This is a genomic window from Phaeodactylibacter sp. (assembly GCF_022763345.1).
Classification (GTDB): Bacteria; Bacteroidota; Bacteroidia; order Chitinophagales; family Saprospiraceae; genus Phaeodactylibacter.
Genome location: NZ_JALEGS010000015.1, coordinates 1 through 43,781, shown reverse-complemented (window position 1 = coordinate 43,781; position 43,781 = coordinate 1). Strand labels below are relative to the sequence as shown.

Annotated in this window: 34 protein-coding genes and 1 pseudogene; 21 read left to right on the top strand and 14 right to left on the bottom strand. The window is 51.4% G+C overall.

The annotated features are described in order from the left end of the window. The 3 genes and pseudogenes from MRY86_RS03795 to MRY86_RS03785 form a co-directional block, all read right to left on the bottom strand. A pseudogene (locus MRY86_RS03795) lies at positions 1-825 on the bottom strand (gliding motility-associated C-terminal domain-containing protein); the annotation flags it as partial. Positions 826-1,071: 246 nt separating this feature from the next. After that, complete coding sequence (locus MRY86_RS03790; RefSeq protein ID WP_293563265.1) at positions 1,072-2,865, bottom strand: hypothetical protein; 1,794 nt, start codon at positions 2,863-2,865, stop codon at positions 1,072-1,074. 6 nt (positions 2,866-2,871) lie between these two features. After that, complete coding sequence (locus tag MRY86_RS03785) at positions 2,872-3,600, bottom strand: hypothetical protein (protein WP_293563266.1); 729 nt, start codon at positions 3,598-3,600, stop codon at positions 2,872-2,874. A gap of 618 nt (positions 3,601-4,218) precedes the next feature. Here MRY86_RS03785 and MRY86_RS03780 point away from each other — a divergent pair. From MRY86_RS03780 to pdxH, 7 genes are all read left to right on the top strand, one after another. Further along, positions 4,219-5,424: a serine hydrolase domain-containing protein gene (locus MRY86_RS03780; RefSeq protein WP_293563267.1), complete on the top strand. Its 1,206-nt coding sequence runs from the start codon at positions 4,219-4,221 to the stop codon at positions 5,422-5,424. Then, positions 5,421-6,029: a nucleotidyltransferase family protein gene (locus MRY86_RS03775; RefSeq protein ID WP_152605297.1), complete on the top strand. Its 609-nt coding sequence runs from the start codon at positions 5,421-5,423 to the stop codon at positions 6,027-6,029. The genes MRY86_RS03780 and MRY86_RS03775 overlap by 4 nt, the downstream gene beginning before the upstream one ends. Positions 6,030-6,307: 278 nt before the next feature. After that, a complete protein-coding gene (locus MRY86_RS03770) occupies positions 6,308-6,919 on the top strand; it encodes a TetR/AcrR family transcriptional regulator (RefSeq protein WP_044230042.1) in 612 nt (203 codons plus the stop codon). A 24-nt stretch (positions 6,920-6,943) separates the two neighbouring features. Beyond that, the gene (locus MRY86_RS03765; protein WP_293563268.1) at positions 6,944-8,356 is read left to right on the top strand and encodes a TolC family protein; all 1,413 of its coding nucleotides are present in this window, start codon (positions 6,944-6,946) and stop codon (positions 8,354-8,356) included. A 32-nt stretch (positions 8,357-8,388) separates the two neighbouring features. Then, positions 8,389-9,555, top strand: coding sequence for an efflux RND transporter periplasmic adaptor subunit (locus MRY86_RS03760; RefSeq protein WP_293563269.1), 1,167 nt, complete (start codon positions 8,389-8,391; stop codon positions 9,553-9,555). A 72-nt stretch (positions 9,556-9,627) separates the two neighbouring features. Beyond that, positions 9,628-13,068, top strand: a complete 3,441-nt coding sequence (locus tag MRY86_RS03755; RefSeq protein ID WP_293563270.1) for an efflux RND transporter permease subunit — start codon at positions 9,628-9,630, stop codon at positions 13,066-13,068. Between the two features lie 748 nt (positions 13,069-13,816). Next, a complete protein-coding gene (gene pdxH, locus MRY86_RS03750; protein WP_044150449.1) occupies positions 13,817-14,470 on the top strand; it encodes a pyridoxamine 5'-phosphate oxidase in 654 nt (217 codons plus the stop codon). A gap of 75 nt (positions 14,471-14,545) precedes the next feature. On the opposite strand, the gene MRY86_RS03745 is transcribed toward pdxH, so the two are convergent. Beyond that, positions 14,546-14,959: a BrxA/BrxB family bacilliredoxin gene (locus tag MRY86_RS03745; protein WP_044150451.1), complete on the bottom strand. Its 414-nt coding sequence runs from the start codon at positions 14,957-14,959 to the stop codon at positions 14,546-14,548. 199 nt (positions 14,960-15,158) lie between these two features. On the opposite strand from MRY86_RS03745, the gene MRY86_RS03740 reads away from it, so the two are divergent. From MRY86_RS03740 to MRY86_RS03725, 4 genes are all read left to right on the top strand, one after another. Next, a complete protein-coding gene (locus tag MRY86_RS03740) occupies positions 15,159-15,560 on the top strand; it encodes a hypothetical protein (RefSeq protein ID WP_293563271.1) in 402 nt (133 codons plus the stop codon). Between the two features lie 30 nt (positions 15,561-15,590). After that, complete coding sequence (locus MRY86_RS03735; protein ID WP_293563272.1) at positions 15,591-16,475, top strand: DUF5777 family beta-barrel protein; 885 nt, start codon at positions 15,591-15,593, stop codon at positions 16,473-16,475. A gap of 14 nt (positions 16,476-16,489) precedes the next feature. Further along, positions 16,490-17,515 (top strand): cytochrome c, encoded by a 1,026-nt coding sequence (locus MRY86_RS03730; protein ID WP_293563273.1) that lies wholly within the window; start codon positions 16,490-16,492, stop codon positions 17,513-17,515. Between the two features lie 71 nt (positions 17,516-17,586). Continuing rightward, the gene (locus tag MRY86_RS03725) at positions 17,587-18,666 is read left to right on the top strand and encodes an amidohydrolase family protein (RefSeq protein ID WP_293563274.1); all 1,080 of its coding nucleotides are present in this window, start codon (positions 17,587-17,589) and stop codon (positions 18,664-18,666) included. 82 nt (positions 18,667-18,748) lie between these two features. Here MRY86_RS03725 and typA read toward each other — a convergent pair whose 3' ends face one another. Further along, positions 18,749-20,554 carry a translational GTPase TypA gene (gene typA, locus MRY86_RS03720; RefSeq protein WP_293563275.1) on the bottom strand — a complete coding sequence of 602 codons (1,806 nt, stop codon included), beginning with the start codon at positions 20,552-20,554 and terminating at the stop codon, positions 18,749-18,751. Between the two features lie 287 nt (positions 20,555-20,841). Between typA and MRY86_RS03715 the strand changes: the two genes are divergently transcribed. From MRY86_RS03715 to MRY86_RS03705, 3 genes are all read left to right on the top strand, one after another. Continuing rightward, the gene (locus MRY86_RS03715) at positions 20,842-21,183 is read left to right on the top strand and encodes a hypothetical protein (protein WP_044150461.1); all 342 of its coding nucleotides are present in this window, start codon (positions 20,842-20,844) and stop codon (positions 21,181-21,183) included. A 79-nt stretch (positions 21,184-21,262) separates the two neighbouring features. After that, on the top strand, positions 21,263-21,619 hold the full coding sequence (locus MRY86_RS03710) for a hypothetical protein (protein ID WP_293563276.1): 357 nt from the start codon (positions 21,263-21,265) through the stop codon (positions 21,617-21,619). A gap of 167 nt (positions 21,620-21,786) precedes the next feature. Next, positions 21,787-22,884 carry a vWA domain-containing protein gene (locus MRY86_RS03705; protein ID WP_293563277.1) on the top strand — a complete coding sequence of 366 codons (1,098 nt, stop codon included), beginning with the start codon at positions 21,787-21,789 and terminating at the stop codon, positions 22,882-22,884. A 231-nt stretch (positions 22,885-23,115) separates the two neighbouring features. On the opposite strand, the gene rlmB is transcribed toward MRY86_RS03705, so the two are convergent. From rlmB to MRY86_RS03680, 5 genes are read right to left on the bottom strand one after another with little or no spacing between them, the layout of a single operon-like run. Continuing rightward, complete coding sequence (gene rlmB, locus MRY86_RS03700) at positions 23,116-23,862, bottom strand: 23S rRNA (guanosine(2251)-2'-O)-methyltransferase RlmB (RefSeq protein ID WP_293563278.1); 747 nt, start codon at positions 23,860-23,862, stop codon at positions 23,116-23,118. Between the two features lie 52 nt (positions 23,863-23,914). Continuing rightward, a complete protein-coding gene (locus MRY86_RS03695; RefSeq protein WP_293563279.1) occupies positions 23,915-24,922 on the bottom strand; it encodes a sugar phosphate nucleotidyltransferase in 1,008 nt (335 codons plus the stop codon). 46 nt (positions 24,923-24,968) lie between these two features. Further along, positions 24,969-28,022, bottom strand: coding sequence for an efflux RND transporter permease subunit (locus MRY86_RS03690; RefSeq protein WP_293571026.1), 3,054 nt, complete (start codon positions 28,020-28,022; stop codon positions 24,969-24,971). A gap of 26 nt (positions 28,023-28,048) precedes the next feature. Beyond that, positions 28,049-29,179, bottom strand: a complete 1,131-nt coding sequence (locus MRY86_RS03685; RefSeq protein WP_293571024.1) for an efflux RND transporter periplasmic adaptor subunit — start codon at positions 29,177-29,179, stop codon at positions 28,049-28,051. A 23-nt stretch (positions 29,180-29,202) separates the two neighbouring features. Continuing rightward, complete coding sequence (locus tag MRY86_RS03680) at positions 29,203-30,588, bottom strand: TolC family protein (protein WP_293571023.1); 1,386 nt, start codon at positions 30,586-30,588, stop codon at positions 29,203-29,205. Positions 30,589-30,802: 214 nt separating this feature from the next. Here MRY86_RS03680 and MRY86_RS03675 point away from each other — a divergent pair, with 214 nt between their 5' ends. Together MRY86_RS03675 and MRY86_RS03670 are read left to right on the top strand one after the other, a co-directional pair. Beyond that, positions 30,803-31,246: an Rrf2 family transcriptional regulator gene (locus MRY86_RS03675; RefSeq protein WP_293567828.1), complete on the top strand. Its 444-nt coding sequence runs from the start codon at positions 30,803-30,805 to the stop codon at positions 31,244-31,246. Positions 31,247-31,284: 38 nt separating this feature from the next. Beyond that, positions 31,285-31,911, top strand: coding sequence for a hypothetical protein (locus MRY86_RS03670; protein WP_293567830.1), 627 nt, complete (start codon positions 31,285-31,287; stop codon positions 31,909-31,911). Between the two features lie 192 nt (positions 31,912-32,103). On the opposite strand, the gene MRY86_RS03665 is transcribed toward MRY86_RS03670, so the two are convergent. Continuing rightward, entirely contained in the window at positions 32,104-32,556 is a 453-nt protein-coding gene (locus MRY86_RS03665) for a MarR family transcriptional regulator (RefSeq protein ID WP_293567832.1), read from the bottom strand. A 253-nt stretch (positions 32,557-32,809) separates the two neighbouring features. Between MRY86_RS03665 and MRY86_RS03660 the strand changes: the two genes are divergently transcribed. Beyond that, the gene (locus MRY86_RS03660) at positions 32,810-34,378 is read left to right on the top strand and encodes a sodium:solute symporter (RefSeq protein WP_293567834.1); all 1,569 of its coding nucleotides are present in this window, start codon (positions 32,810-32,812) and stop codon (positions 34,376-34,378) included. Between the two features lie 41 nt (positions 34,379-34,419). Here MRY86_RS03660 and MRY86_RS03655 read toward each other — a convergent pair whose 3' ends face one another. The 3 genes from MRY86_RS03655 to MRY86_RS03645 all read right to left on the bottom strand — a co-directional run bounded on the left by MRY86_RS03655 (position 34,420) and on the right by MRY86_RS03645 (position 39,839). Beyond that, the gene (locus MRY86_RS03655; protein WP_293567836.1) at positions 34,420-34,878 is read right to left on the bottom strand and encodes a hypothetical protein; all 459 of its coding nucleotides are present in this window, start codon (positions 34,876-34,878) and stop codon (positions 34,420-34,422) included. A gap of 344 nt (positions 34,879-35,222) precedes the next feature. Beyond that, positions 35,223-38,771 carry a T9SS-dependent M36 family metallopeptidase gene (locus tag MRY86_RS03650; protein WP_293567838.1) on the bottom strand — a complete coding sequence of 1,183 codons (3,549 nt, stop codon included), beginning with the start codon at positions 38,769-38,771 and terminating at the stop codon, positions 35,223-35,225. A 183-nt stretch (positions 38,772-38,954) separates the two neighbouring features. After that, entirely contained in the window at positions 38,955-39,839 is an 885-nt protein-coding gene (locus MRY86_RS03645) for a flavin reductase family protein (RefSeq protein ID WP_044145987.1), read from the bottom strand. Between the two features lie 405 nt (positions 39,840-40,244). Here MRY86_RS03645 and MRY86_RS03640 point away from each other — a divergent pair, with 405 nt between their 5' ends. The 4 genes from MRY86_RS03640 (at position 40,245) to MRY86_RS03625 (ending at position 43,176) form a co-directional block, all read left to right on the top strand. Then, positions 40,245-40,793: a TlpA disulfide reductase family protein gene (locus MRY86_RS03640; RefSeq protein WP_293567841.1), complete on the top strand. Its 549-nt coding sequence runs from the start codon at positions 40,245-40,247 to the stop codon at positions 40,791-40,793. A gap of 85 nt (positions 40,794-40,878) precedes the next feature. After that, complete coding sequence (locus MRY86_RS03635) at positions 40,879-41,469, top strand: nucleotide exchange factor GrpE (protein WP_293567843.1); 591 nt, start codon at positions 40,879-40,881, stop codon at positions 41,467-41,469. Between the two features lie 25 nt (positions 41,470-41,494). Next, positions 41,495-42,661 carry a molecular chaperone DnaJ gene (gene dnaJ / locus MRY86_RS03630; protein ID WP_293567845.1) on the top strand — a complete coding sequence of 389 codons (1,167 nt, stop codon included), beginning with the start codon at positions 41,495-41,497 and terminating at the stop codon, positions 42,659-42,661. A gap of 14 nt (positions 42,662-42,675) precedes the next feature. Next, a complete protein-coding gene (locus tag MRY86_RS03625; protein ID WP_293567847.1) occupies positions 42,676-43,176 on the top strand; it encodes a gliding motility lipoprotein GldH in 501 nt (166 codons plus the stop codon). Positions 43,177-43,781 lie beyond the last annotated feature (605 nt).

The window sequence follows — 43,781 nt, the reverse complement described above, 5'->3', positions numbered from 1 at the left end:
TTCTTCTACGAGTATCTGCATGTCCCGGACGATAGAGCCGATCTGCTGCCCATTGCGGTATTCGCGGATGAGAATGGCGATGTTGTACTCGCCTGCCCGCTGTGGCGCATCCCATACGATATCGCCTGTAAACCGGTCAATGGTAATTTGATTATTGGGCCCCGGATTGATTGCAGTGACCTCCTGATAGTTGGGTACTGGGAGGTTCACATCCTGCATGGGCGTGATAAACTCATAGGTCAGGCTATCATTGTCGGCATCGAAGGCATTAGGGTTGTGTGTAAATACCCGACCTACGCAGCCAATGTCAATCGGGGGCTGCAGGAGTATAGGCGAGTTATTGCATCCCTGAACCTGTGGGTTGAGAAAGGTATACTCTGTTTGTATGTGAAAACGGACCTGATCGGAATTGGGAAAGTTGACATTCAAGATACCCCCGTTCCGGTTGGGGTCGGTCATGGAGATCGTATAGGTTGTCCTTGCCGGATAAGTATGAGTGGCAATATAAAAGTTGCGCTTGGTATCATTTTCCAGAATGACACCCTGTGGTGGACTGCCTGGCCCATTGGAACGAGCTACCCGCTCGCAGGTGCCATCTCCCCAGCAGATGGTGAGCGTGTCCCGGTCGGCAGGAATACTGCTGGCTTTGGTATAGGTGATCACAGTAGCCTGTACAGTAAGGCCGTTTGGCCCCGTGCAGTCGCCGTCCACAAGTTCTACCCGGATTTCACCAGCCCGGTTGTGGGTGGCAAACACAACGGTGGCCCCCATCGTGAAAAACATCAGGAGAAGCAGAAAGCGGTGGGTATAGAATCGGTAAGACATAGGCGAAGGTATTTGTACAGTTTTCTGATAAGGCAGCCCTGGCGTTAGGCGCTCACACACATAGTCATTGTCAATTTACTGGTTTACAAACTTTAAAACGGTCATTGCGTGGAAATAGTTTGTAAACTGTACGGCCTATGTGCTAATATTTCCAGGGGAGTGGGGCAAGAGAAGGCATAAAAAAAGTAACGCCCCTAAACGGAGCGTTACCTAAGAATAATACTACTTAAACCTGTCGAAAAAAACTTAGTTGATCGGGGCGTTCAGGAAATCGATATACTCCTGGCACGCTTGATCAGGTACGTTGATATTGGTATAATTGAAGAAAACAGTTTCTTCTATGCCATCGTTATCCGTATCTACGTAGTCCACGTCAATGGTTTCCATAAAGGGCATTCCCGGACCGTAGTTGTACACAGAACTTTCGATGATTACGGTAGAGTCTGCGGTGGGTACCTGAAGGTTGAGTACACAACGCTCAAGTGTCCGGTAAGAAATCCGGAAATCGTAATATTCTCCTTTAACAAGGGCCATTGTAGAGCCTTCGCCTTCATCCAGCCAGCCTAGTGGGTTCCAACCTATATTTCCGGTAGGACGGAACTGAATAGGCAGGGTCGGGCGTACCACCAGGTCGTTAAATGTGGAGCTACAAGTACCTGCCACATCTACAAAGAAAGTAGTGCCCAGTCCCGGAGGAGGTGCCAGTACATCATCAAGGTTGATCGTCAGCTGATCTCCGCAAGGAGCGAATAATGGAGAAGTATACAGCGGGGTAGCGTCTCCCTCATACTGATAGATCTCGAACTGGATGACCGCAGGAGCATTCTGGAAGTTGGCTGGAACGATGAGGGTAATGATTTCACCATCGTAAAAGCGCGTGTTGCTAAATGTACCTACGACGTTGCCGTTGTTCGTATTAATGACTTCTACGTAATAAAATGTCTGTGGGCCGTTCTGTGGCTGATTGACGTTTTCAATCAGGAACCGGGTTGGTGGGTTACAGAAGAAACGGCCACCAAAGAACCAGGTGGATAAGTGGGTCTGCTCAAACTCAGCGATGAGCTTGCCACCATTTTCACTGATTACGGAAGCCCGGCCTTCTTCCTGCCAGTCACCGATACTTTCGTTGAAGCTCCAGGCCTCCAGTTCGTCACCTGCTTTAATAGGTGCTCCGGTTTCAGGGTGAGGTGTGCCCGAAGGGATTTCGACCTGCACTTTGACCGGTTTGTCAAATTGCTTGACTTCTCCTTCAGGACCGTACATGTCGATAGAGTAAACCGCAACCGGGGCAAAGTTAAGATTGCCTAAGCTTTCGCCGCTTTTAGCACGTGCGTTATTGGCAAACAGGCTGGCGGGAGCCACTTTGTTCGTGATTCGGTTGGTGTAATCGTAGCTCACAACATAGGCGTCTACATTACCGGAAACGGTTTTGCCGTTGCGGTCCATCATACGGGTATTAGGTGCAACCTCAATGCTTACGCGCTGATTGTTGTTGGCGTAAGGGGTGCGGGCGCTGTACTGCTCAACTGTCCCGTTGCTGCCCTGCTGAATAGAAACTTTTTCCTGGTTGAGCCCATCAAGGCTTGCACCGATCGGTAACATCCGGATGTTTTGCATTGTGCGGTCAGCATCCGTCAGGCGGAAAGTGCGGAACAAAGGCATATACCCTTCAGCCTCAAATTTGAGTGTGAATTCTAGCGGGTCTTCTTCGTTAAATTCAACAATCCGACGGACAGCCAGCGACAGGAATGCAGCTTTCTTGTCCACATCAGAGTAGCTAAGGGTGAGTTCGCGCTCGCCCAGCACGGTGAAAATCTGGTCCTTGTCTGCACCATAGGCTGTTACGCTTATGTCTCTGGGGACTTCCCCCCCGTCGTAGTTGAGGACCTGAATGGTCATTGGGTTGACTAGCAGATCGGTTTGTACATTGACAAACGTACCTTCAAGCAAGTCTCCCGGCTTTGTACAAGAGAATGCGCCCCAAGCCATAACGGCAAGGAGGGTATACAGTCTCAGGTTTTGTAGATGTAATCTTTTCATGATTAATTAAGGATTATCTTTAGGATCAATGGAATAGCCAAAACGTAGATTAAAAACTGGAAACCAACGGTAGCCAGACATATTATTGGTCAGGATTTCAGCATTATGCTCGTTATTGCGGATCAATGCCGTCCCGTTAATGAAGACTTCCGGAGCGCCTTTGTAAAAAGTGCCGATATCAAGGCCTACGGTAAGCCGGCGGTTAGGGTGGGTAAGGCGTCCAAGCGCAACCCCGAAATAAGGGTTGAGCTTCAGGTTGTAACGCAAGCCTCCGTATACGTAGCCCAATTCGTCTGGCTCAAAGTAGATATCGTTGATTTTCAGAGGGTCCCTCAGCTTGATGGAACCACTGAAATCATTCATAAGGAACAATCCGATACCAGTTACGAACCGTAAATTCAGTTTGGGGGCAATGACGTGATCAATTAGCAGGCTTAAAGAGGAATTTCTAACGCTGAGATTGATAGAGGCATATTGCTCGTAGCGATTGAAATTCGTTTCCCAGTCTCTGACATCAAAGTCCATGTAGCTAAAACAGCTTCTCAGCCAGGTCTTTTTGCCAACAGGGCGAGCGTAGTCAATGCCTATTAGCGCAGTAGAACCCGTGAAAATACCCAGTGAATGCCGACCGGTATCGAAAAGGCGTAAGGCTTCAGACTGACCATACCCCTCCACCACCGCTGTGAGGCACAGCAGCAATACCATTGGTTTAATGAGGGAGAATGCTCTAATCATGAGGCAAATCATTTCTAACACGTTAAGTGCCCGGACAAGGAGTACTTTCGTTTGTGACTTAATATTAATGGTAGGGTTGGAATTGTTTGGTAAAACGCCCAACATAACCCTTAGCCTCTTTTTAGCTCCTGAACAGACAAAAGACTGACAGTCAGGTGTAATTACCTGTCAGTGTCTTTTTTTGATGTTGTTCATGGCTTTTCAGCCTGAGTGTTTGTTAAAGTAGAAGATGCGAATTACCTAAGTGAAATCAAGGATTTCGCAGAATGTTTGTACCGCTTATCTAATGCGTATAAGCGAGTTTATAATCGGTGGACGGGATTACCTTTTGCTTTAAGCTAGGCGATTATGTGGTATGTGTGTAGCTCAAGGAACACTTACTAACGGATTGCAGAACAATAACTTGTAGCATTAATCGCGTAGGTGCACCTGCTAAGTTTACGTCAAAGCTACAAAAAAGGTTACAATAACAAAAAGAGAATTTGCTTAATCCGAAAAAACAGTCTAGGCGCTGCCTTTTATTTTAATGTGCAACAATGTTGCGCCTGAGTGCTTTAGTTTCTTGGGATTCTCAATTAGGGGCCTTAAAATTGCAGTTGCGGAAGAAAAACTGAGGATATGTTATCAAAGCGGATTGCCGTTTTTGGGGTACTGTTAGGTCTGATGAGTTTGTTCATGTCTGTTGATACAATGGTTGCAGAAGACGGGGACATAGTGGTGCGTTCGGTTGAGAAGCGAGTTGCCGTAGCAAAGGAGCCATTTCAATCTTTTTTAAATGGGTACGAAAAGGTATTGAGGCAGCAGTTGGAGCAGGAAGGGGTGCCTGGAGCCGCATGGGCAATTGTAAAAGAAGGCGTTGTCGCGACTATAGGCACTCATGGCGTTAAATCGGCGGAAGTTGGAGATGCAGTCCTGCCCAGTACCCTTTTCAGAATCGCTTCACTTTCAAAAGGGGTGACTGGCGCAATTGCTGGCCGTTTGGTGGATGCAGGGCTGATTGACTGGTCCGCTCCGTACTGCGCTTACACGCCCCAGCAAGCGGTCGGTGTTGCGGAAGGGCTGGAGAATCTGGAATTGCAGCACTTCCTAACCCACACAACCGGGATGCCAAGGCATACCTATTCCAATCTCTTGAATATGGGGCGCTCCTATTCCAATATTTTAGGCCTTCTACCATTGGTGAAGCAAGTACACCCTCCTGGCAGTTATCACAATTATCAGAATGTTCTTTTTAATCTTGGGGCTGATATGCTTCGGCAGTCAACCGGGCAGACCTTTAGTGCACTAGCTGGAGAATGGCTGTTCGAGCCGCTAGGGATGTACAGGGCTTCGGTAGGATATGCTGCTTTTGTGGAGGATGGAGATAAGGCAATGCCCCATCGCCGGCTGGCTGAAGGATACGCGCCGACGGCTGTGGAGCCTAACTTTTATGAAGTGCCGGGGGCTGCAGGCGTGAATGCAAGCATTAGGGATATGGCAAAATGGCTGGTTGCGGTCAGCGGGCACCGGCCCGATGTGCTGCCTGAGCGGGTCTTGTCTGATGTGCTTTGCCCTGCAATCCCGATACCGGCTGCCCGCATTATGCACCGCAACTGGGCCGGGTTGCAAGCCGGTTACTATGCGATGGGCTGGCGTGTTTTTGAAATTGATAATCAGTGGATTGTAGGTCATAGTGGTTATGTTAATGGCTTTCGTGCCGAAATTGCTTTCCTGCCGGAGGAAGACATTGGTATTGTTCTGCTTACAAACGCTCCAAACCAAACTGTAGGCAATGCGGTCCCATACTTTTTTGATTTGTATAAGGAACAAATCACCGGGCCGTGAAACCATCTGCATCAACAACAGTTTGTGTGGTACTGGCTGCTGGTGCTTCTTCACGCATGGGAGAAGCCAAGCAATTGCTTGAACTCAATGGGCAACCGTTAGTGGCACGGATGAGCTGCCTGGCGCTTGAGGCCGGCTTTGAAGCGGTGGTCGTGGTGACCGGAGCGCGTCGGGCGGCTGTCGAGGCTGTCCTGCCTGGTTTTGTCCATACGGTTTACAACCCCAATTGGGCAACAGGGATGGGCAGCTCCGTACATGCAGGGCTGTCCGCTGCCATTGAGCTTTTGCCGGAGCTTCAGTATGCGGGCTTTGTGCTCACAGACCAACCTTACCTTACCTCAGAGTTGTTGCAAAAAATGCTAGGCCAGCTTCAGCAGAGCCGTGCGCCTGGTATCGCGGCTTATTATACGGAGGGGCTAGGCGTGCCTGCTATTTTTGCTTCTCACCTTTTTCCAGAACTATTAGCGCTTAATGGGCAGAAAGGGGCTAAGCCTATCTTGCATAAGTACCGCGAGTCCCTGCAATCTGTGCCGTTTCCAGCGGGAGCGCTTGACCTTGACTTCCCTGAAGATTGGGAGCGGTTTCTCAGACAAGAGGAATTATAGCATCTTAAGTATTGATTTGGCTTGAACGGGCAAGCGGGAGTCCATGTCCTGTTGTTTTGATTTTCACAAAATTATATTCTGTTTTTGTTGTTGCGCTCCCTAAGGCTTTAGAATTTTTGAAAGCCTTTGCGGTTTTGTCGGCAAAGAGCTGCTGTTTGTCGAATCAAAATACACCCTAAGCATAAAGTTTCAAAAACTCAGGAAACTTTTAAACTCCTGCTGGTTTCCTATGTTTTTTGCTTGTAATTTTGCCACGGGCTACAAAAACAAGCGTGCAATTGAAACAGGATATTATTAAAGCTTCATTTGAGTTGTTCATGCGCTACGGCATAAAAAGCGTGACCATGGATGATATTGCTCGCGAGCTGGGGATCTCCAAAAAAACGCTTTACCAGTATGTGAGCAATAAGGCGGAGTTGATAGAGCAGATTTTTCACGCACACGTAAGCGAAGAGAAATGCATGACGGAGGAAATCCGCTCCACTTCATCCGATGCGCTGGAGGAAATGCTGAGGATTGGCCGGTACGTAGTGGAGAAGCTGCGGTCCATGTCACCAACCACAGTTTACGATCTGCGGAAGTACTATGGCACGATTTGGAAGCGAATGGAGTCCCAGATGAAGCAGCATGTATACGGCGTGATTATTGATAATATTGAGCGGGGCATGAGGCAAGGTATCTATCGCTCAGAGCTCAATCCGGAAATTATCGCCCGGCTTTACGTAGGCAAGTCTGTGCTCGTTGCTGATGAAGAGGTTTTCGAGAGTGGAGAGTATGACCTGGCTACTATACATCAGGAGTACATTCGCTACCACATACACGGCATTGCCTCTGAAAAGGGGCGGCAGTTATTGGCTAAACACCTGGCTGCGGAAGAACAAGAACAATAAACATCCAAAACCATAGCATAAAGAATGAAAATAAGGATTCACTCGACCGTTATGATGCTTTTGCTGGCTTTGCCATTGCTGGCACAGCAACAAGCTGTACAAATGTCACTAGATGATGCTATCGACTATGCGCTGGAGAACAGCCTTACTATCAAGGATGCCCAGATTGCGATTGCGGACGCAGAGGAGCAAATCGTAGAACGGCGCTCCTCAGGATTGCCACAAGTCAATGGCTCGCTCAATTACCAGCATTATCTAGCTGTGCCGCGGCAACCACTTCCTGAAGGTTTTGACATCTTTGGGCTTTTCGGGCAAGTACTCGCTGTAGACCTTTACGATCAATTGTCCAACCAAACCCAGATGGCGGTTGACGAGTCGTTTTCCGGCAATGGTGGCGGAGGCGGCGATGAAGGCATTGCCTTTTTCCTGCGCAATAACTTTACGGCCGGGATTGACGTCAATGCCATGATCTTTGATGGCTCTTTCTTCGTGGCTTTGAAAGCAGCGCGTGCTTACCGGCAGTATACGCTCCGGGATTTTGCCACTACCCAGCGTGAGGTGGAGAATGCAGTCATTGAAGCTTACCTGCCTGTGCTTCTGGTGCAGGAAAACATTGAGCTGCTCGAAAAAAACATCAAGAATCTGGAGCAACTGCTGTTTGAAACCAGGGAGTTGTACAAAGCCGGATTTGCGGAACAGCTGGACCTTGACCGGCAGGAACTTTCATTATCAAATTTGCGCATCGAGCGCGAAAACCTGGTCCGCCAGAAGGAGGTATCCCTGACCAATCTGAAATACACCATTGGTTTCCCCATTGATCAGCCTCTGGTCGTTTCTGATGACTTGGATGCCATGACCATCGAAGCGGAGGCACTGCTGAGTGAAGAAGCCAGCCCGGCGTCTCGTCCGGAAGTGGCATTAATTGATCAGGCGATCCGTATGAATGAGCTGAACATCAAGCTGAATCAGGCCGGTTATTTGCCAAGCCTAAACGCCTTCGGAGCCGTGCAGCAACAATATCAGGGCGACGATTTTCAATCCGGTTTTTGGGCGCCTTCTGCCTATGTGGGGCTGAGCATGAGTGTGCCTATTTTTGATGGGCTCAACAAGAAAGCCAAAATCCAGCGGGCACGCCTCGACCTTGAGAAGGCGAGGAACCAACGGGAGGAATTGGTCCGGGGTATCAGCCTGGAAGTGGCGAACGCGCAAACGAATTTCCGCAACGCCTCCAGCCGCCTGAACAGCCAGCAAAAGAACCTCGATCTGGCAGAGCGGATTTACGAAACCGCTCAGGTGAAATACCGCGAAGGCGTAGGCTCCAGCCTGGAAGTAACACAGGCCGAACAAAGCCTTTACACCACACAAAGCAACTACATGCAGGCGCTCTATGACGTGCTGCAATCCAAAGCGCGTCTGGAGATGGCGCTCGGCAAGTAAATTTTATCCACAAAAAACACCAATATCACATCATGAAATACATCATCCCGATTGTCGCACTTTTGATGGCCATGCTCGCAGGTTGTCAGCCTGCCGCCAATGAAGAAGGGCAACTGCCGGAATCGCTGGAAGAGAAGCGCACCCTCCTCAAGGAAAAGCGCAGTGAACTCAGTAAGCTCACCCAGGAGGTGGAACAACTTGAAAAAGCTATAGCGGTTCAGGACCCCACTATGGTGGCTAACAAAAGGAAACTGGTTACCACCGCACCGGTGGAACGCACCAACTTTGAGCACTTTGTGGAAATCCAGGCTTCAGTTGCTGCCGATGACTATATCAATGTCACAAGTGAGGTTGCCGGACGCATTCTCAATCTTACTGTAGAGGAAGGAGACAATGTCCGGAAAGGGCAACTTATTGCCGAGCTGGATCTCGAGCAGTTGGACAAGCAAATGGCAGAGCTGGAGAAGTCACTGGAACTGGCAACCACGGTGTTCGAGCGCCAAAAGCGTCTGTGGGACCAGAATATTGGTTCTGAAATACAGTACCTGGAAGCCAAAAACAGTAAGGAACGCCTGGAGAAAAGCATGGAGACCTTGGAATTCCAAATGACCAAGTCTAAGGTTTACGCTCCGGTGAGTGGGGTAGTGGAAGAGGTTTATCTAAAGAGCGGCGAACTGGCTTCTCCGGGTATGCCGATTGTGCAGTTGCTTAATCCTAACAGACTTAAGGCTGTTGCTGATGTGCCTGAGTCTTACCTTCGTGCGGTCAAAAGAGGGGAACAGGTGAAAGTGGCTTTTCCGGCGCTGGACGAGGAGCAAATGGCTACCATTACCATGATCGGACGGACGATCGATCCTTCCAATCGTACTTTTGATGTGGAAGCTAGAATTTCGGCGTCCAGCTCCCTGATTAAGCCGAATTTGCTGGCTACCATGTTCATCAAAGACAAGGAGGCTGAAGATGTCGTCACCATCCCGCTGGAAATGGTGCAGCAGGAAGTTGGAGGGAAGGACTATGTCTATATTCTGGAAGATGGTAAATCGGGTGCTTTAGCCCGCAAGGTATATGTGAAAACCGGCGATGCTTACGATGGGCAGATTGTTATCAAATCTGGCCTGGAAGGAGGAGAGATCTTAATTATGGATGGGGCACGTGGCCTGGCTAATAATGAGCCCGTCGAAGTAAAGCAAGAAGGTTAAGCACTCACTAAAAGCAGTAATTCAGCCGGGCGAGCCGCCCACATCGCTGAACACTGATACAAAACCACGCAAATGGCTGAAGAAAATAAGCAAAAAGATAAATTACGGCAGTTTAGCTTGTCTACACTGGCCGTAGATAATGGGACAAGTGTGTTCATCCTCACGCTTATGATCCTGATTTTCGGGATTCAGTCTTACCAGAATATGCCCAAAGAGCAATTCCCGGAGGTAGACTGGCCCACAGTGTATATCAATACCCCTTATTTTGGTAACTCTGCTGCAGATATTGAAAACCTGGTAACCCGGCCTATTGAGAAAGAACTCCAATCGATTACGGGCATCAAAGACATCAAGTCAACGTCTATACAGGATTATTCCGTGATTACGGCGGAGTTTTCCGCAGATATGGACCTGGATGACGCTGTCCGGAAGGTGAAGGATGCGGTGGACAAAGCTAAAAGCGAACTGCCGAACGATTTGGATCAGGACCCAACCGTCCTGGACATCAACCTATCGGAAATTCCAATCGTCACGGTCAATATCTCAGGTGACTATACCAATGATGAACTCCGCAGTTACGCTGAATACCTGCAGGATGAGATCGAAACCCTGGATGAAATCTCCGAAGTGGAGCTGAAAGGTGCCCGGGAACGGGAGGTTAAGGTGGACATCGACCTGCCTAAGATGGAGTCTATGCAAGTCACCTTCCGGGATATTGAGAATGCGATTTCTTCTGAGAACATCACTATGTCCGGAGGGGAACTGCTCAACGATGACTTCCGCCGGGCGATCCGGATAAAGGGAGAATTCGAGAACGTTTCTGAGCTGGAGGAAATGATCGTTAAGAGTGAGAATCAGCGCCCTATCTACCTGCGGGAAATAGCAGAGGTGACCTTTGGCTACAAGGACCCTACCAGTATTGCGCGGGCAGATGGCTTTCCGGTCATTTCTCTGGATGTCATCAAGCGGCAGGGCGAAAACCTTCTCGATGCTTCTGATAAGATTAAGGTCATTGTGGATGATGCACGTGCAGAGTTGCCGGAAGACCTGAAAATCAGCTTGTTCAACGATCAGTCTGTCAACACACGGGATCAGGTGAGCAACCTGGAAAACAGCATTATATCTGGTGTGATCCTGGTAGTGGTGGTATTGCTGTTCTTTTTAGGGTTGCGAAATGCCTTGTTTGTGGGGCTTGCTATTCCATTGTCTATGCTCATGGGGATACTCTTCCTGTCACTGACCGGGGTTACGATGAATATTGTCGTACTGTTTGCCCTCATACTGGCGCTGGGGCTCTTGGTGGACAATGCCATCGTGGTGGTGGAAAACATTTACCGGTACATGCAGGATGGGTACAACGGCTGGGACGCTGCGAAGTACGGCGCCGGCGAGGTGGCCCTTCCGATCATCGCTTCTACGGCGACTACCCTGGCTGCCTTTCTGCCGCTGGCGTTTTGGCCCGGCATTATGGGCGAATTCCTGAAGTACCTGCCTATTACCCTGATTATTGTACTGACTTCCTCCCTCATTGTGGCATTGGTGATCAATACCGTATTCACCAGCCGTTTTATGAAGGTAGATGAGCGGGCGGAGGACCCTGCCGTACGCAAACGGCGGCAAACCAACGTCCTTATTGGCGCGGCGGCCATGATTGTGCTGGCGGTGATCTTCCATTTCACGGGCTTTGCGGCGGGGCGTAACCTGTTGGGTATTTCCCTCATTGTGACCCTGATCAACTGGTTCCTGCTACGCCCGGCAGCATTTAAGTTTCAAAACAACTTCCTTCCGGTATTGGAGAATGGCTACGACAAGTTCATCCGCGGTGCCCTGCGTGTGCCGGGGGTGATCTTTGGAGGCACCTTTGTGCTGTTGTTTGCAGCCCTTGCCCTTTTGGCTGTGAATATGCCAAAAGTGGAATTCTTCCCTTCAGCGGACCCATTGTATGTGAATGTCTTTGTCGATATGCCACTGGGTACCGATATCAATGCGACCTACGAAGCGGTACAGGAGGTTGAGGCCCGGGTTAGTGAAGCCATTGAGCCCTATCAGGGCATCGTGGAGGCTGTGCTGACGCAGATTGGTGAAAACACAGCTGACCCGAATGGCCCGCCGGAGCCGGGGGCTTCCCCTCAGAAGGCTCGCCTGACTGTCTCTTTCGTGCCTTCCAAAGACCGGGGAGAACTGTCTACCTTTGATGCCATGGAGGATATCCGGGAGGCTGTACGTGGTATACCGGGTGTGAAAATCACCGTTGACAAAAACGCGGATGGCCCCAACGCCGGTAAGCCGATCAACCTGGAAATACAGGGAGAGGATATCGATAAGCTGGCGATTCTGTCAGAGGATGTTATCAACTATATCAACTCCAAGAATATCCCGGGCATCGAAGAACTGCAGGCTGATATCAAGATTGGCAAGCCAGAATTGATCATTAATGTGGACCGGGAAGCGGCACGCCGGTATGAGGTATCTACTTTTGATATCGCGAATGCCGTGCGGACGGCTGTTTTTGGTAAAGAAGTCTCCAAATTTAAGGAAGGAGAGGACGAGTACCCCATCTTTATCCGTTTGGATGAAAAGTACCGCTACGACATCGATGACCTGCTCAATCAGCGGATTACCTTCCGGAGCCCGGCCACGGGGCAGATTTCTCAGGTGCCGATTTCTGCAGTTGCGGACATCAAGTTCACGTCCACCTACAGCTCGATTAAGCGGAAAAACCTGGACCGGGTGATTACCATTTACTCGAATGTGCTGGAGGGATATTATCCCAACGAGATCATTCCTGAGATAGACCGGTGGATGGCTGCCTACGATCTTCCTGACGGATTTACCTACGAATTCACGGGAGAACAGCAGCAGCAAGCGGAAGATATGGACTTCCTGTACACGGCCTTTGGGATTGCGCTATTCTCCATATTCCTGATCATTGTAGCGCAGTTTAATTCTGTTGCTTCGCCCTTCATCATTATCCTGTCGGTGCTTTTCAGTACGATTGGGGTATTCCTGGGCTACGCTTTTGGCGGGCGCGACATCTCCGTGATTTTGACCGGTGTGGGGATTATTTCGCTTGCAGGAGTGGTGGTGAATAATGCCATCGTACTGATCGACTTTATCAATATCCTGGTAGACCGTAAGCAGAAAGAGCTGGGGTATTCGAAAAATCAGTTTCTGGAATCTGAGGATATGAAAGAGGCGATTATTCAGGGCGGTGCGACCCGTCTGCGGCCAGTATTGCTGACGGCCATCACCACCGTTCTTGGCCTTGTGCCTCTGGCTGTTGGGTTTAACTTCAACTTCTTCACCCTGATCACTGACCTGGACCCTCAGATCTTTATCGGTGGAGACAATACGGCTATTTGGGGGCCTATGGCCTGGACTGTGATCTATGGTTTGGTATTCGCTACCTTCCTGACTTTGATTGTGGTGCCGGTGATGTACTATCTGGCCTACCGCCTGAAAGTGGGGGTGTTGAAAGTCTTCGGTAAAGAGCCTGCGCCCTCGGCAGTCTAAATTGTAAGCAGACTCGAAGCAGATATGAGCCCGCTACCGCACTTTATGGTGTTGCAGCGGGCTTGTTTTTTCTGGTTGCCGGCATTTTTTGCTTCGGGCGTATACTTTTGGGGCCTGAGGTACGTTTTTAGGTCGGTCATCTGCAATGGGAGGGCGAACTTCTTTTCAGACCGGACAAAAAATAAACCTATCAATCCATACGAATCAGAAAGAAGAAAAAACGGGTACTTTTTCCGTGAAAACGGGCTTTAAAACTGTTGTTAAAGGCTTGGGGTTTTGTTACCGAATGTTGATTGAGTACAGAGTCTGCTACAGTTGTAACCCTTGTAAATTCAGAAATCCGGCGACAAACAGGCGCTAATTATTCCAGTCAGACCAAGGATTTTTGTTTTTTCCATGTCACAGTTTTTAACCGATTGTTTCCAGGTGGTCTTTGAAAACTTTCATATTTGTATTGTAATCGTTAGGGAAAGAACCTGACAAACTTGAAAAGAGAGATTTACGCACAAGTGCGTTAAAGATATTTGAGTCGGGTGAGTGTTTGTTCATAGTTTTTGTAATCGTATCCCCCGAGTGTTCGGGGGCTTTTTTACCTCACTCACCTGACTCTTAAGAACTTAGTGTTGTTCATAGTGTTTGTTTATCGTTAGACCCCTGTCATCTCGTGTGACAGGGTTTTTTTTGTTCTGCCTGTACCATACGCTCAAAAACACTTGTCCTTTTCCTTTGTTCTCCCTATTAAAAATTCATGCCAGCCAACAGTAAGATTGAACAACTCCGCAAGGATTATTCCGCGCATACACTGGAGATGGAGGAAGTCAGCCCCAATCCGGTGGAACAATTTCAGGTATGGTTTGAGGAGGCGCTGAATGCGGAGGTGCCGGAACCGAATGCCATGACACTCTCCACGGCAACGACCAATGGCGTCCCTTCCGCCCGTATCGTCCTGCTAAAGGGTGTCACAGATGGGAGCTTTCTGTTTTATACCAATTACAATAGCCGTAAAGGCCAGGAGCTGCTGGCCAATCCACGTGCTGCGCTCACTTTTTTGTGGCATGAGCTGCAGCGTCAGGTACGCATAGAGGGTAGGGTAGAGGTGCTGCCCGCAGAAGCATCCACCCGCTATTTTCAGTCCCGGCCGAAAGGAAGCCAAATTGGCGCCTGGGCATCCCCTCAAAGTACGCAGATCGAATCACGGGAAGTCCTCGAAGAAAAAGTGAAGCAATTGGAAGAAGACTATCGCTCAGCAGATGTCCTGCCCAGGCCGGAGCACTGGGGCGGCTACCGGGTCATTCCGCACCGGATCGAATTTTGGCAGGGCCGCAGCAGCCGCCTGCACGACCGCATTGAGTACACTTTGTCAGAGGATGGGAACTGGTCGTTAGCCCGTCTGGCACCGTAGCGCCTCAAAAATTGAAAAGCCCCGAAGCATTCCGCTTCAGGGCTTTTTTCGCATCAATAATTCCGATGTGTGTTTTTAGCAGTAGCGGTCAAACGCCAGCTTCAGGTTTTCCGCAATGATTTCCGCAGAACGGCCTTCAATGTGGTGGCGCTCCAGGAAATGGACCAGTTTGCCATCCTTAAACAAGGCAATAGAAGGCGAAGATGGCGGATAAGGGGCCATATACTCCCGGGCCTTGGCGGTCGCTTCTTTGTCGACACCGGCAAAAACGGTCACCATGTGGTCTGGCTTTTTGTCATGCTGTGCCGCCAGCTTGGCGCCCGGGCGGGCATTGGCCGCTGCACAACCGCATACAGAGTTCACCACAACGAGCGTAGTGCCTTCCTTCTGGTCAAGCACTTCACTAACGGCTTCTGCGGTTTGCAAGCCATTAAAACCATATTCGGTCAGATCTTTGGCCATCGGCGCTGTAAGTTCTGCAGGATACATATTGCTGTTTTTATTTTTCTGATTTGAGTTAATTAGACTTAATACACTTAAGGGCATTTGTTGGTTCAAAGGTCAAAATATTTCCTGAAAAAGCAACTGCTTTGGTCAAAACTACGTAGATCGTTACCGGAAGGCCTCCTGAGCTGCATCAATTTGATGGATTTGATGTTAGACTATTGCAAAACTTACACTGAATGACATGAAAGATATCCTTATCCTTTTCAGCTCCCTGTTATGGATGGCCGGCGCCTTGCTGGTCTATAGCGGTTGTACATCCGATCAATTGCCGGAGCCAATGGTGGCAGCGACCTGTACGGATACCATCCCTGCCTATGACCCACAGGTACGGCAGATTATTGAGGAATCTTGTGCCTATTCGGGTTGCCACCTTGATGGCACCGCCCCGGGCATATACGATTCTTATCAGGGGGTGCTGCCCAATATTGAGAGCGGGGCTTTCCGCACCCGCGTTCTGGAGCTCAAAGATGACCCCAATCAGGGCATGCCACCGGATTATGCACCGGAAGGCCGGCCAAAAGACCTGACGCAGGAGCAGCTGGACCTCCTGGAGTGCTGGCTGGACAGCGGCCATCCGGAATAATTTTAAGAAACACTGCAAACTGAATACCCAATGAAGAATCTTTCAATTTTGATCATGCTGCTGGTTGGGATGGCACCTGCCGCTGCGCAGGAGGTGGTTACCCAAACCTTCAAGGATAGCCGCCTGGTGAACATACAATCTGTGGAGACCCTCGGCAAACGGCGGCTTGATGTGCGCATCGGGCACCGATTCGGCGATTTGCTGGGCGATAATGGAGGCTGGTCTACCTTTTATGGTTTGGAGCAGGCTTCTGATGTCATGATTGGTGCCGAGTATGGTGCAACGGATAAGCTCACCGTGGGCTTCTTCCGGACCAAAGGGGCGGGATCGCTGCCCAATGGTCAGGCGGGGCTTCGGCAGGTGCTCAATGGTACGGTCAAGTATGCCCTGCTGCGGCAGGGAGCAGATGGGGGTTCTCCCGTGAGCCTCACTTTTTGGGGCGTGACGGCTTTGTCTACGGCGGAGCGCATTCCTGACAATCCTGACATTATCCGGAACTTTTCCACCTTCGCCCACCGCATGGCCTACCACGGGCAGCTGATGATTGCCTCCCGGTTGTCTGACCGGATCGCCCTGCAGCTTACGCCGGGCTATACCCACCGGAATGTCGTCCCTTTTGAGGATGAGAATGGATTGTTCTCATTGGGCGTAGGCACGCGCCTGCAGATAAGCCGGGTCTTTGGGCTGATTGCAGATGTGACCCTGCCGTTTTCGGACTACCGGACAACGGAAAACGGTTTCTACCCGGCACTGGGGCTCGGGCTGGAGATTGACTCCGGCGGCCACTTGTTCCAGCTGAACTTTACGAACGCTACGGGTATAATGGAAACAGATTTCATACCTTACACCACTTCCAACTGGCTGGATGGGGAGTTCCGCTTCGGTTTCACCATCTCTCGTTTGTTTAACCTTTAAAGCGCCAAAGCCGCATGTATAAACTGTTATTCTCCACGCTGATTGCTACTGCTTTTTTCTGGTCCGTCCGGCATGCGCCCGAACCTTTGGCCCCCGGGGATGCGGTAGCGGATGTACTCCTGCGCCTTGGCGATGATCCGGCCGCTCATTATCCGGATACTACGATTGAGGGCGTATCGGTTGAAGCCGGGCGGGGTATTATGTTGACGGGCTTTGCAACCGGCCCGGGTGGAAGCAAAAACGGCAAACAAAGCAAGCATTACGTATGCACGGCCTGTCACAATATTGAAAAGGAGGACCCGGACCTAAGCGTATCCGATCCGCAGGCGCGCCTGGAGTATGCCCGGGAGAACGGCTTGCCTTTTTTGCAGGGCACTGCCCTTTACGGTGCAGTCAACCGGACGAGCTTTTATAACGGCGACTACGAGCAAAAGTACGGAAGCCTGGTAGAGCCTGCCCGTGATGACCTTCGGGAGGCGATTCAGCTCTGCGCTACCGAATGCTCTCAGGGGCGGGCCCTGGAACCCTGGGAGATGGAATCCGTCCTTGCCTATTTGTGGACGATAGGACTGAAAATGGACGACTTGATCCTTTCTGATGAGGAAAAAACTCAAATCAATCAGGCGCTGAAAGGCAAAGGCGATGCGGCTGCGGCTATTCAGCTGATCAAGTCCCGGTACCTGTCTGGTTCGCCGGCCACCTTTGCCGCCCCTCCGGAAGACCGCAAAGCCGGGTACGATGTGGATACGGCCGATGTGGAAAATGGCCGCTTGGTCTACGAGCTGAGCTGTTTGCACTGTCATGAGAATGAGCGTTACTCCTTCTTTCGGCTGGACGACTCCAAGCTGACCTTTCAGCACCTGGCGAAGCATTTTCCCCGGTATACCGAATACTCCGTGTATCAGGTAGGGCGCTACGGGACTTCTCCGGTCCCCGGCAGTAAACCCTATATGCCCAATTACACTTTGGAAAAGCTCTCCCATCAGCAAATGGAGGACCTGCGGGCTTATATTGAGCACCGTGCCGGGTATGAGCGGTAACTGTTGGAAACGGAATGCGGGAAAACGGACAAAATTCGTACCTTTAGACAGCGCACCAAAGGACGAATGATATGCGGATAAATGGCCACGGGCACCTTTTGCCATACCCTGATGAGATACCAGCTTTTATGCGGGAAAAGGAAATCTTCTGGATTGACGAAGACCGCAAGTTTATGCGCCAGAAAAACTGGCAGCGCCCGGTCACTGACCCCAGCTTTTTCCTGAATGAGAAGCTGGAATGGATGGAGCAAAGCCATATCGACCACGCGGTTATCCTGAGCCTTTCTCAACTCTATGGCAACGGGCTGAAATGGGAACATATGAAGCGGGCCCTGCGCTTTCAGAACGACTTCAATGCCCGCATTCAGCAAGACTATCCCAAGAAATTTACCTGCGGCTTCGTGGTACATGCCGGGTTTACGCAGGGTGCCCTTTGGGAGATTGAACGCTGTGTGGAGGAGTTGGGCCTGCAAGTCTTATGCCTGCCCACGCACTACATGGACTCCACTGGCCACTGGAATGTGATTTTCAACGAAGAAACAGAGCCCATTCTCGAACTGGCCAATCATTACAAGCTGGCGCTGGAAATCCATCCCTACGATGGCGAAAAGTTCATCCTGCTGGAGAATACCGCCTGGCGGTTCCACCTGATCTGGATGCTGGCTCAATGCGCAGATGCCTACCATTTCTATACCCTTAATGGGTTGTACGATAAGTATCCGAATATCCGGGTATGCTTCGCCCACGGCGGGCAGCTCAACCATGTGAACCTGGGCCGACGGGTACAGGGCTTCGATGGGCGCCCGGACTTGTTTGAAGGTAAAGTACGCCCGCGGAAGGCTTTGGGCCATCCTAATATCTATTTTGATACGCTGGTCCACGATGTCCACTCCCTGGAACTCATGGTCAGAAGGCAGGGGGGGACCGATCAGATTATCCTCGGCCTTGATGACCCCTACCCGCTGGGAGAAATGAAAAACGAGCATCAGTCTTCCTATCCCGGAAAGCTGCTGGATCTGGCGGTGGAAGAGGAGATCATCACGCTAAAGCAGAAAAATGATATTTGGTCGCACAATGTGGTGCGCTGGCTGTACGGTGACGATGCGCCCAAATTCTACGAGCGGGTTCAGCGCCATCTGGTGGTGGAGTAAGCCAATCTTCAAAAAGAAAGCGGAAACCAAAAGTAAAAGACTTCCGGTTTCCGCTCTCAAAAAGTATTTCCAATATTTTTCGCTACGCCAGCGCCTTGTTCTTTGCGCGCTTCCGCTCATGTTCTTTGAGCAGTGTCTTGCGCAGGCGGATAGATTCCGGCGTCACCTCCACGAATTCGTCTTCCTGAATGTATTCCAGGGCTTCTTCAAGCGTAAAGACCTTCGGTGGAATGAGCTTCATCTTGTCATCTGCCCCCGAGGAACGCATGTTGGTCAGCTTTTTGGTTTTGATGAGGTTGACTACGAGATCGCCCGGGCGGCTGTTTTCGCCAACCACCTGTCCTTCGTAAATCTCATCGCCGGCGCTGATGAAGAATTTGCCACGGTCCTGCAGGTTGTTGATACTGTAGGGAATGGCCGTGCCGGTTTCCATAGAAATCAGCGAGCCATTGATGCGGCCCGGAATGTCGCCTTTATGCGGCTGGAACTCCAGAAAGCGGTGCGTCATGATGGCCTCGCCGGCTGTTGCAGTCAGCATTTGGCTACGCAGGCCGATGATGCCCCGGGAAGGGATCTCGAAGCGCAGCTGCACGCGGTCGCCCTTAGGCTCCATAGACAGCATAATGCCTTTGCGCTGGGTGACCATATTGATGGCCGTACCAGACAGCTCGTCCGGGATGTCGATGGTTAGTTCCTCCACCGGCTCGTGTGCCACGCCATCAATACGCTTGGTAATCACCTGTGGCTGCCCGATTTGCAGTTCGTAGCCCTCGCGGCGCATGGTTTCAATCAGTACCGCCAGGTGAAGCACGCCCCGGCCGTACACGCGGAACGTATCCGCTGAGCCTGTTTCTTCCACCCGCATGGCCAGGTTGCGTTCCAACTCAGCGGTCAGGCGGTCCTTGATGTGGCGGGAAGTCACGTACTTGCCTTCCTTACCGAAGAAAGGAGAGTCATTGATGGTGAAAACCATGCTCATCGTTGGTTCATCGATGGCAATGGTAGGCAGTGCTTCCGGGTTTTCGAAGTCGGCGATGGTGTCCCCAATTTCAAAACCTTCGATACCGTATACGGCGCAAATTTCGCCGGCTTCCACTTGCTCCACTTCCACGCGTTCGAACCCGTCAAATACATACAGGTTTTTGATACGGCTTTTCTGAACGCTGCCATCCTTTTTTACCACAGATACCGGCTGCCCGGATTTCAGGGAGCCCCGCTGCAGACGGCCTACGGCGATCCGGCCAATGTACTTGCTGTAATCCAGTGAAGTGATGAGCAATTGCGGGGTGCCCTCCGATACAGAGGGGGGTGGAATGTGCTCCAGGATAGCATCGAGCAGGGGCGTGATGTTGTCTGTTTTGTCCCGCCAGTCGTTGCTCATCCAGCCAAACTTGGCCGAACCGTAAATGGTAGGGAAGTCCAGCTGATCCTCTGTGGCATCCAGGTTGAACATGAGGTCGAATACCGCCTCCTGCGCTTCGTCAGGCGTACAGTTTTCTTTATCTACTTTGTTGACCACCACGATTGGCTTCAGGCCAAGCTCGATCGCTTTTTGAGTTACAAAGCGGGTCTGCGGCATGGGGCCTTCGAAGGCATCCACCAGCAGCAGCACGCCATCGGCCATGTTCAGCACGCGTTCCACTTCACCACCGAAGTCGCTGTGGCCAGGGGTATCAATGATGTTGATCTTGGTGCCTTTGTAAGTAATGGACACGTTCTTGGACAAAATGGTGATGCCGCGCTCCCGCTCCAGGTCGTTGTTGTCGAGGATGAGCTCGCCCGGCGTCTCGTGGTCGGCAAACAGCTGCCCCGCGAGGATCATTTTGTCAACCAGGGTGGTCTTACCGTGGTCAACGTGTGCAATAATGGCGATATTTCTAATATCCATGTTATTCAAGTTAATGTACTGCCAAATTGTGGTGTTCTGGCAAAGAAGGCGCAAAGGTAGGCTTATTTTTCTGCAATCGCTATACTCCTGCGTTAATTTGGGATTAATTATTTGGGGTAACCGCCTCAGTTACAGCGGGCGGGGTGTTAAGGAAGCGTTAAGGCAAGTCTTAATGTTTTTGGCAAAGGCAACTAGTGCAGACATAAAGTAGTTTTTATAGTGGATTCACAAAACATCATCTTGGAAAGCCCCTGCAAGTGCGGGCAGCAAGATATAAAATTCACCTGTTGAAGACCTTACGCAACATCATTTCCCTATTGTCGCTGACCGCCCTTGCCAGCAGCCCGGTCAGCGGAGTGCTTGCTCCTGCTCATGCCGGTGGGTGTTGCGTGCTTAAGTTTTTCAGCAGTTCCTGCGAGCTGGACGCTTCGCCGGATGCCCTGCACTGGGAGCCGGTCTTGCCAGATGACGGCCCGTGCAGTGCCGGTTTGCCAAAGGATGGCCGCTTTCCACCCCGCGTGCCAGCGGCTGCTTCCGCTGCTTTAGCGGAGACGGTTTCCAATGCAGTCCGGCCGCCCCTCTACCTTATGAATCAGTCTTTACTTTTTTACGACCCTGTGTCGATTTGATTTTTTGAATGCTTTTTGGTGCCCGGCACCTATTCATCATCAAACCCGCAGCAAGGAGCTGCCTAAAAAAGTTCGGACTATGGCTACGTATTCCAAAAGTCAAAATGCCTACGCCTTAAGAAGCTGGTTTAAGGAAATTCAGTTTTATGAGCAGGAAATCCGCAACTGTGAGTGGAGCCTCGAAGAGGTGCTCATGAAAGCAGATAGTACGGAAGACCGTGCAAAAGTGGAGCACTTTCAAAATCAGTTCCTGTTGCAGCGCCTCAACCTGCAGCGCCTCCAAAAACAATTGCGCGAAGCCGTGGAAGCTTCCAGCCAATACCTCGAACAGGCCTTTAGTGAGGTGCGCCACTTCCGGCAGTACTTCAAAAGCCTGCTGAAGGAGTTCGATGCCTTTCTCCACAAGTATTTTGCGATACCGCAGCTGAAGTTGTAGCAAAAAAGGCGATCCGGGAGGGTCGCCTTTTTTGTTAAAGCCCTGGTTTTAAATAAACTTTAAGAAAATATATCGAATAAATCGGGGCGGAAATTAGTTAGGGTAATTGTGCGTGGCGCATTGTGCGCCGCTATTCCTAAAACCGAATCTGTTAAACGAACTAGCTTATGAAAAATTTCAGAATTGCCGCCCTGTTGAGCCTTGCTGCTGTGCTGGCTTTTTCCAGCTGTAAGAAAGATGATGATACGACCGTGCCTTCGGCCAATGTGGATGAAATTCCGGAGCCGGGCTGTATCGGTGTGACCCGCGACGATGCCATCGTGCTGCGTTTTGACTATACCTACTATCAGGGAGAAGAGCCGCGTGTGGAAATCGTGCGAACCCGTACCGATGAGCGCGTGAAGTATGATACTACCGTCTTTTTCCCCACAGTGGAAGGGAACAAAGTGGTCATCCGTATTCCGAACATCCGCCTGAGCGATGACGATTTCAACTACACCGCGAATTGTGTGACGATTGAGGAGCGCGATGATACCCGCCCGGCCAATGACCGCTGGTTTGAGCAGACGGAGTTTAAGAATCAGGAAGAGTTTTCCCAGACCCGAATGGCAACACAGCTTGTGGTGGACGTGAGTAGCTCCCTGGGCGAGGACCGCGAGAAGGTCAAACAGTATGCGCTCGATTTTGCAGAGCAAACCTTGTCTGGTAGCGGCGGCGCAGGCTTTATCGGCCTGACGTTGTTTGCGGATACCGTGATCACCTATCCGTTTACCAATCAGGTGAGCGATATTGCTACTGCTCTGAACAGCTTCCCGTACCCGGACCTCAATGCGCAAACCTTTACCCGCCTGAGTGATGGTATCCTGAGTGGCCTGAACGCCCTGGAAAACGCTGATCTTGATGTGGACGATAAAGTCCTCGTAGCGTTTACGGATGGCAACGACAATGGCTCCAACAACCCCACCGGCAATCAGCAAATGATTCAGGCGTCGGAGTTTCCGCGCTATATGATCGGGTTGAAAGGTAAAGGCCTGGAATACAATACCAACTACCTGAAAAGCCTGGCGAGCAGTGAGAATTTCTTTGTGGAGGCTGAAGATGCCGATGAGCTGCAGGCGCGCTTCAATGACATCAATGAGCTGATCGCCAACATCTATACCGTGATCTACAACCGGTCTACGCAGACCTTCAATCCGGATATTGATGAGCCGATTAGCCTGAGGGCGATTTTTTACGCTACGCCTTATCGGATTGATCAGAACTAAGGTTTGTTAGACTATTTTGGGATTTCGCTTTTGGAGCGAATGCAGTCAAATTTTATTCTGAACAAGGCGTGATGAAGGAGCCTAGCCAAAGCTAAGCGACTGAAGAGCAACGAAGTTCAGGATGAAATTTGGCAAATGCAGCCCAAAGGGTGAAATCCCAACATAGTCTTAGAACAGCCTTGACTGCCCTGCCCCGATCCTGAAAGGACGAGGCAGGGCATTTTTTTTGCCCTACTTCCGCTGCCGCATCGCCTCGTACAGCATCATGCCGCCCGCTACAGAGACATTCAGGGAGTCCGTCTGCCCCTTTTGGGGAATGATAAAGGTCTGATCCGCTTTTCGGGCCACCGCCGGGCTGATGCCTTCCCCTTCCGCACCGAGCACAAAAGCCACCGGGGCAGTCAGATCTAAGTCGTAAATAGCCTTTTCCGCCTGCAAATCGCTGGCCAGTACCTGAATGCCGGATTGCTGCAGGTACTCAATGACGGTGATCAGGCTTTTTTCCCGGCAAACGGGGATGGTATTGAGGGCCCCGGCACTTGTTTTCATGGCTTCGGGATTGATCTGTGCGCTGTTTTTCTGTGTGATGACCAGCGCGTGGGCGCCGCAGACCTCGGCCGTACGGGCGATGGCACCGAAGTTGCGCACGTCCGTGACCCCATCAAGGAGGACAAAAAGCGGGGTTTGCGAACGTTCAAAAACCATCGGCAGGATGTCTTCCATTTTCTGATAGCGGATCAGCGCCTGCAACGCCACCACCCCCTGATGGTTGCCATTGGTGTAGCGTTTGAGGCGCTCTTTGGGGATGACCAGCATGGGGACATCCGCTGATTTGCACAAATGGCGGAGCTCTTTTTCCATTTCGCCCCGTATGCCCTTTTGAAGCATCACTTTTTCGATGGGGACACCATTTTCCAGGGCCTCGGCTACCGGATGGCGGCCGTAGATGATATTAAGGTCTTGTTGTGGTTTTGCCATAGTGGGATGGTGAGGCTTTTACAAAATGGTGAATCAGGCAGGTGCAGCCGGTTTAGCTCCGGGGCAGGCTAAAGTCGATTTCGGTATTGTCGCCAATATTGAGGCTTTGGCGCAAGCCGGTGATCGCGGTGTCATTGCCCACCACCGAGCGTTGCAGGATGACCTCCTTGATGTGCGCATAGTTGCCGATAATGCTATCCTTAATAATGGTATGGCTTATGCGGGCATTATTGCCGATGGTGACATGAGGCCCGATAATAGAGTTCGAGATCTTACAGTTCTGCCCGATGCTTACCGGATGGATGATGATGGAATTGTCAAAAGGCGGCAGGTTGGTGGAGGCGTAGCCGGAGCGGTCCAGGAAAGCGGAGTTGGTATCCAGCAAAACTTCCTTCTTGCCGCAGTCGAACCAGTTGTCTACGACTTCGGTGGAAAAATGCACGCCCTGCTCAATCATGCGCATAAAGGCATCGGTGAGCGGGAATTCCCCGTTGGAACGGATGTTGTGGCTGATGTTGAACTCCAGGGCATCAATCAATTGCTCGGCTTCCTTAATTTTGTAAAAGCCCACCATCGCCATATCCGACTTGGGGATTTTCGGCTTTTCCACCACCCGTTTCACCCGTCCGTCCGGCCCGTACTCTACCACGCCGAACTTGCGCGGGTCATCCACCTTCTTCACGCACAGGCAGGAGTCCGGGCATTTGATGACCTTCTCGAAGTCCACATCGAGGATCACATCCCCGAAAAATACGACCAGTTCCTTATCCGACCGGATCATATCCCGGGCCGTCCAGATGGCATGCCCGGAGCCCAGGCGTACCTCCTGCGTGATGTATTCCCGGTTGATATTGGGGTAGGCTTTGTCGACAAAGTTTTTGATTTTCTCCCCCAGGTAGCCGATCACGAAAATAAAATCGCGGATCCCCTGCTCAATCAACTGATCAATGATGAAGGAGATAATCGGTTTCCCGGCAACGGGTATGAGCGGCTTAGGCTGAGTGTACGTCAGCGGGCGCAGGCGGGTGCCTGCACCAGCGACGGGAATGACTGCTTTCATGCCGCAAAGATAGGGATTATCCTATTTCTTTGCGGAGCAATATCGTTTAACGGGTTGCCAAAGCTTTTTCCTCTTTGGTCAGCAATAGATACAGCACCGGCACCAGCAGCAAAACAAATCCGGTGGAGGTCAGCAGTCCGCCTATGATGGTCCAGCCCATAGGCGCCCACAGGGATCCGCCGGAAAGGGTCAACGGCAGCAAGCCCAGAATCGTGGTCAGGGTGGTCATGACAATAGGGATGAAACGGACTTCCCCGGCCTGCTGCGCCGCTTCCAAAACAGAGCCGCCTTCCCGGCGTACTTCATTCGCAAAGTCAACGAGTACGATGCTGTTGTTGATGGCGATGCCAATCAGGCTCGTCAGGCCAATGAAGGCCGTGAAGGAGAAATTGATCCCGGTAGCCAGTAAGGCCACAATAGAACCAATGATGGCCAGCGGCAGCGCCGAGAAGACAATCAGCGGCTGGCTAAAGGACCGGAACTGAATGATGAGCACGCCGAGAATAAGCAGGGTAGCCATGAGTGAGGCGGTCCCCATACCGCCAAAGGATTCGTCCCGGCTTTCCAGGTCGCCTTTGTAAACGTAGGTGTAGCCTTCTTCCCAATCGAGTTGCTGAAGCTTAGCGTCAATGCCATCGATGACTTCGTCCAGGGTGTATCCTTTGTCCAGGTCGGCCAGAATGGTGGCGGTGCGTTTGGTGTCCAGATGGGTGATGCGGCTGGGCGCTTCCGCAAATTCGATACGTGCAAGCTGCCGCAGCGGGACAAAAGCGCCACTGAGGCTCTGCACGTTGATGTCCTCAAAGTCCTCCACCCGGAATTGCCCTTCAAAATCATAGCGCATCACCATATTGTAATCTTCTCCATCTGCATCCCGGAAAGTGCCGACTTCAGCACCATTCACAAAACTCCGGACACTATTGTCCACCGCAAATACGGGTACGCCGAGCATCATTGCTTTATCGCGGTTGATGTCGAAGTGAAGGTCGGTGCTGTTGCTGCGGATGGGGTTGTCCACGTTGATGGCGCCGGGGGTGTTTTGCACGATAGCCTCCACCTGAAGGGCATAGTCCTGCAGGCGTTCCAGGTTATTGCCGTTAATTTTGATGGCGACCGGCGCTTCAGTGGGCGGGCCTTGTACAAACTCCCGCACGTCAATACGGGCCGTGGGGTGATTGGCAAAGGTAGCCCGCAGCTCATCAATGAGGGCGTAAAATGCATCAATGTCGTAGGCTTTCAGGACGACAAACACCTCCCCGAAATCGTTTGAAAAATTGACAGGCGCGACGTTGTAGTAAATTCGTGGATTGCCGTGGCCGATGTTGGAGACGTAGTAATCAACCTCAGAGATCGTATCCAGGACGGCTTCTACATCCCGGACCGCCAGGTCTGTGGCATCCAGGTTGCTGCCATTAGGAAGCTGTACGGTGATCCGGAACTGGGGCTTTTCAGCTTTTGGGAAAAAGGCGACCCCAACCAAGGGGAACAACGCTCCGGCGGCTGCCAGCGCTGTGAAGGAAAGCCCGATCACCGCCCATTTGTGCCGCATGGCCCAGTGGAGTATATTGCGGTAAGGGTTTTGGACGATCCAGGTCAGCTGACGAAACAGCCAGGTCGTCTGATGGGCGGCACCTGCACCGGCCTTCAGGAAACGGCTGGCGAGGAAGGGCGTAAGGGTGACTGCAATAAGGAAGGAACCTGCCAGCGTTGCAATCACGGTTACCGGCAAGGCTTTAATGAAGGCACCGGTAGTCTCCGGCATCATTACAATCGGCACGAAGGCCAGAATGGTGGTGAGGGTGGCACTGCCAATGGGGGCGATAAGTTGTTGCGTGCCTTTGATCGCTGCTTCTGTGGGGGAAAGCCCCTGATTGAGCAGCCGTTCTATATTTTCAGTAATGGCGATGGAGTTGTCCACCAAAAGGCCAAGGGCGACTACCAGCCCGGCAATAGACATTTGTTGTAATGCGAAACCAGCGAGGTCTGCCACCCAAAGCCCAATCAAAATAGAAAAGGGGATGGCAATCATGACCAAAGCCGAAGAACGGATGCCCAGCACGAGGAAAATGATGATGCCCACCAGGACGACACCCTGAAGGAGGTTGCTCAGGAAACCGGAAACCCGCTGCGTAACGCCTTCGGACTGATCAAATACATAGGCCAGCTCAATCCCCGGGCTTAGTTCCAGGGCTGCCAGCCGTTCCTTCACGGGCTCGGTCACATCATAGATATTCATACCCGATTTTTGCTGCATATTGACATAAAGGCAGGGGGTACCGTTGTAGCGGGCGGTCCAGCGTTCGTCCTCGTAGTCCATATATACCCGGGCCACATCCCGCAGGTAAACGATATTGCCCCGGTTCACGCCCACCACGGTATTCCGGATTTGATCCAGTTCATCAAAGGCTCCGGAGGTCTTGACGTTGAACAGCTTTTGAGATACCTTCACCGCACCGCCGGGGATACTGGCGTTGCTGCTTTGAATGGCGCGCTCCACATCTTCCAAGCTGACGCCCATGGCTTTCATCACGGTAGGGCGGAGGGCAATTCGGACCTCCTGCTCGGGATAGGCTTCAATTTCTACTTTCTTAACACCGCTCACCAGTTCCATCTCGTCTTTGATCCGCTCGGCATCGGCCTTGAGCTGGGCATAGGAGGCCGTATTGGAATACAAGGCCAACTGCATGATGTTGACCGTATTGGTGGAGAACTGCCGGACATCCAATTGGTAAAGCTCCTCCGGGAGCTCGTCTCTTGATTGGTTGACCTGCCGTTGTACTTCATCGAATTTTTCATCCGGGTCTACCCCGAAGTTGAATTCTACTTCGATGGCCGCCACCCCGTCCCGTATGGTGGTTTGTATTTCCTTGAGGTCATCCAGCTCGTTAATGGCTTCCTCCAGCACATCGACCACCTGCCGCTCCATATCGGTAGGGCTGGCTCCCGGGAACACCGCCACAACCAGCATATTGGGAATGTCAAGCGCAGGGTCTTCCCGCCGGGGCATCTCCAAAAAGGAGGTCAGCCCCATAGCCAGCAGGAAAACAAATGCCGTAAGGGTGAACTGATAGTTCTTGATGGAAAACTTCGGGATATTCATCAGTGTGGATTGTGGAGGTGAGGGAATTATTCAATAATGATCGGCGTTCCATCCTGCAAAAAGCCCAGGCCGGAAGTAATGACCTGATCGCCTGCATTCACACCGGAGCGCAACAGAAGCTGGTCCCCCTGGAGCTTGTAGATATCCACCTTTTGCTGCCGGGCCTGGTTCCCCACTGCAGTGAACACTATCCCGGCTTGCCCGTCGGCTACTTTGAGTGCGTCTGTGGGAATGGATATAAGCGGTATAGCTTCGCTTGATTGTATGGACACCCGGCCGATAAATCCGGAGCGGAGTGCTACGGCTTCAGGCTTGACTTCCACTTCTACCTCGAAAGTGCCGGTGTAGGGGTCTGCCATGCCAGCGATCTCCCGGATGCTGCCTGAGAACGTACGGCCAGGGTAGGCATCGAAAACGACCGTAGCAGGGTCGCCCAGATTGAGGTGGACTACGTCTTTGTCTGTCACGCTTACCCGTAGGACAAAGGCTTTTGAATGAGAGCCGAAAAGCAGGACAGGGGTGCCGGGGTTAGTGACTTCATTGGGCTCCGCCATTTTTTTGAGGATGGTGCCATCTGCCGGGGCCAGGATTTTTGCATGGCGAAGATTGTAGTTAGCCACTTCTTCCTGTTGAGCCTGTATGCTTTGGGCGCGTTCGGCTAGCTTAAGCTGATTGCGTGCGTTGTCCAGTTGTACTTCGGCATTTTCGAGTTGTTCCAGAGTAGCCACACTATCGGTGTATAGGCCTTTGGCATTGCGGTAGTCCCGTTCGGCAAGTTGAAGGGCCAGGCGGGCGTTTTCCACGCTAATGGCGCCCTGAGCTTTGCCGAGTTCTGCCTGTTGGGCACGTGCGCTGATCTCATCCGTTTCAATTTCTGCCAGCAACTGCCCTGCACGGACTTGTTGCCCTTCCCGGACATGGATTTTGCGGATCACACCACCGGTTTTGAAACTCAGGCGGGCTTCCTCAGCCAGTGCCAGCTGCCCGGATGCTTTGACTGCTTCCCGGTATTGAATGCTTTGTGCCGGCATCACTTTTACCGTTCTGGGTGGGGTGGAGGGATTAGAGTCGGGGGAGGAGGCCTTGGTATCGCTGCAACTTTGAAAAGTCAGTACACTCAGGATAAACAGGCTGAATAGAATGATATAGGATTTCATAATCTAGGTATTAATGGGTGGGGTTAGGGAATGGGGTAAGCTGCAGTTGCTTGTTCAAGGTTGGCCAGTCTGATTTGGTATTGCAGCCGGGCAATGGATTGTTGCAGAGCTGCTGTAGTCATCTGATTGCGGGACTGTTGGAATTCCAGGAGGTTAGCCTGCCCCTGCTCGTACTTTTTGCGTACCAGCCGGAACCCTTGATCGGCGGCGGTATAGGCGGCCTCAGCCTGTTTGATCTGCTCCTGGGCAGCTTCCATTTCGTAGTAGGCCTTAAGCACCTGAAGCTGAATTTGCTGCTCGGCTGCTGCTCGTTCTTGCTCGACCTGAAGTTGTGCGATGGTAGCCTGCTGCACACGCGTATTGGTTTTTGCGTCAAACAGAGGCACATTCATCACCACGGAGCCCAGGAAGAACTGAGCGCCGTCGTCTACTACATACCGGGTGCCCTGTATGCCATAGTCGGCCTGTAGGTTGATGGAAGGCAGGCGTGCGCCCTTGGCCATTTGGATTTCCTGGTCCCGGGCAGCTTCGTAGTACGCCAGTTGCCGGAATTCCTCTCTTTGGCTCAGGGCCTGAGCGGTAGCCTGTTCCAGGGCATCGGTATAGGCGGTGTTGGCGGGTGTCTCCGCCGAGCTATCGATGGCGGTGTCAAGAGGGCGGTTGAGCAGGGTATTGAAGAAACCACGGGCTACCTTTTCCAGGGTTTGGGCTTCTACAAGTTGCTGTTCTACGCTGCTAAGCTCGGCTTGAGCTTGGAAAACAGCATCCCTGGTGACTTTGTGGTGGGTTTCGAGGCTTTGAGTAGTTCGCAGGTTCTCCTGCAGGATATCCCTGGCTTGTTCAACGATTTGGGTGCCTTGCCTGGCCTGCAAATAGGAATAGTAGGCTACCTTTACCTCTTTGACCAGCGTCCGCTTATAGGCTTCCACGGATAAGCGGCTGGCGGCCTCCAGGTTCTCGTGTATGCGTTGATTCTTCAGAATGGCTTGGTTGTAGAGCGGCATTTGCAGGCGTACCACGGTTTCCTGTTCGGTAGGGCGCAGGAAATTCTCTTCCACATTGCTGATAGCTGGATATTCCGGAATAGTCGGGTAGTCGGGCGTAGCCGAGGCCGCCACTTCATTCAGGGCATTGAGGTTGGAATAAATGGGATTGACCAGGTCACCAACGGGAATGATGAAAGCACGTCCGCCATAAGCTACCGAATAACGGGCATTTACCGAAAGGGTAGGGAGAAGTTGCTGCCGGGCGAGTTTGAGGTCAGCTTTTGCTGCTTCTAAAGTGAGCTTTTGTTGCTGTACTCCAATGTTTTGCTGGAGTGCTTGTGAGATGTAGGTGTCAAGTGGGGATTGAGCCTTTCCGGCAAGTAACGCTCCCAGCAAGAGCAGAAAAATGATTTGAAGTTTCATCGTAGTTGGTTATCAGAACAATAGAGTAGCAAGGTAGGAGGTTTCCTGTATGGATGCGACCCTGTGGGAACGAATCGTCGATTTTCGGCAATGAATAGTCAGGAATCGGCAATGAAAGGCCCGTGTGAACAAATGACAGGGTGGATTGTGATACCTATCACAGGTTGACCACTTCAAATTCTACTATCTTGGGCGACAAGAACGACTTTTACCTATGTTATCGAAAAAATCTAAGTACGCTATTAACGCCTTGCTGTATGTTTCGCGACATCGCAACGAAGAAAGGCCTATACTGGCTTCGGAAATAGCAGAAGGCGAAAACATCCCACACAAATTTCTGGAAGCCATCCTCCTTGATCTGAAAAATGCCGGTTTTCTGCGTAGCAAGCGTGGCCGAAAGGGCGGCTACTTTCTCAAAGTACCACCGGAGGAGATCAGCCTGGCGCGGGTGATGCGCTTATTTGACGGGCCGATTGCGATGCTGCCCTGTGTTTCTCTCAACTACTATGAGCGTTGCGAGGAGTGTAAAGATGAGACAACCTGTGGTATACGGGCAGTCTTCCTGACCATCCGTGATCAAACCCTGAAGACGCTGGAGGACAATAGCATGGCCGCAATAATGGAAAGGGAAGAAGCGCTACGAAAAGAACAGTCTTAAAAACCATTTTTCCCTACCTTTGCTTCAAAATCAGAAACATGAAGAATATTCTCGCTACTGCACTTTTTGGCGCACTGTTCCTGTTGGCTCAGCCAATGCTTGCACAGGATGCGCTTCTGGACAAGCTGGCAGATGCCGCCTGCGCATGCATTTCCAAAAAAGATACGGATGCCATGTCCAATGATGACCTTCAGATGCAGCTTGGCTTTTGTATTATGGAAGCGGTGGGTGCGAATCAGGCTGCCTTCGAAAAGGAGTATGGCCAACTTGACCCCAGCGATCAGGCAGCAATGACCAAACTTGGGGAGCAAATCGGTATGAAAATGGCTTTCAAATGCCCCAACGTCATCATGAAACTGGCGGGACAGCAACCTCCACAAGGTATGAATGCTGCACCGGCTGCCCAGGCAACAGGAACGGTTTCGGGCTCCTTTGAAGGGATTTCTGGTGACGATATTGCCACTATTACTATCAAAGAGGCGAATGGGCGTACTCAAAAGCTGCTTTGGATGAGCTACTTCAAGGGCAGTGATGCACTCATTCAAAATCCCGGTAGCCTCAAAGGTAAAACCGTGACTGTGGAATACGAAACCATTGAAGTCTATTCGCCTCAGGCTAAAGAATACTTTGACCGGAAAAAGGTGACTGGGCTGAGCGTACAGTAAAGGGCTTCTCGGAAAATAAAATACACAACTGGTTTTGTGCAACGTTGGGGCAAAAGCTTTTTGAAAGTTGTACATTTTATTTTTGCCCCACTACAAAGGTACTTTGAACCGGACTTTTGGTCATTAGAAAAGCCGTTTGGACACAAGTTCCAAACGGCTTTTATGTTATGCGGACGCCTGACAGATACAGGCTTAATCTGACCGCAATTTATCCAGTAAGGCACTAAGCTGAGCGGCTTCGGTTTCTGTAAGGGCTTCGCAAATCCGGTCCATTTCGGTGTGGAGTATATCGAGTTGGTCCAGCATGGCATAACCTTCATCGCTCAGCGATACATCCACCAGGCGCTTATCGTGAGCGCACTCTCTGCGTACCACCAGCCCCTTCTGCGCCAGGCGGTGAACCATGCGGGAAGTATCCGCCATTTTGTCCAGCAACCGCTCTCTGATTACAGAGGTGCTGATGGGCTCACCTGCGCCTCGTAATACACGCAGTACGTTGTATTGCTGCATGGTGATGCCGTGTGGCTTGATCTTGGCCCGCAGTTGGTCTACCATCCAGTTATGGGTATAAATCAGGTTGACCATCGCCCGGTGACGGTTATTTCTAAATGGTTTGGTCTGGTTGATTGCTTGTTCTATTTTCATGCTCGCCCGGTCTTGGTACTGAAGTTTGAACAACGAAGTTAAGGCTTAGGTTGCATAATCTTCTTATTTTGGGAGGAATAATCGGGATTGAGGCTATACTCGGAACGGAGAGGTTTGGGCGTAAGGCACAAACCCGACGCACGAGTATGCCGGTACGCACAGGTATGCCGACACGAAGTCATGGTTGGTCCCAAACTACTTCGTCGTCGGTATAGAAGAGCCCAACTCCCACAGGCAAAACGAAGACCAAGTTATGAATACATTAGACTATATTATCGTGGCGGTTTATGCTCTGGCTTTTCTTGGGCTGGGCTACTTTTTCAAAGATCAGAAAGACGGTAAGGACTATTTCCTGGGCGGCAAGAGCTTCGGTTGGCTGCCGTTGGGGCTGTCGATTATGGCTACACAGTTATCGGCCATCAGTTTTATCTCGGCCCCGGCTTTTGTAGGGTTGCGCGAAGGGGGCGGGCTGGAGTGGCTCAGTTTTGAGTTTGGCGTGCCTGTGGCGATGCTGTTTCTGATGGCCGTGCTTATTCCGCCTCTTTACAATGCGGGTATCGTTAGCATTTACGAGTATTTGGAGCGCCGGTTTAGTGCATCTACGCGTTTGTTGCTGAGTGCCGTCTTTCTCATCAGCCGGGCCTTTGCGACCGGGGTGATGGTCTATGCAGTTTCCATTATTCTGGAAAGTGTGCTGGGGGTGTCCTTTTTCACCACGCTTGGCATCATTGGGGTCATCACCCTAATTTATTCTTTGCAGGGCGGAATGAAAGCAGTCGTCTACGGCGATATGATTCAGATGATCATCCTGTTTTTGGGGATTTTGCTGTGCATGGGCTTTGCGCTTGCAGAAATTGGAGGCTGGGAAGCCTTTACTGCGCAGCTTGACCGCGACCGTTTGGATGCGGTGGATTTTTCCGGATGGGGCTTTCAGAAAGGGGAGGAGTTTGGCTTTTGGCCCATGCTTTTGGGCGGCTTTTTCCTGTATGTGTCCTACTACGGCACGGATCAGTCGCAGGCGCAGCGTACGCTTTCTGCCCGGGATATGGGTGTGGTGCGGAAAACGCTGCTGTTCAACGGGCTCATCCGCTTTCCCGTGACCCTTACCTACTGCATTATGGGATTGATTATTGGCACACTGGTCGCTACGACCCCTGCTTTTCAGGCCGCGGTTCCGGCGGATAAGCCGGACATGATGATCCCGGTGTTTATCCGGGACTACTTGCCGAACGGGGTGATTGGACTGCTCATTGTGGCCATTTTATCTGCTGCCATGTCTTCACTGAGTTCCGCCATCAACTCCCTGTCGGCTGTGACGGTGGAGGACTTCATTGCCCGTGGCAAGACGCTGAAGGATGGGGATTACATGCGCTATTCCCGCTACACCGCTTTTGCCTGGGGGCTGGTATGCATTGTACTCGCTGCCTACGCTGGTGAAATTGCGGACACCGTCATTGAGGCCATCAATAAAATCGGTTCGGTGTTTTACGGCCCCATTCTTGCGACTTTCCTGCTGGCTATCATGACGCGGCGCACGCACGCGCTTGGCGCAAATATTGGCCTGGCGACCGGTGTTCTGGTCAATATCTACCTCTGGCTCTACGTACCGGAAGTATTCTGGTTTTGGTGGAATGCAATTGGTGCCGCACTGACGCTGACCGTTGGCTACGGGGCAAGCCGCCTGCTGCCCGGCCGGGCTAAGGAAGTGGTCATCGACTTTAAGATGGACTGGAACCGCCTGTTGGGCTGGGAGGCTGCACTTCTGGTGGGCTTTCTGGTACTGATTATTGGCATCAGCATGAGCCTGAAGTATGTGTTCTAGCTGGCATCCTTATCTGTCCTCAGGATCGCCAGAATTCAATTTCAAACCGTCCCCCGGTTCCGCGTCCGCCAAACCGAAAGGATCAGCCGGAAGGGCAGGAGTACGGAACTGATGATGCTCATGACGCCAAACAGCAGCAGTTCGCTTCGGATGTAGACCAGCAGGTTTTGCTGTTCGGTGTAGGCGAGTTTGCCGATGATGGCTTCCGGGCCCTCCTCGTCGAGGTAGGTTTGGAAGTAGTTGAGGTTTTGTACCAGATAAAAAATCAGCGGGATACACAGGAACACGACCACCACTTTCAGGCTTTGGCGCTTGGCCAGAAAGGTATGCCTGAGCAGGAACAGATAGCGTGTCATGGTGATGGCCACGATGACGTAGACGATATTCACGAAAGTGAAGGGGAAGCCGGGTACAGAGGTCAGGATGGGGAGCATCACGGCGGCCGTTGCCAATAGGGTGAAAAGCCAGAAGTAGAGTTCGAGTTGTACTTTTTGTGTCATGTGCGTTGTGGTTCGGCAATGAAACGCAAAAGTACACTTTGAGTTGAAAGTAAGATATGGATGGAGGAGAAAATGCGGAGGGGCTTCACGCAAAGATCGCGGAGGGGCTTCACGCAAAGATCGCAGAGGGAGGCACGCGAAGTCCGCAGAGGGAGGCACGCAAAGACCGCGGAGGGAGGTACGCGAAGTCCGTAAAGGTTAGGGTGGTATTGGTACTTAGCGACCTTTGCGTGAACCTCTGCGGACGCTGCGTGAACCCCTAAGACAGCGTTTATAAAACAAAACAGCCCCGGCGCAAAATTCATGCGCCGGGGCTAAGATCTTATGTATGCCTCAGGCAAATCTTATCGGATAACGACCTTTTGGGTGGTCATTTTACTGCCCGCCTGCACTTTGATGAAGTACATACCGGCAGGCAACTGGGCAACATTAACAGGGACGAGCTGGTAAAAACCGCCCATTTCCACTTGCTGCTCCTGCATCACGCGGCCGTCCATCGCTACGAGCGTGATCAGGGCCTCTTCCGCACCTGTCACATCGATGGCTACGTTCAGCAGGTCGTTGGCAGGGTTAGGGAAGACCTTTACAGCGCCCTCTGGCAATGCTTCTTCCACACTGCTTGATAATGCGGATTCCACGATGGTCCCCTCTTCAGGGGCAATGGCGCAGGCCATGTCGCCTTCGTTTGACATGACGCAAGCTTCGCCGTTGTAGCTGATCATGTCCATGATTTCTACATTATCCACAAACCAGCCTGGGTTCGTGCCGGTCGTCGGTACACCTCCTTCGTTAGAGCCAAAACGGAAGCGGAAGTTGATGTCTTGCCCGGCGTAGTCGCTGAGGTCGATATAAGTATCAATCCAGCCCTGAGAATCACCAGAGAAGGCCTCCAGGAATGGAATAACGAGTGTCTGATAATCCAGTGTTGAATTGTAGCCGTTGCGGATCAGGCGCTCAGGGATACGCTGCCAGGTAAAGCCGCCATCGGTGGAGATTTCAACCACGCCACCGTCGAAACCTATAACGGTATTGAACTTGTGGAAGAAACGCAGTACAGGGTTCTCACCTGTTACCGTTACCGGCTCCTGCAGGAAAATCACCTGATCGTTCACAAACTCGGTATTTTCGATGAACCAGCTTTTCTCACCTTCGTAGGCATCCAGTTCAGAAATTTCCCAAACGTTGAAGCCCTCGGGGTCAAGGTTCAGGAAGAACCAGTTTTCATCGTCGTTCTCCATACCGTCGAAGTACTGTGTGGTGGAGAAGATTTCCTCGTCGGAAGCCAGTTTGTAGGAGATGGTAACGACCTCACCGTTGGACATATCGCCCACCTCAAGCGTGACGGCACTGCCGGTAGCAGTAGCGTCAGCACCTTCCGCAGAACCAGGGATGAAGGAGAGGCCTGTGGGGATTTCATCTTCCACCATTACGCCAGTCACGGTTTCTCCCTTATGGTTGGTAAGCGTCATAGTTACCTCGATTTCTTCCCCGGCTTCGATAAGCGGCGTCACAGACTTGGTGATCTTCAGTTCGCGGATACACTCCGGGCGGGGCTCGAAGTCTTCCACATTGTCATTTCGGTTATTGGAATCTTCCTGTGTCATGAAATAGCCCATGCCCCGGCGGGCGAAGACTTCCCAGATCAGGCACTCGTGAATGCCATCGTAGTTGAGTACGTCAGCTGCGAAAATGGCATCGCGGCCATCCTCAAAGCCCGGGCTGCACGCCTGAAGCTTCATGCCGTCCATGACGAGTTGGATCGCCATGTTGTTGCCGCCTGTTCCGTTGATGGGATCAGGGTCCCAGCCGTATTCTTCCACAAAAGCCCAGTAGAGGTCCCAGGTAACCACTGCCCAAACTTCACCAAGGGGGTGAGGAGCTGTGGTGCCTTTGACATCATCGTAGGTTTGGTTGTTCACAGAAAAGTCGGTAGAGTAGCGCTGCCGGCGGATACCGGAGCCGTTGGTTTCCTGCTTCAGTGCGAAGGTGCCGATACCTCGAGGCATATCGCCGGTTTCGCCGGGCTGTACAGAAGTGATAAGGGCGAAGTAATCGCTCCAGCCTTCTCCCATTTGCTCGTCGTTGCCCAGGCAGCCAGCGGCAGAAGGGCCACCGGTCAGGCGGTTGGAAATTCCATGGCCGTACTCATGCGCCACGATGCCGTTGTCCAGGTCACCGTCTACAAACTCAGGGCCGCTGTCGTCAGGCACCTGGAAAGTTACATTCAGGCCCTGTCCGGCAAATTCGCGGATAGCCTGGCAATCTGCATTGCCCAGAGAAACCACGGGAATAGTGACTTGTCCGCCTACGGCGCCCGGGTCCATTCCGTTTGCCACATTCTCAAAATTACAAATAATTACACCAATAGCCCCAGCCTCCTGTGCATTCAATGACTTCAGGCCAAACTCGCAGCCACCCCGGTCAATGATAGCAATTTTGCCTTCCATAGCTTCCACGTTTTCCAGTGGATTACATGCAAGGCTGCCTTCCGATGTGCCATCGTCCGCTATGATAACATCACCAACTACTGGATTTTCGGTAATAGGGGCTCCGAAATTGGCTTCTCTTACCTCGTAAGAACCAGCCACCGGCTGAGGGCTATTGACACTAAAGATACTGCCCCCGCCCTGCCAGAGGTACATCTGCATAGTGCCATTACCTCCATCGGGTGGGGTAGCGAAGTTCGCGTTGTTCACTCCTCCACCGTCCTGAGCGTGTGCATTGACATAGTCGCTGCCCTGTCCGCCCCGGCCATAGTTGTTTTGCTGGAAATTGCCCGCCTGCTCATCAAAGCCGTAGGCGTAGACAATATCGTGGATCATGTTGTTGGTATAGAACAATTGCGTTACCGCAGCTTCCTGATAGGTCTCCGGCTCCGCATTCAGGTCGATAGGGAAGTCGAACACCAGGTTTTCTCCTCCGTCCGGCTCATCGCCCTGTGGCTGATTGGAGTTGTCAAGGTCAAGGTAGGCGTGGACGTTGTTGCCGCGGGTGATGGTGTACTCTGGCCCTGCCTCACCGTTGGTATCGTGCCAGCCAAAGGGAGAGGCCAGGGTGTCAGCGGGGTTTTCCACCAGTACACGTGGCCCGTGGATGGGGCTCTCAGCGGGTAGGGCGAATACGTTGTATACGGCGTTATCGCTTTGTACCATATTCTGCTGCTCGAGCGCCTGACGAATAGGCAAGCCCGGCTTGTCTGCCGCCTGCGTGTGCTCGCAGTTGTGGCTGTGGGCATGCGTTCCATTGGGCGCATCAAAATTACAGCTTACATTCCAGTTGATGCGGTCCAGTTCCTCGCCAGTGATGGCATCCACACGGAGGCTCCAGTAGTCGTGGGTAGTGGGCATATCAATGGCCAGGTCCCAGGCGAGGCGGGCGCTGCCATCCTCCATCATTTGGTAGACCAGCTCTACCTTGATATCCGAATCAGAAATGCTGCCACCGGAGAAGGTGTAGACATGGCCATCCTGCGCAATCTGATGCTCCCGCCCGTCCATGATCAGGCCAAGGTCAGTCGCTGCCGCCTCAATCGCCTGATAGGCAGTAAGGCTGGGAGCCGTGGTATTGACCTTTTCTGCCAGATTGGGCGTGAAACGGTTGGTTGAGAAAACCACTTTGCCTTCCTGTACGTGCACACCGTTGATGGCGTTGTACACTTCAATGCCCTCGTGGCGCTGATTGAAGTAAAAGTGGGTGGTACCGTTGTGGCGGCTGTATACCTGATCGCGGAGCACTACGTCCTTGGTATCTCCGTCGGCCAGGCCCCAGGCTTCGCGCTTTTGCTCCAGATGGCGGAGCGCGATATCCAGGGGTGTTTGCTGTTGTGCCCAGCCGGTAGCGGCTATCAATAGCGCTGCCAGCACGGCACTAAACCGGGTAAAAGTCCTCTTCATACTTTGCTAATATTATGGTTGAATAGAAAATAAGCGTTCTTTCGTCAGGAGGTTTTCGGGATTGAGCAGCTAATTTAGGCAAATTATGGTGGGGAAAAAGGGGGCAGCCGGGAAGTTTATATGTACTGGGCGACAAATATGCAGCCTATGATTTGGTGAACGGCAGTTGCCGGAGGCAGGCATTTAAACCTGCTCTCCCAACCAGGCCAGGGCGGCTGCTTTGGTTTTGTCTTCCTTGGCCAGCTCTTTTTGGGCCAGCAGGTGCAGTGCCCGGCGTGGATGCTCAGCAGACAGGGCTTCCTGTACCGGGAGTTCCGCCCTTACGGCCTCAATCGCTTCAGGTCCAGGAGGCGCAGGAAGGGAAGCCAGCATGCCCAGGTTGTTGCCAGTAAGGACGGTACTGTTGCGGATGCCTTCCGGCAGCGCATCAAATCCAATGCCCGGTACGTTGAAGGGCTGAAAGATTTTGTGGATGGCCTCTCCGCTTGCCCGTACATAGAAGGCACGGCCCATACGGCCCATGAGGTCGATTTTATGCGGATTGATCTTGCCGTCTTCGTCCAGTACCTGCTCATGGATATGCATTCTCACCACTTCACATATAATAAGGTGTCCGGCACCGCCTGATTCACCGAGCGGGATGATTTCCCTGACCTTGCATTCCAGTTGTGCGGGAGATTCCTCGACGCGCATCGGCTTGACAAGGTCGGCCGGCACAGGGGTCAGCCCTGCTTTTTTGAACTCGCTCACTTCGCTGGGGTAGTCGATGCTCGTCAGCGCCATTTGCCGTACGATATTGTAGTTGACGACGTTGATGACAACTTCCCGGGTCTGCATGATGTTGTGCAAAGTGTCTTTGGTGCTGTTGTCAGAAACCCGCCGGTTGGAGGAGAAGACCACGATAGGCGGATTGGAACTGAAGCAATTGAAAAAGCTGTACGGAGCCAGGTTGTGGTGGCCATGTTCATCCACGGTGCTGGCGAATGCGATAGGGCGTGGCGCAACAGCACCCAGCAGATATTGGTGCAAGTCTTTGGTGGGGGTTGAGGCAGGGTCGATTACCTTCATAGGTTGTTCAGCTTGTGGTTTTGGTTAGAAACAGATATACGCATATGAAGTGGCCTGCTCCGATGTTGCAAGTCACTTCCCAGCGTAAATGCTGACATTGAGTAGGGTTGCTGTGGCAAACCACTTAATCGTCAGTATAGACTATGTTTGGAGCGGGTTCGTCATGAAAATCAAGGAATTGTGGTTCTGGCTAAATCTTTTTTAGCGCGTTTGGCGGGTCAAATAAGCTAAAAAAGATGACGCCAGGTTCATAAGTCCTTGGTTTGCAATAGGAGTAAGCTCCAAACATAGTCTATAGTCCGCTCACTGCTTTCAGCAAAGAAATGCCAAAGTACGGAAAACGGTTGTTTTTTATCATATGTTATTCAGGGATATCATCTTGTCATAAAAAATCTCATCTGGAAAATGCCAAAAATAACCTTTGGAAAAGTACTCAACGTACTTATTGTAGGAGTGATATTGCTCATCATCGGGCGGTACTTTTACATGAAGCCCCGGTTTATCAACGGAGAGCAGGTGCCGGTCATTCAGGCACAACTGAAAAACGGGCAGGCCTTTGATTTGGCTGACTTAAGAGGGCAGTACGTACTCCTGGATTTCTGGGGCAGTTGGTGCGGCCCCTGCCGTAAAGAAAACCCTGAGCTGGTGGAGCTGAACAAGGACTTTGGTTCCGGGGCGTTTAAAGACGCCGGGGGCTTTAGCATCGTGAGCATCGGGGTGGAAGACAATGCAGCACGCTGGGAAAGAGCCATTGAACAGGACGGGCTCGACTGGCCCTACCATATTATGGATACGGCTACGAGCCTGAGGTTCTTTGATGGTCAAATTGCCAACGACTTCGGCGTGAAGCAGGTGCCCACCAAATACCTGCTCAATCCACAGGGGCAGATCATCTCCGTCAATCCCTCTGTAGCGGAAGTCCGGGAGCGCCTCCGTGCTCAAATGGCTAACTGACATATTGTCGCAGAAACAGAGCTGGCAAAATAATTGCGGGCATTAGCCCGGAGGTTATACCTTTGCAAACGCAAAAAATCAAACCATGAGTGAACATAAAGAGCATCAGGAAGACGTAAAAGACCAGGAAGAAGCAGCAGCACAGGAAGAAGCAGCAGCACAGGAAACCAACGAAACTGCTGAGGAAAAGACTGCTCAGAGCACTAATGAGGAACTGAGCCCCGAAGATCAGCTCAGCGCAAAAGATAAGCAATTGGAAGAACTAAAGGACAAGCACCTGCGTCTGATGGCGGAGTTTGAGAACTTCAAGCGGCGCTCCATCCGCGAGAAGATGGATATGATGAAGAACGCTGCAAAAGACACAATGACAGCTCTTCTGCCAGTTTTGGACGATTTTGACAGGGCTCGCAAAGCTGCGGACGAGAATGACAAAGGGGACTTGTTTGCCGAAGGCATCGGGCTGGTGTACAAAAAACTCTACAATACCCTGGAGCAGAAAGGGCTTAAGCCTATGGAGACCAACGGTGAGGACTTCGACCCGGAGTTGCATGAAGCACTAACGGAGGTGCCTGCGCCTTCAGAAGAGCAGAAAGGTAAAATCATCGACACCGTTGAAAAAGGGTATTGGCTCAACGATAAGATCATCCGTCACGCAAAGGTGGTGGTAGGAAAATAATATAGCGTCAGGCTAACAAGACATTATGGCAAAACGAGATTATTACGAGGTTCTAGGGGTTAATAAGGATGCAGACGAAGGGGTGATCAAAAAAGCCTATCGCAAACTGGCATTGAAATACCACCCTGACCGAAATCCCGACGATAAGGAGGCCGAGGAGAAGTTTAAAGAGGCGGCAGAAGCTTACGAGATTCTGAGCGACAGCCAGAAACGGGCACGCTATGACCGTTACGGGCACGCCGGGGTCAGTGGCAACAGCGGTGCGGGGGGCTTCAGCGGTGGCGGCATGACTATGGAAGATATCTTCCAGCAATTCGGAGATATCTTTGGCGATGGCGGCAGCCCCTTTGAGTCTTTCTTTGGCGGATCAGCTGGCCGGGGGCGCGGCCGCAGTGCCGGACAAAGAGGCAGCAACCTACGCATAAAAGTGGCCTTGACACTGGAAGAAATCTCCAGTGGAGTAACTAAAAAGATTAAGGTCAAAAAGCAGGTTACCTGCACCTCTTGTAATGGCAGTGGAGCCAAGGACAGCAGTAGCGTAAAAACCTGTACAACTTGCCGTGGGGCAGGCTACGTCCGTCAGGTGAAAAATACCTTCCTTGGGCAGATGCAGACTACTGTAACCTGCCCTACCTGCAATGGCTCTGGGCAGCAGGTAACCGCAAAGTGTGCTTCCTGCGGGGGAGACGGCCGGATGCAGGGAGAAGAAACGATGGAAATCGAAATCCCGGCAGGTGTGGAAGAGGGCATGCAGTTGTCGCTGCGGGGTAAAGGGAATGCCGGTGCCAAAGGCGGTCCTGCCGGCGACCTTTTGATCAACATAGAAGAAAAACCACATGACCACCTGCAACGGGATGGCATGAACCTGGTCCACGAATTGTACCTCAACTTTGCAGATGCTGCGCTGGGCACATCGGTAGAAGTACCAACGATTGACGGGCGGGTGAAGATAAAAGTGCCGGCTGGGACGCAGTCTGGAAAAATCTTCCGTCTGAAAGGAAAGGGACTACCCAGTGTACAGTCTTATGGCAAAGGTGACCAACTGATCCACGTAAATGTCTGGACGCCCAAAAAACTGTCTGATGAAGACCGGGAAGTACTCGAAAAAATCAGGCAGATGCCCAACTTCAACCCGCAGCCTGGTAAGTCTGAAAAAGGCTTTTTTGAGAAGATGAAAGATTACTTCAAGTAGAAAATAATGTGCCTATGCACTTTGCCTTTTCATGGTCTCAGTACGGTGTGCTGAGTGTTTTGTTGGCGGCAGGTCTGTTGTCCTTTTCCTCCTGTGGTCCTAACTATGTCTTTGATGCGAAAAAGGAAATATCGGAATCCGGATGGGCCTATGCTGATCCGGTCTCGTTTTCCTTCAACATAGAAGACACTGCAAAAATCTACCATCTCTGGCTGGAGGTAGGACATACCCCGGCCTATGCCAACCAAAACCTGTATACTCGTATTCAAACGGTCTTTCCGGATGGGAATAAACTCAGCGAAGTGGTTTCTCTGGAACTAGCTGATAAAAGTGGGCAATGGCTGGGCAAGTGCAGCGGGCAAGATTGTGTCCTAAAGGTGCCCTTGCAAATGGGTACTTACTTCAATCAGATAGGGGAGTATACTCTTGAAATGGAGCAATATATGAGAAGAGATTCTCTAAAAGAAGTCAGGGATATTAGATTTATGGTCGAAGATACTGATACAAAGAGGTAATCTTTTTTAGAAAAAAATGCAGATAAATTTTTGTATTTGTCATCTTGCTGCTACTTTTGTTCCTAAGGTTTATGTAATAAAAAACCTGTGCCGATTTCTTTTATTCAGAAAAAACACGTAGCTTAGTAGCTATAATTACTTTGGAAAGTAAAATGGTGATCGAAAACTATTCTAATTTTTCTTTTAGAACTAGTATTACTCAGGACCAGTCCTTTACTTTTCTTTTCCCTTTCATGAGATTATTGCAAAAAAACACTGAGCAACACTTAACCATCAGATGAGTGTCTGCTTTGTTGTTGTATATAGTAGTGTTTAACAACTAAAATTACCCGATACCATCATCCTGATAAAAGAGTCAGGATTACCGACGACCTAAAATTGGCCTCTGCTCCTAATTATAGTTGGAGTAAGAGTCGTAATATTTTATTCAACGACCTTTTTTTAACCTAATTTTTTTCAAACAAATCGTGATCTTATGGAAAAAACGAAGTTTACTTTCGTTTCTCCGTCGCGGCTAGCAGGCGCATTTGCGTTCGCGCTGTTGACTTTCCTGGGCCTTCCACAGGCTTTCGCACAGGATTGTCCAACACCATCGAACGTAGACG

Excerpts from the sequence above, each read along its gene's own strand:
- MRY86_RS03790 (WP_293563265.1), bottom strand. The coding sequence starts at position 2,865 with ATGAAAAGATTACATCTACAAAACCTGAGACTGTATACCCTCCTTGCC.
- MRY86_RS03785 (WP_293563266.1), bottom strand. The coding sequence starts at position 3,600 with ATGATTAGAGCATTCTCCCTCATTAAACCAATGGTATTGCTGCTGTGC.
- MRY86_RS03780 (WP_293563267.1), top strand. The coding sequence starts at position 4,219 with ATGTTATCAAAGCGGATTGCCGTTTTTGGGGTACTGTTAGGTCTGATG.
- MRY86_RS03765 (WP_293563268.1), top strand. The coding sequence starts at position 6,944 with ATGAAAATAAGGATTCACTCGACCGTTATGATGCTTTTGCTGGCTTTG.
- MRY86_RS03760 (WP_293563269.1), top strand. The coding sequence starts at position 8,389 with ATGAAATACATCATCCCGATTGTCGCACTTTTGATGGCCATGCTCGCA.
- MRY86_RS03755 (WP_293563270.1), top strand. The coding sequence starts at position 9,628 with ATGGCTGAAGAAAATAAGCAAAAAGATAAATTACGGCAGTTTAGCTTG.
- pdxH (WP_044150449.1), top strand. The coding sequence starts at position 13,817 with ATGCCAGCCAACAGTAAGATTGAACAACTCCGCAAGGATTATTCCGCG.
- MRY86_RS03745 (WP_044150451.1), bottom strand. The coding sequence starts at position 14,959 with ATGTATCCTGCAGAACTTACAGCGCCGATGGCCAAAGATCTGACCGAA.
- MRY86_RS03740 (WP_293563271.1), top strand. The coding sequence starts at position 15,159 with ATGAAAGATATCCTTATCCTTTTCAGCTCCCTGTTATGGATGGCCGGC.
- MRY86_RS03735 (WP_293563272.1), top strand. The coding sequence starts at position 15,591 with ATGAAGAATCTTTCAATTTTGATCATGCTGCTGGTTGGGATGGCACCT.
- MRY86_RS03730 (WP_293563273.1), top strand. The coding sequence starts at position 16,490 with ATGTATAAACTGTTATTCTCCACGCTGATTGCTACTGCTTTTTTCTGG.
- MRY86_RS03725 (WP_293563274.1), top strand. The coding sequence starts at position 17,587 with ATGCGGATAAATGGCCACGGGCACCTTTTGCCATACCCTGATGAGATA.
- typA (WP_293563275.1), bottom strand. The coding sequence starts at position 20,554 with ATGGATATTAGAAATATCGCCATTATTGCACACGTTGACCACGGTAAG.
- MRY86_RS03710 (WP_293563276.1), top strand. The coding sequence starts at position 21,263 with ATGGCTACGTATTCCAAAAGTCAAAATGCCTACGCCTTAAGAAGCTGG.
- MRY86_RS03705 (WP_293563277.1), top strand. The coding sequence starts at position 21,787 with ATGAAAAATTTCAGAATTGCCGCCCTGTTGAGCCTTGCTGCTGTGCTG.
- rlmB (WP_293563278.1), bottom strand. The coding sequence starts at position 23,862 with ATGGCAAAACCACAACAAGACCTTAATATCATCTACGGCCGCCATCCG.
- MRY86_RS03695 (WP_293563279.1), bottom strand. The coding sequence starts at position 24,922 with ATGAAAGCAGTCATTCCCGTCGCTGGTGCAGGCACCCGCCTGCGCCCG.
- MRY86_RS03690 (WP_293571026.1), bottom strand. The coding sequence starts at position 28,022 with ATGAATATCCCGAAGTTTTCCATCAAGAACTATCAGTTCACCCTTACG.
- MRY86_RS03685 (WP_293571024.1), bottom strand. The coding sequence starts at position 29,179 with ATGAAATCCTATATCATTCTATTCAGCCTGTTTATCCTGAGTGTACTG.
- MRY86_RS03680 (WP_293571023.1), bottom strand. The coding sequence starts at position 30,588 with ATGAAACTTCAAATCATTTTTCTGCTCTTGCTGGGAGCGTTACTTGCC.
- MRY86_RS03675 (WP_293567828.1), top strand. The coding sequence starts at position 30,803 with ATGTTATCGAAAAAATCTAAGTACGCTATTAACGCCTTGCTGTATGTT.
- MRY86_RS03670 (WP_293567830.1), top strand. The coding sequence starts at position 31,285 with ATGAAGAATATTCTCGCTACTGCACTTTTTGGCGCACTGTTCCTGTTG.
- MRY86_RS03665 (WP_293567832.1), bottom strand. The coding sequence starts at position 32,556 with ATGAAAATAGAACAAGCAATCAACCAGACCAAACCATTTAGAAATAAC.
- MRY86_RS03660 (WP_293567834.1), top strand. The coding sequence starts at position 32,810 with ATGAATACATTAGACTATATTATCGTGGCGGTTTATGCTCTGGCTTTT.
- MRY86_RS03655 (WP_293567836.1), bottom strand. The coding sequence starts at position 34,878 with ATGACACAAAAAGTACAACTCGAACTCTACTTCTGGCTTTTCACCCTA.
- MRY86_RS03650 (WP_293567838.1), bottom strand. The coding sequence starts at position 38,771 with ATGAAGAGGACTTTTACCCGGTTTAGTGCCGTGCTGGCAGCGCTATTG.
- MRY86_RS03645 (WP_044145987.1), bottom strand. The coding sequence starts at position 39,839 with ATGAAGGTAATCGACCCTGCCTCAACCCCCACCAAAGACTTGCACCAA.
- MRY86_RS03640 (WP_293567841.1), top strand. The coding sequence starts at position 40,245 with ATGCCAAAAATAACCTTTGGAAAAGTACTCAACGTACTTATTGTAGGA.
- MRY86_RS03635 (WP_293567843.1), top strand. The coding sequence starts at position 40,879 with ATGAGTGAACATAAAGAGCATCAGGAAGACGTAAAAGACCAGGAAGAA.
- dnaJ (WP_293567845.1), top strand. The coding sequence starts at position 41,495 with ATGGCAAAACGAGATTATTACGAGGTTCTAGGGGTTAATAAGGATGCA.
- MRY86_RS03625 (WP_293567847.1), top strand. The coding sequence starts at position 42,676 with ATGCACTTTGCCTTTTCATGGTCTCAGTACGGTGTGCTGAGTGTTTTG.